This window comes from Herbidospora sakaeratensis, assembly GCF_001570525.1.
Taxonomy (GTDB): Bacteria; Actinomycetota; Actinomycetes; order Streptosporangiales; family Streptosporangiaceae; genus Herbidospora; species Herbidospora sakaeratensis.
In genome coordinates, this window is the sequence record NZ_BBXC01000008.1 from 417,530 (window position 1) to 461,562 (window position 44,033).

The window sequence follows — 44,033 nt, forward strand, 5'->3', positions numbered from 1 at the left end:
CGGTGGGTGGGGCCGGGGTGGGCGGAGCCGTAACGGAAAGGAGCCTTTGAAGGGCCTTTGAAAGGCGGAAGCCGCCCGGGTCGGACCGGGCGGCTTCACAGGATGAGATGCGGTTACTTCGCGAGCAGGGACCGGAGGACGTACTGCATGATGCCGCCGTGGCGGTAGTAGTCGGCCTCGCCGGGGGTGTCGATGCGGACGATCGCCTCGAACTGCTTGTCGCCCGCGCGGACGGTCACGGTCGCCGGGGTGTGGCCCTGGTTGAGTTCCTCGACGCCGGTGATCTCGAAGGTCTCCTCGCCGGTCAGGCCCAGGGACGTGGCGGTCTCGCCCTCGGGGAACTGGAGCGGGAGCACGCCCATGCCGATCAGGTTGGAGCGGTGGATGCGCTCGTAGGACTCGGCGATGACGGCGCGGACGCCGAGCAGCGCGGTGCCCTTGGCGGCCCAGTCGCGCGAGGAGCCCGAGCCGTACTCCTTGCCCGCCAGGACGACGAGCGGGGTGCCGGCGGCCTGGTAGTTGACCGAGGCGTCGTAGATGAACGACTGCGGGCCGCCCTCCTGGGTGAAGTCGCGGGTGTAGCCGCCCTCGACACCGTTGAGCAGCAGGTTCTTCAGCCGGATGTTGGCGAAGGTGCCGCGGATCATGACCTCGTGGTTGCCGCGGCGGGAGCCGTAGCTGTTGAAGTCCTTGACCTCGACGCCGTTCTCCTTGAGGTAGTCGGCCGCCGGGGTGCCCGGCTTGATCGAGCCCGCCGGGGAGATGTGGTCGGTGGTGACCGAGTCGCCCAGCACCGCGAGCACGCGGGCGCCGGTGATGTCGGTGACCGGCTCGGGCTTGGCGGGCATGCCGTCGAAGTAGGGGGCCTTGCGCACGTAGGTCGAGGCCGGGTCCCACTCGAAGGTGTTGCCCGTCGGGATCGGCAGCGACTGCCAGTGCTCGTCGCCCTTGAAGACGTCGGCGTAGTCGCGCAGGAACATGTCCTGGCCGATCGACTCGGCGACGACGCGGGAGACCTCTTCGGGCTCGGGCCAGATGTCCTTGAGGAACACCGGTTGACCGTCAGAGCCGGTGCCGAGCGGCTCGTTGTTCAGGTCGAGGTCCATCGTGCCGGCGAGCGCGTAGGCGACCACCAGCGGCGGCGAGGCCAGGTAGTTCATCTTCACGTCGGGGTTGATGCGGCCCTCGAAGTTGCGGTTGCCCGACAACACGGCCGTGACGGCGAGGTCGTTGGCCTGGATCGCGGCCGAGATCTCCTCGGGCAGCGGGCCCGAGTTGCCGATGCAGGTGGTGCAGCCGTAGCCGACCAGGTTGAAGCCGATCTTGTCGAGGTAGGGCTGGAGGCCCGAGCGCTCGAAGTAGCCGGTGACGACCTGGGACCCCGGCGCGAGCGAGGTCTTCACCCACGGCTTGCGGGTCAAGCCCTTCTCGACGGCGTTCCTGGCCAGCAGGGCCGCGCCGAGCATCACGTAGGGGTTGGAGGTGTTGGTGCACGAGGTGATCGCGGCGATGGTGACCACGCCGTGGTCGATCTCGAAGCTCGTGCCGTCGGCCAGCGTGACCGGGACCGCCTTGTGGGGGCGGGGCGCGCCGGCGCGGGCGTTGGAGGCGGGCGCGTCGGAGGCCGGGAACGACTCCTCGACGGCCTCGTCGACGCCGTCGCCGTCGAAGTCGGTGACGTAGTTGCGCACGTCGCGGCGCCAGATGTCCTTCGACTCGCTGAGCGAGATGCGGTCCTGCGGGCGCTTCGGCCCGGCGATCGACGGCACCACGGTCGCGAGGTCGAGCTCGATGTACTCGGAGAACTCCGGCTCGGCCTGGGGGTCGAGCCAGAGGCCCTGCTCCTTGGCGTACGCCTCGACGAGGGCGATCTGCTCGTCGGTGCGGCCGGTCAGGGACAGGTAGTTGATGGTCTCCTGGTCGATCGGGAAGATCGCGCAGGTGGAGCCGAACTCGGGGCTCATGTTGCCGATCGTGGCCCGGTTGGCCAGCGGCACCGACGAGACGCCCTCGCCGTAGAACTCGACGAACTTGCCGACGACGCCGTGCTTGCGCAGCATCTCGGTGATGACGAGCACCAGGTCGGTGGCGGTCGCGCCGGCCGGGAGCTTGCCGGTCAGCTTGAAGCCGACCACCCGCGGGATGAGCATCGAGATCGGCTGGCCGAGCATCGCGGCCTCGGCCTCGATGCCGCCGACGCCCCAGCCGAGAACGCCGATGCCGTTCTCCATCGTGGTGTGGGAGTCGGTGCCGACGCACGTGTCGGGGTAGGCCTTGCCGTCGCGGATCATGACGACGCGGGCGAGGTGCTCGATGTTGACCTGGTGGACGATGCCGGTGCCCGGGGGCACGACCTTGAACTCGTCGAAGGCGGTCTGGCCCCAGCGCAGGAACTGGTAGCGCTCGTGGTTGCGCTCGTACTCCTTCTCGACGTTGCGCTGGAAGGAGTCGGGGCCGCCGAAGAAGTCGACGATGACCGAGTGGTCGATGACCATCTCGGCGGGGGCCAGCGGGTTGATGCGGGCCGGGTCGCCGCCGAGGTCGCGCACGGCCTCGCGCATGGTGGCCAGGTCGACGACGCAGGGCACGCCGGTGAAGTCCTGCATGATCACGCGGGCCGGGGTGAACTGGATCTCCACGCTCGGCGCGGCGGACGGGTCCCACTGGCCGAGGGCGTTGATGTGGGCCTCGGTGATGTTCGCGCCGTCTTCGGTGCGCAGCAGGTTCTCCAGCAGGATCTTCAGGCTGTACGGGAGGCGCGCCGACCCTTCGACCCTGTCCAGCCGGTAGATCTCGTACGACGCGTCACCCACGCGCAGTGTGTCACGGGCGCCGAAGCTGTTCGCGGACACGAAGTCTCGCCTCCCCAGAGGTTTGCTGTTGACAACTCGCCCGGCCATCCTCCCGTACGCACAGGAGGGGTTGATCGGTCAGGCTCGCCTAACCTTGGGCGAATATCTCTTGATGTCAAGATATCGCATTCTCGCGCGGGATCTCACATCGGCATGAGGCGCAGGAACAGCAGCGCGAACACGGCGACCGACAACGTCGGCGCGAGGATCTTGGTCTCGAACTTCCGGCCGGTCTTCAGGCCCCAGTCCCACGGCAGCAGCCACTTGTGCTTGAGCGGCCAGAGCACCGGGCAGCCCCGCTCGGTCAGGCAGTCGCCCAGGACGTGGACGAAGCAGCCGATCCCGATCGCGAACCCCAGCCAGGCGTAGGTCACCCCCAGCCCCCAGAACGCGGCGAATATGCCCCCGGTCAGCACGACGTTGACCACCGCCGAGGCGATCTTGTTCCCCGGCACCCCGATCCCGACCGCGCGTAACGCGAGCCCGATCGACAACACGACGAGGATGTCCTGCCCCACGGTGAACCGCGTCGCCAGCAGATGGGCCCCGATCCCCATGAGGACCGCGAACAGCAGCGAGTGGGTCGCCTTGCGGTGCCCCCCGCTGACGAAGTTGACCCCCTTGCTGAGCAGCCACGTCACCGGCCCGAACGTCTGCGCGATGGTCGCGCTGGGGTGATCGAGGTCGGGCAGCATGGCCGCACCCGCGCAGATGATCGCCCCGGCGATCAACTCGGCCGGGGACATCGCGGTGGCGAACGCCAGCGACGGCTGGAAGTCGAACACCGAGGGAAGCGCCTGCAACCCGGGCGCGATGCCCAGCCAGACGATCGCCCCGGTCAGCGCGTGGGAATGGCCCATCATGTCGAGATCACGACACGGCAGCGTACGGCAAAGGTACGACAAAACCCGCGAGCCACACGCATGCGGCCCGACTCGGGGCTTCTGCTCTTGATCGCGAGGCGCGGCCGCCCGAAGGGCGGACGGGCCTCGGGCGTCCGAGACGCCGACGGCCGAAGGACGGCGGTGGCTCGGACGTTGAATCTGCCCAAATCAAAGTCGAATCTGCCCAAAAAACAAGACGGGACTGCTCCGCTCCAAGAGCACCCCCCAGCCCTCTCAGCGCGGAACAATCCCGTCTCTGCCCAATGTAACGGAGCGGTCTCAGCACCTGTTCCCCGACATCCCATCTTTTTTCGTGACTTGAGTCACTTGTGGCTTTTGCTTGTCGTCGACATGTTCTCGATATATCTTTGAGGCATCGCGTAACACTCTGGAGGACACATGACCAACGCACACGCCGCCGGCGGCCCCTGGGCCCACCCCCACGAGTTCCACCGGGAGATCCGCAACCTCAAGGCCGCGCTCAAGGAGAACCTGCGCGGCTTCGCCGCCACCTGGGAGACCCCGGCCGGCGGCCCCCACGACCACCGCCATCGAGGGCATCGGGGCCGGGGCGGCCCGTGGGGCGGCGGGCCGGGGTTCGGGCCCGGCGGGCCCTTCGGGCCGGGCTTCCCGTTCGGGCCGCGCGGCTTCGGCCGGGGACGCAAGGCCAAGCGGGGTGACGTCCGGGCCGCCATCCTGGCGCTGCTGTCGGAGGAGCCGCGCAACGGCTACCAGATCATCCAGGAGATCGCCGAGCGGTCGCAGGGCGGCTGGAAGCCCAGCCCCGGCGCGGTCTACCCGGCGCTCCAGCAGCTCACCGACGAGGGGCTGGTGCGCTCGGAGGAGGCCGACGGCCGCAAGACCTTCACCCTCACCGACGCCGGCCGCGCCTACGTCGCCGAGCACCAGGACGAGGTCCGCGCCCCGTGGGAGGAGATGACTCCCGACATCGGGGACAACGTCCACGAATTGTTTGATTTGTCGCGTCAGGCCGCGTCCGCTTTGTTCCAAATCGCGCAGACTGGAAGTGAGAGCCAGGTGCGTCAGGCCAAGAAGATCCTGGCCGAGACCCGGCGCAAGCTCTACCAGGTCCTGGCCGACGGCGACACCGACGAGGAGTAGTGACCCGTCTCATGACCGCTGACCGTGTTCCGCCCGCCGCGATGCGCATCGGCGACAAGGAGCGCGACGAGGTGACCGTCTTCCTGCACGACGCGTTCGCGCAGGGGCGGCTCACCCGCGAGGAACTCGACGAGCGCCTCGACGTCACGCTCGCCGCCAAGACCGCCGGCGACCTGGGCGTCGTCCTGGCCGACCTGCCCGGCGGGCAGGGTGTCGGCGCGGCCCCCGTCCCCAAGGCGCAGACGCCGCCGGGGATCGACATGGGCAACTGGGGATACCACCTCGCCCGTCCTCCGCACATGCGGGTGCGGCGCGGGCCCGGACCGGGGGCGTTCGTCCCCTTGATCGTCGTGGCGTTGATCGCGATGATCCTTACGGGTGCGGTGTTCACGGTGTTCAAGATCCTGTTCTTCCTGTGGATCATCTCGCTGGTCGTGGGGGCGGCCACGCGGCACGGACGCCGTACACCCACGCGGTTCAGATGAGGCGTCGCACGGGGGAGATCGAGATTGCGGTTTCCGCGGGTCAAAGCGGAGCACCGCCCGTTCCGCACCACCGAGGGGACCGTCCGGATCGGCGGCGAGATCTACGGGCTCGCCGCCGAGATCGACGACCCCGGGGGCTGGGTCTGGGCGGCCCTGTCGCTGCTCGACGGGCGGCGCGGGCCTGAGGCGGTGGCCGCGCGGCTGATCGTGATGTTCCCCGATCTCAGTCCCGGCGAGGCGCGCGGCGTCGTCGACGACCTGGTCGGCTCCGGCTACCTGGAGGAGGCGACCGCTCCCCCGCCGCGCGGGCTCACCCCGCGTGAGGTCGACCGCTACAGCCGCAACCAGGCCTTCTTCCGGGGCGTCGACCTGGTGCCCGGCCACAGCGCGTGGGAGACCCAGCTCGCCCTGAAACGGGCGCGTGTTGTCGTGGTGGGGCTCGGCGGCACCGGCAGCCACGCCGCCTGGGCGCTGGCCGCGATCGGGGTCGGACGGCTCCACTGCGTCGACCCCGATCTGGTCGAACTGTCCAACCTCAACCGGCAGCTGCTCTACGCCGAGGCCGACGTCGGCCTCCCCAAGGCCGACCTGGCGCGCGACCGGCTGGGCGCGGCCAACAGCGACATCGTGGTCACCTCGGCCCGCCACCGCGTCACCGGCGAGACCGACTTACGATCACTGGTCGACGGCTACGACGCCCTCGCCCTCTGCGCCGACGAGCCCAGGGGCGAGGGCATCCGCGTCTGGGCCAGCCGGGCCTGCGCGGCGGCCCGGGTGCCATGGGCGGGCGGCGGCTACAACGGTCCGCTCGTCACCGTCGGCGTGTTCGACCCGCCGAACGGCGCCTGCTACGAGTGCGTCGCGGCGGCCGAGCAGGCCCACCGGCCCGACGGCGGGATCCCCGACCTCGGCGGCCCCGGCGTGACCGGAACCTCGGCCGGCATCTCCGGCCATCTCGTCGCGCAGGCGATCGTCTCCCTGGTCACGGGGGTGCCCGAGGTGGCGCCGGGCTACGTCCACGGCATCAATCTGCTCTCGCCCGACCACCACGTCTACGCCCGTCATCCCGGCCGCGCGGGATGCCCGACGTGCTTTGGGTCTTGACGGTTCCGGGGGCCGCCTTACGATCACCTCGTGTCGGGGAACCGGGACGGAAGGTAACGGGATGAAACAGTCGCAAAACGACGCCACGCCCAGTACGCCCGTCAGACGGCAGATCACCATTCGCCGCCTGGGACGTAACGAGACAGCCATCTGCAGCAACTCGTACGGGAACTGACCACCACTTCGGGCCGGCGAGTGGCGCGGATCGCCGGACCCGCCAGGAGGATGTGTGCGGGAGATCGTGCAAGGCGCACCCGGGGTCATGCTCGACCGGCAGGCGTACACGACCGAGTTCTACGGCCTCTACCGGGAGATGGAGGGGGTGCTCTGGAAACTCGAGCGGGCCCAGCACTTCCACGAGCCCTACAGTCCGAGCTGGGTCGCCTGGGCCGGGGGCGACTGGGACCGGGCGATGGAGCTGATCGAGGAGTCGGCCGGGGAGTTCGCCGCCGACGTGCCCGATTCGGTGGAGCTGCGGCGGTTGCGGATCGCCGAACGGCCGCTGACGGCGTACCTGCGGTGGGAACTTCAGGTTCTCAGGGCGCGGGCCAGGGCCGGCGAGCGCGCCCGCGTGCTCGACGCGGCGGCGGTGGGGCACCTGGAGCGGGCGGGGCCGCTCCCCGAGATCCTGGTCCTGTCCCGGGATCTCATGTACGAGGTCCGCTACGACGACATCGGCGCCCACCTCGGCGGGCGGCGGATCACCGACAGAGACGTGATCGCGGCCTGCGTGACGGAGCTGGAGGTCCTCTACGGCCAGGCCGACGCGCTCGGCCCGTGGCTGGCGGAGGCTACCCCATCTCCTCCAGTCTTCGGCCCTTCGTCTCCTGCACGATGAACACCACGAACAGGTACGACAGCGCGGCGAAGACGGCGTAGCACAGGTAGGTGAGCGCCAGGTTCCACGCGGCCAGCGGCGGGAACGTCACGGTGATCGCCCAGTTGGCCAGCCACTGCGCCGCCGCCGCGACCGACAACGCCGCCGCCCTGATCCGGCCGGGGAACATCTCGCCCAGCAGCACCCACACGATGACCCCCCACGACAACGCGAAGAACAACACGAACGCGTTGGCCGCGATCAGGGCGACGGCGCCCTGCACGGCGGGCAGCTGCACGATCCCGTCGACGCTGCGGCTGTAGCTGAACGACCACGACGCCACGGCCAGCGCGATCGCCATGCCGGCCGAGCCGACCAGCAGCAGCGGGCGGCGGCCGACCTTGTCGACCAGGGCCATGGCGATGAACGTGCCGACGATGTTGATGATCGAGGCGGAGAAGCTGATGAGCAGCGAGTCCGACTGGGTGATGCCGACCGACTGCCACAGCACCGACGAGTAGTAGAAGATCACGTTGATGCCGACGAACTGCTGGAACACCGACAGGATGACACCGACCCAGACGATCGGCAGCAGCCCGAAACGCGGTCCCCGCAGGTCGCCGAGCCGGGGACGCCGCCGGGTGCGCAGCACGCTCCTGATCTCGGTCACCCGTTCGTCGAGGTCGACGTGCTCGCCCTCCAGATCGCGCAGCACCTCGCGGGCCTGCTTCTCGCGCCCGGCCGCGACCAGGTAGCGGGGCGACTCGGGGATGACGCTGGCGAAGGCCAGGAAGATCAGGGCGGGCACCAGGCAGGCGCCGAGCATCCACTGCCACGCCTGCAGAGGCCCCAGGTCGTTGTTGACCTCTCCCCCGGCCCACAGGTTGATGGCCAGGTTCACCAGCTGCGAGACGGCGATGCCGAGCACGATCGCGAGCTGCTGGAACGAGCCGAGCCGCCCCCGGTAGGCGGGCGGGGCGACCTCGGCGATGTAGGCGGGCCCGAGGACCGAGGCCATGCCGATCGCGGCCCCGGCGAGCACCCGCCAGAAGACCAGATCCCAGATGGCGAACGGCAGCGCCTGCCCGACGGAGCTCACGGCGAAGATGACCGCGGCCAGCCGCATGGTCTTGGTGCGGCCCCAGCGGTCGGCGAGGCTGCCGGCGAACCAGGCCCCGACGGCCGAGCCGAGCAGCGCGATGGCCACCACCGCGCCGATGGTGAACGGGCCCACGTTGAAGTAGCGCTGGATGCCCACGACCGCGCCGTTGATCACGGCGCTGTCGTAGCCGAACAGGAATCCGCCGATGGCGCCGGCCGCCGCGATGAACGTGACGTAGCCCAGACGCTCCTGCCGTCGTACGGCTACCGGTGGACCCCCCATGCAGCCTACTTGCCCACGATTACGACAAGTAGCGCAATGGCTACACTAAGGGCCCATTACCGGATTCGGACTCTGCTTTTCAGGCACACAGTGCAGTGCTGCACCACGACATTGCCGATGCGCTCGGTGTCCTGCCAGTCATGACGCAGGTGGAACCATGGTCTTCTCGATGCACGTTCATTCATGAGTGATCGCAAGTTCACGCTCTGTCGTCTGCCCCGATGTTAGGCCCTCATAGAGGACCCTGGGGGTGACGAACGTGTCGCTTCCGTGAAGGCCCGCTCACAAGCGGGGGTCGACAGGCTCACACTCCAGGGCGAGCACGGCGAAAACCGCCTCATGGACGCGGTGGAGCGGCTCACCGGCCGCCAGTCGCGACAGCGCCTCCACCCCCAGGCTATGCTCGCGCAGCGCCAGCGACCGCTTCCGGCCGAGGAAACGTCTGCGCAGCTCGTCGAGCGATTCCAGGTAGTCGGGGCCGTAGATGATGCGCAGGTACTCGGGCCCGCGCACCTTCACGCCCGGCTGCACCCGGCCGCCGGGGTGGGCGACGGGCTTGACCACCATGCCCTCGCCGCCGGCGTCGGTGAGCGCCGTCCACCAGTCGACCGCCGCCCCGCGCTGGTCTTCCTGCTCCAGGTCCACGTACGTGTGCCGGGTGGCGTGCACCAGCGGATGCGCGACGGCGGCCAGCCGGTCGAGGTGCCAGTCGTGCGGCCGGGTCACGGCCGTGGCGCCCTCGGCGCAGGCGAGGATCTGGAAGGGCGCGAACCGCAGACCGGAAAGACCGGAAACGGGCTCGCAGTAACGGGCATACGCCTCGCGGAACCGGGCAGCGTTGATCTCGCGGCGCCGGGCGCGGTCCAGTATCGATCCCACATCCAGACCTCGCCCGGCCGCCGCCTCGAGCGCGCGCACCGCGACGGGCAGCGCGGCCCCGGCGGCGGCGCCGACCGAGGCGTACTGGCCGCGGATCAGCTCACCGGCCTTGGCCGACCAGGGCAGCAGTTCGCCGTCGAGCACCAGCCACGGGGAGTCCTCCAGCAGCGGCGCGAACGCCTCGCGCAGCCCGGCCACGAACCGGTCCTGCAGGTCGCCGGCGAAGAAGGGGCGGCCGGTCCGGGTGAAAACCGTGCCGGCGCCCTCGACGCCGAACCGCGCCCGGGCGTCGTCGGGGGTGCGGGCCAGCACGACGATCGCGCGGGAGCCCATGTGCTTCTCCTCGCACACCACCCGGGTCACCCCGGCGGCGGCGAACTCGGCGAAGGCCTCGTCGGGGTGTTCGAGGTAGCCGTCCTTCTTCGAGGTCTCCGGCGGGGCCATCGTCGGCGGCAGGTAGACCAGCCAGCGCGGGTCGACCGCGAACCGGCTCATGATCTCCAGGGCGGCGACGGCGTTCTCCTCCCGGACCTTGATCGTGCCGCCCGGGGTCTCGACGTAGCGGTCGCCGGTGACGTCGCCGATGTCCAGCACGTCGGGCTCCCGGCCCCGCGAGGTGAGCGGCCGGGCGGGCTCGTACCAGACCTTCTCGGCCGGGACCGAGACCAGTTCCCTCTCGGGGTAGCGCAGCGCGGTGAGCCGGCCGCCGAAGACGACGCCGGTGTCGAGGCAGATGGTGTTGTTGACCCATTCGGCGAGGGTGGTCGGGGTGTGGCCGTAGACGACCGTCGCCCTCCCCCGGTACTGCTCGGCCCACGGGTAGCGGACCGGCAGGCCGTATTCGTCGGTCTCACCGGTGGTGTCGCCGTAGAGGGCGAACGACCGCACCCGGCCCGAGGCGCGGCCCTGGTACTCCTCCTTGAGGCCGGCGTGCGCGACCACCAGCTTCCCGCCGTCGAGGACGTAGTGGCTGATGAGGCCCTGCATGAACGTCTTGGCCCGGACGTTGAACGCCTCGTCTTCGAGGGCGAACTGCTCCAGCGACTTCTCCAGGCCGTGGGCGACCCGCACCTTGCGGCCGTCGAGGGCGCGTACCAGCTTCTGCTCGTGGTTGCCCGAGACGCACAGCGCGGCGCCGCGCTCGACCATGTCCATGACCCGGCGCAGCACCCCCGGGCTGTCGGGGCCCCGGTCGACGAGGTCGCCGACGAACACGGCCGTGCGGCCGTCAGGGTGGACGCCGTCGACGTAGCCGAGCGCGGCCAGCAGGGTGTCCAGCTCCGAGGCGCAGCCGTGCACGTCGCCGACGATGTCGAACGGGCCGGTCAGGTCGGTCTTGTCGGTCCACGCGCGCTCGTAGGAGATCACCGCGTCGTCGATCTCGTCGCCGCGCAGCACGTGGACGCGGCGGAACCCGTCGCGGGAGATCTTCGACAGCGACTGGCGCAGGTCGTTCCGCTGCCGGCGGATCACGTGGGAGCCGAAGTCGCGGTCGGGCCGGACCGCGTTGCGGGCGACCGCGACCTCCTCCGGCACGTCGAGCACGATGGCGTCGCACAACACGTCGTGGCTCTTGGCCAGGGCGACCAGCGCCTGGCGGGCCTTCCACTGGACGTTGGTCGCGTCGACCACGGTCAGCAGGCCGCGCCGCAGCCGCACGCCGACGATGTGGTGCAGCAGGTCGAACGCCGCCGGGGTGGCGGCCTGGTCGTTCTCGTCGTCGGCGACCAGCCCCCGGCAGTAGTCGGAGGAGATGACCTGGGTGGGCTTGAAGTGCCTGCGCGCGAAGGTGGACTTGCCGCTGCCGGACACCCCGACCAGCACGACCAGCGACATCTTCGGAACACTGATCTCGGTCATGCCGGGTCCTCCTTGCCGAAGACGGCCATCTGGGTGGGCGAGCCGACCTCGGGGTCGTCGTCGCCGACGGCGCGGAACTCCACCTGGTAGCCGTAGCGTGCGGCGACGCTCCGCGCCCAGTCGCGGAACTCGGCCCGGGTCCACTCGAAGCGGTGGTCGGGGTGGCGCAGGCCCGTCAGGTTCTCGTAACGCGGGTTGTATTCGGCGTTGGGCGTGGTGACCAGCACGTGGGCGGGCTTGGCGGCGCCGAAGACGACCCTCTCCATGGCCGGGAGCCGGGGCGGGTCGAGGTGCTCGACGACCTCCATCAGGACGGCCGCGTCGTATCCGGCGAACCGGGCGTCGGTGTAGGTGACCGATCCCTGGAAGAGGTCCACCCGCTCGCGGGTCCGGCTGCCCATGCGGTCGAGCTTGAGTCTCCGGGCCGCGACCATGAGCGTGTGGGCCGACACGTCCACCCCCGTGATCTTCGGTACGCCCTGGTCGAGCAGGGCCGTGATCAGCTGCCCCGTCCCGCAGCCGAGGTCGATGACGCTGCGCGCCTGGAGCTCGGCGAGGGCCGCCACGACGGCGTCCCGGCGGAGGGTGTTGAGGGGGATGCGCACCTCCTCCTCGGCCGGCGGCTCCAGCGTCTCCTCCGCGTCGTCGCCCACCTCGGCCAGCCGGGCGAAGGCGGCCCTGGTCAGGGCGGTGCGGCGGTTGAGGAACCGGCGGGTGATGAGGGTGAGGTCGGGGTGGGCGGCCAGCCAGCCCTCGCCCGCGCGGATCAGCTTGTCGACCTCGTCCTCGGCGATCCAGTAGTGCTTGGCGTCGTCGAGGACCGGCAGCAGGACGTAGAGGTGGTTGAGCGCGTCGGCGAGCCGGAGCTCTCCGGTGAGCGTGAGGGTGACGTAGCGGGAGTCGCCCCACTCGGGGAAGGCCGGGTCGAGCGGGATCGGGTCGGCGGTGACGTCCCAGCCCATGGGCTCGAACAGCCGCCGGGCCAGCGCGGGCCCGCCCCGGCACGGCAGCGCCGGCAGCGTGATCTCCAGCGGGATGGCGGTCCCGGCCAGCTCCGGCCGGGCGGCGCAGCGGCCCGACCTGGCGGTCCGGAACACCTCGGCCATCGCGGTCGACAACAACGACGACGCGGCGTAGGGACGGTCGTTGACGTACTGGCCCAGGCTGAAGTCGGGGGTGGTCTTGCCCTGGGTGCGCGCCAGGCGTACCGGATCGACGTCGAGCAGCAGGGCGGCGGTGCACCTCCGGTCGGTGGCCTCGGGGTAGAAGACGTGGGCCGTCCCGAACGCCCGTGGGAACTCCTGCACCCGATCGGGATGCTTGTGCAGCAGGAAGCCGAGATCGGTCGCCGGTTCACGGGTGGTCGAGATTGTCAGCAGCACAGGGAGAAGTGTGCCCTGCCGTAAATGCCGGGAGCGACCGGGTTTCCCCGGTCGCTCCGGTGTTCTCGCCTCTCAGACGTGCGGCAGGACCTCGCGCGCGATCAGGTCGAGGTGGTCGAGGTCGGACAGGTCCATGACCTGGAGGTAGACGCGCTCGGCGCCCAGTTCGCCGAAGCGGCCGATCTTGTCGACGACCTCCTCCGGCGTGCCCGCGATCCCGCCCGACCGCAGCTGCGCGGGCGACTGGCCGATGGCCTCGGCGCGGCGGGCCACCTCGGTCTCGTCGGCGCCGACGCAGACGGTCTGGGCGACGGAGTAGACCAGCGACCGGCCGGTCTCGGCGGCGGCGGCCCGGACCCGGGCGAAGCCCGTGGCGACGTCGTCGAGGGAGCGGAAGGGGATGTTGTACTCGGCCGCGTAGGCCGCCGCCAACCGGGGGGTGCGGGTGGCGCCGAAGCCGCCGATGATGATCGGGAGGGGGGTCTGCACCGGCTTGGGCAGGGCCGGGGAGTCGGTCAGCTGGTAGTGCGTTCCGGCGTACGAGAACGGCTTCTCGGCCGCCCAGAGGCCCGTGACGATCGCGAGCTGCTCCTCAAGACGGTCGAAGCGCTCCTTCACCGGAGGGAAGGGGATGCCGTAGGAGCGGTGCTCGGCGTCGTACCAGCCGGTGCCGAGACCCAGCTCGACGCGGCCGCCGCTCATCTGGTCGACCTGGGCGACGCTGATGTCCAGCGGGCCGGGGAGGCGGAAGGTCGCGGGGGTCACCAGGGTGCCGAGCCGGATCGTCGTGGTCTCGCGGGCCAGCCCGGCGAGGGTGATCCAGGCGTCGGTCGATCCCGGGCCGGGATCGTCGGCGTCGAACGCCTGATAGTGGTCGGATCGGAAGAACGCGTCGAACCCCAGCCGCTCGGCCGCCCGCGCGACCGCGAGCAGATCGTCGTAGGTCGCGCCCTCCTGGGGCTCGGTGAAGATCCTCAACTTCATTCGGCCATTATCGCCGTCCGGCCCTTGCTAGGGTCCCTTGCGGATAGTAGTCGTCGCGCGACGCTCGGTGGTGAACCAGTTGGATTCCGCTCCTCGGCCCCGCCCCATGGGCACCCCTCCGCGCGCCCTCGTCATGGCCGCCGCGACCGCCCTCGTCGGGGCCACGGCCGCCGCCCTCGTGCTGCTGCCGGCCGAACCGCTGCCCGAATGGGCCGCGCCCGTCACCCCGCCCGTGGCCGCCGCCCCCGCCGTCGCGGTGGCCCCCAAGCCCGAGCAGACCGTGCCCTACGTGACGTTCGTCGACGCGATCCGCGAGGAGGGCGGCATCTCGCGGGCGCCGTCCTACCTGGTCGGCCACGTCAACGCCACCGGCTGCCTGCCGACGTGGAGCGGCCTGCCCGCCTCGGCGAAGAGACCCCTGGTGTCGACCCTCCACAAGACCGGCCGCCCCGTGGGCCTGTCGTTCGGCGGCCCCCGCGGCGCCGAACTCGCCGCGACCTGCGCCGGCCCGGCCCGGCTGCTGCGCGCCTACCGGTCGGTCCTGAAGGCCTACCGCCCCTGGCTGATCGACTTCGAGGTGACCGACTCGGCCGACCTGGTCACGGCCGGCCGCCGGGCGGCCGCGATCCAGCGCCTCCAGGAGGAGGCCCGCAAGGTCGGCTCCGAACTGATGGTGACGATGACCCTCCCCGCGACCAGAACGGGCCTGTCGATCGCCGACCGCGCGATGCTCAAGGCGACCCGCGCGGCGGGCGCGGAGATCGGCCGGGTCAACGTGCTGGTGCCCTTCAGCCCCGGCGCCCGCGACAACCTCCGCGCCCTGGCCGACGCCGCCCACGCGGCCAACCGCCAACTGACCCGCCTGCTCGACCGCCCCGCCTGGCCCCACCTGGGCCTCACCCCGGTCCTGGCCAGCCCCGACGACCTGACGGTCGCCGACGCCAAGACGCTGGTGGCCTTCCAGACCAGGAACAGCCTGGGCGAACTGTCGATCAGGGGCGCGACCCCGGCGGCGGCCGTCGCCCAGATCCTGACGGCGCCGCGTCAGTAGCCGAAGGGCACCTCGATCGGGGTGCCCGCTCTGCGGCACGCCCCCTCGACCGCGCTCAGCGCCGTCGCCAGGGCCGTGGCGTCGGCCGCTTCGGCGGCCAGCACGGCGTCGTCCATCAGGGGGGCGACCTCACCGTTGGCGGCCTGGACGGCGCGGTCCATGTGGCGCAGTGCCGGGGTCAGCGCGGCGCGGAGTTCGGCCGCCGTGGCCTGGGCCGCCGCGCGGAGGTCGTCGGCGGCCAGGGCGAACTCCAGACAGGCCGCCGCGTTGACCGGGTCGTGCGCCTGGGCTCCGGGGGCCTCGCCGGTCGCGGTGCCGCAGGCGGTCAGGGCCAGGACGAGGCCCAGTAAGGCGGTCACTCTCATGAGGCTCCTCGGGGGTGCTCACTCCCAGGGTTGCCCCAGGTGTCCGGTGAACCGCCGTTACTGACCGGATTGGTTGGTGTACCAGGCGCACACGCCGTCAGGCCGCGATCGTTCGCGAGCTCAGCCTCGCCCGTCGGCTGCCGGCCCCGACGGCTCGTCGGCGCCGAGCACCCGCAGTATGTCGACCAGTGTCGACAACTGCTCCGAGGTGAGCGGCCTGAACAGCTCTTCCGCGGCCAGTTCGTAGCCGGCCGTCCAGTCCTGAGCCAGTGCGGCCCCCTGCGCCGTCACCCGGAGGAGAACGGACCGGCGGTCGTCGGTGCTGGCCTGGCGTTCGAGCAGGCCGTCGCGGACGAGCGCGTCGACCAGGGTGGAGGCGGTCCCCTGGGCGATGCCGACCGCGAGAGCGAGCTCGGTCAGGCGAACCGGTTGCGACCGGGCCACCTCCACCACCAGGCGGGACCTCGGCGTCGACACCCCGTGCTCGCCCAGGCGCTCGTTGAAGTGACGCACGAGCACCTTCGCCGTACGGCTGAACTCATCGGCGACCTGTGCCGCCGTCAGCCGCTTCCCGCCGTCTGGCATCGCCCACCTCCTGCTTGACGCACCCATCGTACGGGAGGTTACATTGACATAGATGCATCGATGTCAAACTATTCGATGCCAATGAAAGGAGCAGAAGGGTGAAGATCTTCATCACCGGCGGCGGCGGTTTCGTCGGCGGCGCTCTCGTCCATCGCCTCATCGCGGAAGGACACGAGGTCCTGGCCCTCGCCCGATCGGGCCCGAGCATTCGGCGGGTACGCGCGGCCGGCGCCGAACCCGTTCCAGGTGATCTCACCGACCCCCCGCCGTGGCTCGCCAGGCTGCGAGAGGCCGACGCGGTCGTGCACGTCGCGGCGCACATGGAGTTCTGGGGTCCCGACGCGCTCTTCGAACGCGCCAACCACGTGCCGACGGTCGCCCTGCACGCCGCGAGCGTGGCGGCCGGAGTGCGGCGCTTCGTGCTCGTCAGCGCCGCATCCGTCTCCACGGGCAGTCAACGTCGTCCCGTCGTCGACGAGTCGACACCGGAGGGCAGACCGAACATCGCCTACAGCCGCGTCAAGCTGGCCACCGAGCGCGCACTCCGGGGAGCCCCCGGCGGGAACACCGAACTGGTGGTGCTCCGCCCGCCGTTCATCTGGGGTCGCGGCATGACGACGATCGACGAACTGGCCGGGGTCGCCGAAGCCGGGCGGTTCGCCTGGATCGACCACGGCAGGCACATCGTCGATTTCGTGCACGTCGGCAACCTGGTCGCCGCCACGCTCCTCGCGCTCACCCGGGGCCGCAGCGGTGGGGTCTACTACGTGACCGACGGCGCCCCGACGCCCATCCGGGACTTCCTCACCCCCCTGCTGGCGACCCGCGGCGTGGATCTGTCGAAGAGCCGCAGCGTCCCCCTGGCGGTGGCCGCGCCCATGGCGGCGCTGATGGACCGCACGGCACGCCTGCTCCGCCGGAAGTCGGCGCCCCCGCTGACGAACTGGCTCGTCAGCTTCACCGGCCGCGACCGCTCCTACGACATCACCGCCGCGAGATCAGAACTCGGCTACTCGCCCGACGTGACCCTGGAGAAGGGCCTGGCCGAGATGAGCTCCTCGTGAGCGGGGAGACGGCGCGCTCACCAGCTGCTATGAACGCCCTCAACCTGCGCTGGACCCGCGCACCCCGGGCGTCCAGAACGTGCTGCTTGCCATGCGAAGTACGCATCCTTCAGCCGATGACTCGATGACGGCGGCGGTCCGCACGTGCGACCCGCCGCCGTCATCGTTTCAGGTGGTGATGCACATCTGGTTCGTCGCCGCGTACGCCTCGCGGTAGTCGACGGGCGAGTCCTCCCAGGCGTAGCTGTAGCCCACCTTCGCGTAACCCTGGACGTTGGCCGTGCAGGGCAGGCTGAAAGTGGGGCCGAAGCACGCCGAGCTTCCCAATCCGAGATTGGCCCAGTCGCACGAGTCGGAGGAGTCGTCTACTTCGGCGCCCCGGGAGTAGGCCCAGACGTCGGCCTGGACGGACAACCATTCCTCGGTGTTGTTCGAGACGATCACGACCCCCTGGGCGAGGGTTCCGTTGATCACGGTGCAGACGGTGATCGTGATCATCCATGTGTTGGACGCATCCGGCTTGCAGTGCCACGTGTTGGTGATTCTGTAGTTCTTCCAGGACTGGGCATGGGCCGCCTGAGGCATGGCGACGAGGCATGTCGCCAAGATCGTCACAACGACGAACAATCGCCGGAACACGTGTTTCGACCTCCCATCGGAAACGCTGTCTGACTCTCCGAGTCTCGAAAGTCGTCATCGGCGGGTCAATGATCAGACGCGCCATCTCCGTTGCCCGTTCGCGCCCGGGAGTGGCCGGAAGCCGTCATCACTCAGAAACGGGTGAACCGCCGTCCCTCCGGAGGCATCGGCCGCCGAAGAAGTAGCCGCCACCCTGGATGGAATGAACGCGGAGAGGAAGCCGCCGCAGGGCTCTCGATATCGCTGACCGGCTCAGCCGTCGCTCCAGGGCGTCACTGCCTAGCGGCCGGTAGAGCAGCATGGCCGGCCTGCTGTCCTGGGGGACTTCGAGGGGGATCCATCCGCGGGCACACCGGCCGACCCGCACCAGGCGGTCCTGGGGTACACGGGGACGCTGAACACGCCTTCGCTCATGAAGAGGGCAGGGGGCGGGCGAAACGGTCGCCGCCGTCCTCCGCGACACACGGCTTGACGTCTGCGGCGAAGTAGCGGAATCCGTCCTGGGGGAATCTTGATGCTCGATGGGGCGACCTGGAGTTCTGCGGAACAATCGCTATTCACAGAACCCCAGGTCAGCGAAGTAATCTAGCCTCTGACCAGCAGCGCCACGCACTCCACGTGATGCGTCATCGGATACTGGTCGAAAGCGCGGATGTCAGCCAGGTCGTAGCCGTGTTCCCCGAACCACTTGATGTCCCGCGCCAGGGTCGCCGGATCGCACGACACGTACACGATCCGGGAGGCGCGCAGCCCCGCCACGCGATCCACGACCTCGCGCCCCAGCCCCGCCCGAGGCGGGTCGGTCACGACCAGGTCGGCGCGTTCGATCTCCAGCCGGTCGAGGGCCTCCTCGACCCGGCCGCGCTCGAAGGAGACCTGGGCGACGCCGCGCAGGTTCCACCGGGCGTCCTGCACCGCCTGGGCCTCGCTCTCGATGCCGAGCACGGCGCCCGAGGGGCCGACCGCCTCGGCCAGGCCGGCGGCGAACAGGCCGGCGCCGCAGTAGAGGTCGAGGGCCCACTCCCCCGGCTTCGGCTGGGCGAAGTCGAGCACGGCGTCGAGCAGGGTCGCGGCGGCGCCGGGGTGGACCTGCCAGAAGCCGCTGGCCGAGACGCGGAAGTCGCGGTCGCCGACCCGTTCGGTCAGGGTTCCGTGGCCCTGGAGGACGCGGGTGCCGCGGCGGCCCTCGTCGAGCATCACGCTCGCGTCGATGTCGGGGATGCGCACCTCGCGGTGGGGCTTGGGGGTGACCACGACCGCGTGGTCGCCGCCGGTCGAGGCGATGAACTCCACCGACGACGCGCCGCGCCAGCCCTCGGTGGCGACGCGCAGTTCCTCGATCGCGGGGTCGGCGATCAGGCAGTCGGTCACCGGCTCGACGTCGTGGGACCGGTGGCGGCGCAGGCCCAGCAGGCCGTCGCGGCCGGTGGCGTACTGGACGCGGGTGCGCCAGCCGAGGCCGTCGGGCGCGCCGGGCACCTCCTCGACCGTGATCTCCCGCTCGATTCCCGCCAGGCGGGACAACTGTTCGGCCACGACGTCGGCCTTCAGGCGTCGCTGCGCCTCCAGGGAGGCGTGCTGCCAGTCGCAGCCGCCGCACTTGCCCGGCCCGCTGAAGGGGCAGGGCGGGGTCACCCGGTCGGGCGAGGGCTCCAGGATCTCCACCGCGTCGGCGCGGAGGAACCGGGCCGTCTCCTCGGTGACCCGGGCCCGCACGCGCTCTCCGGGAAGCGCGTGCCTGACGAACACCACCCGCCCGTCGTGCCGGGCGACGCACCATCCGCCATTGGCCACCTGGCCCACCGTCAGTTCAAGCATCCCTCCATCATGCCTTGGACTGACCGTCGGACCGACCGGACGAAGATCCATAAGGTCGTCGCACCGAGCCCGGCGCGGCCGGTTCGACCCGGCCGATGACCCGGTCGGCCGACTGGAGCTGCCAGGGCACGCTGGTGACCATGACCCCGGGCTTGAACAGCAGCTTCGCCTTCAGCCGCAGCGCGCTCTGGTTGTGCAGCAGGTGCTCCCACCAGCGGCCCACGACGTACTCGGGGATGTAGACGGTCACCACGTCGCGCGGGGAGCGGCGGCGCAGCGACTTGACGTACTCGAGGATGGGCCGGGTGATCTCGCGGTAGGGCGAGTCGAGGATCTTCAGCGTCACGGGGATGCCGCGCCGGTCCCACTCCTCCTGGAGCCGCTGCGACTCGGCCGGGTCGACGCCGACCGAGACGGCCTCCAGGGTCGAGGGGCGGGTGGCGCGGGCGTAGGCCAGCGCCCGCAGCGTCGGCTTGTGGATCTTGGAGACCAGCACGATCGCGTGGTTGCGGGCCGGCAGCATCGAGGCGTCGACGTCGTCCTCCGGCGCCGACAACTCGGTCGCGACCGCGTCGTAGTGGTGCCGGATGCCCTTCATCATCAGGAACAGCACCGGCATGGCGATGCAGACGATGTAGGCGCCGTGGGTGAACTTCGTGATCAGCACGACCACGAGCACGATCCCCGTCATCACGCCGCCGAACCCGTTGATCACCCGGGCCCGCATCATCTGGAACCGGACCTTGGCGTCGGTCTCGGTGCGCAACATCCGGGTCCAGTGGCGGACCATGCCGGTCTGGCTGAGCGTGAACGACACGAACACGCCCACGATGTAGAGGTTCAGCAGCTTGCTGACGTCGGCGTCGAAGGCCCAGATCAGCAGGCCCGCCCCGGCGGCCAGGATGATGATGCCGTTGCTGAACGCCAGCCGGTCGCCCCGGGTGTGCAGCTGGCGGGGCAGGTAGCGGTCCTGCGCCAGGATCGAGCCCAGCACCGGGAAGCCGTTGAACGCCGTGTTGGCCGCCAGGAACAGGATCAGCGCCGTCACGGCCGAGACCAGGATGAACAGCAGCGTGCCCGGCCCGAAGACGGCCGAGGCGACCTGCGAGATGATCGGCTCCTGGTAGTAGTTCGAGCCGACCGCCGTGCCGTCGGGCCGCAGCAGGCCGCTGGCGACGTGGGCCGGCTCGGCGACCGTCACGCCCGCCTTCAGGCCGAGGAAGATGATGCCGCTGAACATGCTGACGGCGACGGTGCCCATCAGCAGCAGCGTGGTCGCGGCGTTGCGGCTCTTGGGCTTGCGGAAGGCCGGCACCCCGTTGCTGATCGCCTCGACCCCGGTCAGCGCCGCGCAGCCCGACGCGAACGCCCGCAGCACCAGGAACGCCATGGCGAACCCGGCCAGGTCCATCTCCTCGGGCACCACGTCGAACCCGGCCGTCGGGGCGCGCAGCTCGTCGCCCAGGACGACCAGCCGGAACAGCCCCCACAGGATCATGCCGACCACGGACGCCATGAACAGATAGGTGGGCACCGCGAACGCGATGCCCGACTCGCGGATGCCCCGCAGGTTCATCAGCGTCAGGACCACCACGATGACGATCGCCACGAGCGGCTTGTGGGTGGCCACGAACGGGATGGTCGCGCCGACGTAGTCGACCCCGTTGGCGACCGACACCGCCACCGTGAGCACGTAGTCGACCAGCAGCGCGCTGGCCACCGTAAGCCCGGCGTTGGGCCCGAGGTTGACCGTGGCCACCTCGTAGTCGCCGCCGCCCGAGGGGTAGGCGTGCACGTTCTGCCGGTACGACGCCACCACCGTCAGCATGATCACGACGACGCCCACGGCGACCCACGGGCTGAAGTTATAGGCGGCGACGCCGGCGATCGAGAGGATGACGAGGATCTCCTGCGGCGCGTAGGCCACGGAGGAGAGCGCGTCGCTGGCGAAGACCGGCAGGGCGACGCGCTTGGGCAGGAGCTGCCCGTGCAGTTCGGTGCTGCGCAAGGCGCGCCCGACCACAAGGCGCTTGACGAGATCCGTCACCTTTGGCACGACTGAGAAGCGTAGCCGCCCTGACCAGGGACACGGCACGCGGCGGTGCCGGTAGACGGGATACTGTCCCCATCGACGTCTCGACATCGGCGGGGAGCATGCACATCGTGATCATGGGGTGCGGGCGCGTGGGATCCACGCTCGCCCACATCCTGGAGGACAACGGCCATTCGGTCGCGATCATCGATCGTGATCCCCAGGCGTTCCGCCGCCTGCGCGCGGGGTTCCGTGGGCGCCGGGTCACCGGAATCGGCTTCGACCGCGACGTCCTGGAAGAGGCCGGCATCGAGTCGGCCCAGGCCTACGTCGCCGTGTCCAGCGGCGACAACTCCAACATCATCAGCGCCCGGGTGGCCCGCGAGACCTTCGGCGTCGACAACGTCGTGGCCCGCATCTACGACCCCCGCCGCGCCGAGGTCTACCAGCGCCTGGGCATCCCGACCGTGGCCACCGTGCGCTGGACGGCCGACCAGATCCTGCGCCGGGTGCTGCCCGAGGGCGCCGAGCCGCTGTGGCGCGACCCGACCGGCACCGTCGTGCTGGCCGAGGTCACCTACAACCCGGCCTGGATCGGCACCCGCGCGGTCGACCTCGAGAACGCCGTCGGCGGCCGGGTCGCGTTCTTCAACCGGATGGGCGAGGCGGTCGTGCCGACCGAGGACACCATGCTCCAGGAGGGCGACGTGCTCCACGTCGTCGCCGTGGGCAGCCACATGGACCACATCAACAAGGTGCTGTCCGGCACTCCGGCCGAGACCGAGGAGAACTGATGCGCGTCACGATCGCGGGGGCGGGCGCCGTCGGCCGCTCGATCGCGGCCGAGCTCCTGGAGAACGGCCACGAGGTGCTGCTGATCGACATCGACCCCAAGGCCATCAAGATCGACAGCGTGCCGAGGGCCGAGTGGCTGCTCGCCGACGCCTGTGAGATCTCCGCGCTCGACGAGGCCGGGCTGAACGCCTGCCACGTCGTGATCGCCGCCTCGGGCGACGACAAGGTCAACCTGGTCGTCTCGCTGCTGGCCAAGACCGAATACGGCGTGCCGCGGGTGGTCGCCCGCATCAACCACCCGAAGAACGAGTGGTTGTTCAACGAGTCGTGGGGCGTCGACGTCGCGGTCTCCACGCCGCGCCTGATCAGCGCGCTCGTCGAAGAGGCGGTCAGCGTCGGCGACCTGGTGCGGCTGATGACGTTCCGCCAGGGCCAGGCCAACCTGGTCGAGCTGACCCTGCCCGAAGACGCGCCCGTGGTGGGCCAGCGGGCCGGTTCGGTGCCGTGGCCGACCGATTCGGCGCTGGTGGCGATCCTGCGTGAGGGCCGGGTGCTGGTGCCCTCGGCCGACGACCCGCTCGAGGCCGGCGACGAACTGCTGTTCGTGGCCAGCCAGGAGGTCGAGGAGGAGCTGGCCCAGCTCCTCGCGCCCCACTGATCCGTTACGAGGTGGGCTGGGCGGTCCGGCCGCGGGCCAGCATCCAGCCCACCGTGGCCAGCGCGGCCAGGTAGACCGGCCAGCCGAGGGCGACCTTGGCGATGCCGAGCCAGAAGACGTAGTCGCTGCCCGCCAGGTAGAGCGGGATCTGCACGCTCAGTTTGATCAGGCCGGGCAGGGCCATGATCCACGAGAGCTTCACGCACAGGTCGACGATGCTCTTGTCGCGGTGCCAGGCGATCGGGTCGTCGGGGTTGGTGGCCCCCAGGAGAAAGCCCAGGAACGGCCAGCGCACCAGGATCGACAAGATCATCAGCGCCTCGACGACCGCGATCCAGAGCATGCCGGGCAGGAACGCGTCCTCCGCGTTGCCGCTGCGCAGCGCGAAGAACGCGCCGATGCCGATGCCGAAGAGGCTGTTGAGCACGAACTGCGGCGTCGAGCGCTGCACGATGCGGGCGACCAGCAGCACCACCGACAGCGCGACCGACAGGATCACGGAGAACTTCAGGTCTTCGGTGAAGATCCAGGTCAGCGTGAAGGCGATCGTCGGCACGGCCGCCTCGACGGTGCCCCGCTTGCCGCCGAACGCCTTGGCGATCTGGGCCCTGACCACGGCCTCGACGGTCTCGTGGGCGCTCACCGGGGGTGGCGGCGCGGCCTCTTCGGCAGTGCTCACGTGTGGTTCACCGTTCCTCGTCACCCGGTTGGGCGAAGTTCGTACCGCGGGTTGAACATGACCTTGCGACCGTCTTGCAGGCTCACGAGGCCCTCGGCCCGGACCACCCGGCCCGGCTCGATGCCGACGATCTTGCGTCGGCCCAGCCAGACCAGGTCGATGACGTCGGAGCCGTCGTACAGCTCGGCTTCGAGTGCCGGGGCGCCGCCTCGTGGCCGGAGGGTCACCGTACGAAGGGTACCGGCCACGCAGAAACGCTGGCGCTGGCCACACGCCGCGATGGGAGTGGCCCCGTGACTTTCGAGGTCTTCCTGTAGCTCGGCCGCCTCCAGCTCGGCCTGGCTGGTGGCCAGCCGCCGGAAGAAGCCGCGTAGTCCGCCCTTTTTGACGGGCTCCTGTGTGCTCATGATGCTTCAGCCTAGGCGATGGGCGTCCGGGTGCATAACGGTCGCATATCGACCGGGCAAAAGCGGGAATTCACCGGGTCTCGGTGATCTCCGGGCCGCGCTCGTAGGGGTCGTAGCCCTTGTCCTCCGACTGCTCCTCCAGGGCCTGGCGGGCCTCGGGCGGGAGCTGGAGCGGGATGCCCTCGCGGGGCGCCATCGGGTCGTCGCCCCGGACGACCACGACCTCGCGCACCACGCCCTCGAGGACGGCGGCGGCGTTGGGGTCGACGGCGGCCCGGCCGGTGATCACGGCCCGCAGGAACCAGCGCGGCCCGTCGACGCCGATGTAGCGGATCGGGGCGGCGGGGCCGTTCTCCTGCGGCACGACCGCGTGGAGCTCGGTGCCGAAGGGGCCCTCGGTCTCCTCGACGGTGCCCTTGGCCGACTCGACGTCGCGGGCGAGCTCGACCCGCAGGTCGTCCCACAGGCCCGACTTCTTCGGGGCGGCGAAGGCGTGCAGCTGCAGGGCGCTCTCGTGGGCCAGCACGAGCGCGCCGACGATCTGGTCGCCGGCCACCTGGAGCTGGACCTCGAAGTCGGGCCCGATGGGCAGGTGGAGCCCGCCCAGGTCGACCCGGTCGGCCTGCGGGTAGCCGTCGGAGGCGTCCCACGGGCCGGACTCGCGGGGCGGGCCCGCGGGCGCGGAGGCCGTCTGCTGGCCGGGAGTGGGCTCGGACGGGTTGTCAGACGGGGTCTCGGCCGCGCCGCGTCGGCGTCGGAACACGATGGTCACCTTTCCTATCTGCCGGTGGAGCCGAAGCCGCCGGCGCCGCGCGCCGATCCGGGCAGCCGCTCCACCTCGTAGAACGCCGCCTTCTCGACCCGCTGGATGACCAGCTGGGCGACGCGGTCACCGCGCCGCAGCCGGACGGCCTCCTTGAGGTCGGTGTTGAGCAGCGTCACCTTGATCTCGCCTCGGTATCCGGCATCGACCGTTCCAGGCGCGTTCACCAGCGTCACGCCGTGTTTCGCGGCCAGCCCGGAACGTGGGTGGACGAACGCGGCGTAGCCGTCGGGCAGCGCGATCGCCACGCCCGTGCCGACCATGGCCCGCTCGCCCGGGAGCAACTCGACGTCTTCGGCCGCGTAGAGATCGGCGCCCGCGTCGCCCGGATGGGCGTACGCGGGTAGCGGCAGCTCAGGGTCGAGCCGGTGGATCAGCACCTCGACACTCATGGATCGCAACCCTACCGGTTTGGACCACCCGGGACCGCGTCTCCCGCGCCTGGTGAGGGCTCTGGTTCGGGCGGGTCGGGTTCGACCGGCTTGGGCGGTTCGGCGGGCCGGTCGCGGCGCAGCTCGGGCAGCGCCCGGTAGATCACCGCCGTGACCGGGACGGCCACCACGGCCCCCGCGATGCCGCCGATGATGCCGCCGACGGCCAGCACGATGATGATGGCCAGCGGGTGGAACTCCAGCGCCCGGCCGACGATCAGCGGCTGCAGCACGTGGTTCTCCAGCTGCTGCTCGACCACCAGCACGCCGACGAAGATCAGGGCGTACACCCAGCCCTGCGAGCCGAAGACGACGAGGGTGGCGACGCCGCCGGCGAAGAAGATGCCGACGATCGGGATGAACGAGGCGAAGAAGATGAGCACCGCGAGCGGCGCCCACAGCGGCACCCGCATGCCGGCCAGCACGATGCCGATGACCACGGCGTGCACGGCCGCGACCGCGACGGTGCCCAGCACGTAGTGGGACAGGGTGCGCCAGGCGGCGCGCCCGGCCCGGTCGACCCGGTCGGCCGCGCCGCCGAACGCCCGCAGGAACCAGGCCCAGATGCGGTCGCCGTCCTTGAGCAGGAAGAACGTCACGAACAGCAGCAGCACGATCGCGGCCAGCGCCTCGACCAGGGCGGTGGCGCCGGTCAGCACGGTGTCGGTGATCTGGCTGCGCTGCTCGTTGATCTGCCGCGTCAGCTCCTCGACGAAGTCGGCGATCTGCGCCTCGCGCAGGTGGAGCGGCCCGGTGAGCAGCCACGCCTGCACGTCGCGCGCGGTCTGCTGGATCTGCGCGACCAGGCCGGGGAACTCGTCGTTGGCCCGGTTGCCGATCAGGAAGCCGAGGCCGCCGATGAACGCCAGGGCGACGAGCATGGTCGTCCAGGTGGCGTATATCGGCCGGAACCCGGCCCGGCGCAGGCGGCTGGTGATCGGGTAGAGCAGCGCCGTCAGCAGGAACGCGATCGCGACCGGGAGCGTCACGAAGCTCAGCCGGGCGAGGATCATGGCGAAGAAGTAGACGACCACGCCGATGACGATGACCCGCCACGACCAGGCCGCGACGATGTTCAGTGTGGGCGGTACGCCCGCCCGCCGGCCCTTCCCCGGATGGGCATGCTCACGTTCTGCGATCACGCGTCCAGCCTGGCACGGGAACAGGCCGGGCGCGCAACCGGATTAGGCTTCTTCGAGGACGGTGTTGACCACCAGCGGGCCTTCGGCCGTCTCGAGCACGAACTCCTCGACGTTGCCCGCCGCGCACAGGTCGTCCTGGGCGAGCCTGACCAGGTCGGCCTTCTCGCCGCGCACGTCGAGCCGGGTCACCTCGGCCCGCATCGACACCTTGGCCGCCGACTTGGCCTTGCGCACCCGCGCCAGCACGTCGGCCACCGCTTCGAGCACCTCGGGGTCGCCGCCGCGACCGGCGACGGCCGGCCAGGCGGCGGTGTGGACGGAGCCCTCCCGCCACCACGACCAGACCTCCTCGGTCACGAACGGCAGGAACGGCGCGAACAGCCGCAGCAGGGTGTCGAGCGCGGCGCGCAGCGCGACCACGGCCGAGGCGTCGCCGTCGTAGGCACGCGCCTTGACCAGTTCGAGGTGGTCGTCGCAGAACGCCCAGAAGAACCGCTCGGTGCGTTCGAGGGCCTTGGTGTAGTCGAACGCCTCGAAGGCGCGGGTGGCGTCGCGCACCACCTCGTCGAGGGCGGCCAGCATCGACAGGTCGAGCGGCGCGGTGACCTCGCCGGGGTTGTCGTCGAAGGAGAGCACGAACTTCGACGCGTTGAGGATCTTGATGGCCAGACGGCGGCCGATCTTGATCATCCCGGTGTCGAAGGTGGTGTCGGTGCCCGGACGGCCGTTGGCGGCCCAGTAGCGGACGGCGTCGGAGCCGTACTCCTCCAGCAGGCCCATGGGCGTGACCACGTTGCCCTTGGACTTCGACATCTTCTTGCGGTCGGGGTCGAGGATCCAGCCCGAGATGGCGGCGTGCTTCCACGGCAGCACGCCTTCCTCCTGGTGGGCCCGGACCATCGTGGAGAACAACCAGGTGCGGATGATCTCGTGGGCCTGGGGCCGCAGGTCCATCGGGAAGACCCGCCGGAACAGGTCGGCGTCGCGCTCCCAGCCGCCCGCGATCTGCGGGGTCAGCGACGAGGTCGCCCAGGTGTCCATGACGTCGGGGTCGCCGGCGAAGCCGAAGGGCTTGCCGCGCAGGTCTTCGGTGAAACCGGGCGGCACGTCGCTCGACGGGTCGATCGGCAACATGCTCTCGGGCGGCACGATCGGCGCCTCGTAGACGATCTCGCCCTCGGAGTCGAGCTGGTACCAGACCGGGATGGGCACGCCGAAGAACCGCTGCCGGGAGATCAGCCAGTCGCCGGCCAGCCCCTCGACCCAGTTGTCGTAGCGGACCCGCATGTGGGCGGGGTGCCAGATCAGCTCGCGGCCCCGGTCGAGCATCTCCCAGCGCAGCTTGGCGTCGCGGCCGCCGTTGCGGATGTACCACTGGCGGGTGGTCACGATCTCGAGCGGCTTGTCGCCCTTCTCGTAGAACTTGACCGGCCGCTTCACCGGCCGCGGTTGCCCTTCGAGCTCACCGCTCGCGGCGAGCATCTCGACGATGCGCTCGCGCGCGCCGTGCATGGTCTTCCCGGCCAGTTCCTTGTACGGCTCCGCGTCCACGCCCTCCGGGGCGTCCGGCAGCATCCGGCCGTCCCAGCCGACCACGGCGCGGGTGGGCAGTTCGAGCTCCCGCCACCAGGTGACGTCGGTGACGTCGCCGAAGGTGCAGATCATCGCGATGCCCGAGCCCTTGTCGGGTTCGGCCAGGTGGTGGGCGAGGACCGGCACCTCGGCCCCGAAGACGGGCGTGCGCACGGTCGAGCCGAACAGCGGCCGGTAGCGCTCGTCGTCGGGGTGGGCGACCAGCGCCACGCAGGCCGGGATCAGCTCGGGCCGGGTCGTCTCGATCCACACCCGGCCGGAGAACCCCTGCGCCTGCTGCTCGGGCGACAGGTGGAAGGCGATGCGGTGGAAGGCGCCCGGCCACTCGCGGTCTTCGAGCTCGGCCTGGGCGACGGCGGTGCGGAAGGTGACGTCCCACAGGGTCGGGGCCTCGGCCAGGTAGGCCTGCCCGCGCTCCAGGTTGCGCAGGAACGCGCGCTGCGAGGTCGCCCGGGCGCCCGCGTCGATGGTCTGGTAGGTCATCGACCAGTCGACCGACAACCCGAGCCGCCGCCAGAGCTCCTCGAACGCCTTCTCGTCGTCGACGGTCAGCCGCTCGCAGAGCTCGATGAAGTTGCGCCGCGAGATCGGCACCTGCTGCTTGCCGGGCTTGTCGGGCGGCTGGAAATCGGGGTCGTAGGGCACCGAGGGGTCGCACCGGACGCCGAAGACGATCTGCACCCGGCGCTCGGTCGGCAGGCCGTTGTCGTCCCATCCCATGGGGTAGAAGACGGCCTTGCCGCGCATGCGCTGGAACCGCGCGATCGTGTCGGTGTGGGTATAGGAGAAGACGTGGCCGACGTGGAGTGATCCGGAGACGGTGGGAGGCGGCGTGTCGATCGAGAAGATCTGCTCACGCGGGCGGGTCCGGTCGAACCGGTAGAGGTCGTCGGCGGCCCAGCGGGCTACCCATGCCTGCTCCAAGCCGTCGAGGGAGGGCCTGTCGGGGGGCAGTGGTCGCTGAGTCGTCATGCCACCAGATGTTATGGCGTACGGGCCGGGCGGACGCAGCAGAATAAGGTCGTTACCGAGGAGGGATCATGGCGGGTAAGGAAGAGAAACCGGACATGCAGTGGCGCATCGTCGGCGGCCTGGTGGGGCTGGCCGTCGGTTTCGTCGCCAAGAAGGCCCTGTCCTTCGCCTGGGAGAAGGCCACCGGCCGCAAGCCCCCGGCCAGCGTCGACTCCCCCGACGTGAGCCTCGGCGAGGCCATCGCCTACGCGGTCGTGATGGGGCTGGGCATGGAGGTCACCCGCATCGTCGCCACCCGGGCCGCGGCGAAGCGCTGGAAGAACTGGAAGGACATGGCCCAGGACGTCGCCGAAGAGATCAAAGACTAGCTTTCGAACAGGCGGCCTTTCTCCCGAAAGGCCGCCTTTCAGGCTTCGAGGTCCTTGAGGAAGTCGCTGGCCCAGCGGTCGACGTCGTGGGTGGCGACGCGGCGGCGCAGGGAGCGCATCCGGCGGCCGAGCTCGTGCGGCGGCTCGTGCATGGCGGTCATCATGGCCCGCTTCATGCCGTCGATGTCGTAGGGGTTGACCAGGTAGGCGTGCTTGAGCTCGTCGGCGGCGCCGGCGAACTCGCTCAGCACCAGCGCCCCGCGCAGGTCGTGGCGGCAGGCGACGTACTCCTTGGCCACCAGGTTCATGCCGTCGCGCAGCGGCGTCACGACCATGACGTCGGCCGCGCAGTAGAGCGCCGCCAGCTCCTCGCGGTTGTACGACTGGTGCATATAGTTGATCGGCGACCAGCCGAACAGGCCGTACTCCCCGTTGAGGCGGCCGACCTGGAGCTCGATGTCGTTGCGCAGCCGGATGTACTCCTCGACCCGCTCGCGGGTGGGCGTGGCGATCTGCACGAACACCGCCTCGCCGGGCTCGATCCGGCCCTCGGCGAGCAGCTCGCCGTACGCCTTGAGGCGCTGGCCGATGCCCTTGGTGTAGTCGAGCCGGTCGACGCCGAGCAGCACGTGGTCGGGGTTGCCGAGCTCGGCCCGGATCTCCTTGGCCCGCGTCATGATGTGGGGCTCGCGGACCAACTGGTCGAGGGAGCCGAAGTCGACCGATATCGGGTAGGCCTCGGCCCGCACGATCCGGTCGTCGACCTGGATCTCGTTGCGGCTGGCCGGCAGGTTGAGCACCCGCCGGGCGAGCCGGACGAAGTTGGAGGCGCCGCCGGGACGCTGGAACCCCACGAGGTCGGCGCCGAGCAGCCCTTCGAGGATCTCCTTGCGCCACGGGAGCTGCCAGAACAGCTCGGCGGGCGGGAAGGGGATGTGCAGGAAGAAGCCGATCTTCAGGTCGGGCCGCAGCTTGCGCAGCATCGCCGGCACCAGCTGGAGCTGGTAGTCCTGGATCCACACGACCGCCCCGGGGGCCGCCGCGTCGGCCGCCGCCCGCGCGAACCGGTCGTTCACCGCCCTGTACGCGTCCCAGAGCACCCGCGAGTAGACGGGGGTCGCCACGACGTCGTGGTAGAGGGGCCACAAGGTGGCGTTGGAGAAGCCCTCGTAGTAGAACTCGACCTCGAGCTGCGACAACGGCACGGGGATGAGGTGCATCCCGTCGTGGTCGAACGGCTTGAGCTCTTCGCCGGCCGCGCCGTGCCACCCGAGCCAGGCCCCGTCTCTCCGCTGCATCACCGGAGCGATCGCGGTCACGAGGCCGCCTGGACTGCGACGCCATTGTTTCTCGCCCACACGGTCGACCGGCAACCGGTTCGCGACGATCAGGAACGAGCTGGTGCCACGCATGAGCCCTCCAGTTATCGCCTTACGACAACCATACGTAAGGTCCCCGGAACCGCCCATACCCCCATCGACGTGCACAATTCATTACGTCAAGTGTGAGAATGATCTCCTGCAGGTCGTGACCTGTTACCGAATGGTTTAGACCATATGGTAACGGTTTGATATCAGCCCTGCGGAGCGGGGGGAAGACCCCGCTGACGGCGCAGATCGGTGCGCACCGCCTGGGCCAGCCGCTTGGTGGCGAGCCGGTTGAGCGCCCCGCCGGCCACGGCGCCGGTGAGGAAGGGGCCGAGGGTGGTCAGGTGGCGGCCGAGGGTCCGCATGAGCCGGTTGCGCAGCGAGGTCTTGGCGGCCGCCCCGAGGGCGAGCGTGACCGACGCGGGCTTCAGGGGGTCGACCCCACGCTGCTTGGACCAGGCGATGGCGAACTGCGCCGCCCGGGTGGGCCCCGTGCCGGGCACCTGCACGCCGTAGACCTCGTGGAGCTCGCCCAGCAGCTTGACCTCGATGGCGGCCACGACGACGGTCTCGGCGACGAGCTGCGCCGGGGCGGAGAGGAGGAGAGGGGGCGCGGCGAACTCCGCCGCGGCCAGTGCGCCGCCCACGGCGCCGACGGCCATCGTGGCCTTCGTCGCGGTGCGGACGAGGTCGTCTGCCAGCTGTTCGCCGGTCAGACCGTAGTGATGCTCCTGCAGGGTCGCCAGGTCGCGGATCGGCAGCCGCGTGGCGACGTTCATGAACAGGTCGGCCAGCCAGCGGCCGCGGCCGACCCCGCTGGCACTCGCCTTCCTGGCGGACGTGGCCAGTGCCCCGCTGAGGCGGCCGAGCAGCCTGCGCCGCTCGGCGCCGTCAGTTTCCCCCGGTACATCCTGGCTGACAAGCTTGCCGATGATGTCGGCGACTTCGTCGTCGCCGTCGCGATCTCTACTCTGATCTCTGGTCTGATCCGCTTCTGAGGACATCAACGGACCCTTCCCGGAATCAGGCTGCGCACTCGCGGCAGACCTGCTGTCCGTTCTTCTCGGAGGCGAGCTGGCTGCGGTGATGCACCAGGAAGCACCGTGAACAGGTGAACTCGTCGGCCTGCCGAGGGATCACTCGGAGCGAGAGCTCCTCGTTCGACAGGTCAGCCCCCGGCAGCTCGAGCGACTCGGCCAGATCGGTCTCGTCGATGTCGATGCTGCCCGACGACTTGTCGCTGCGCCGCGCCTGGAGTTCCTGAAGGCTGTCTTCGCTCAGGTCGTCGTCAGTCTTGCGCGGGCTGTCGTAGTCGGTAGCCATTTGCGTACTCCATCCCCCTCATCTGTATCTCTGACGCTTCGGGAGGGTGGCGCCCATACCGGGCAATCGGTACCCCGGATGAATGGACGCTGAACCTCCCGCCTCGCGAGGGTGTTCCCCACCTCGGCTCCGGTTAGCCAAATATGGCGAAACCACAGCATTGGCGGGATGACCCACCGCGTTCGACGGCACATCCAACCACATTGCGCGAGTGGATGTGCAGCAGGGCACGATCACCGCGCCGAGGGAGTCGTCGCGGGGGCCGAGCCAGGCAGTCGCACCGTCACCACGAGGCCGCCGCCGTCACGCGGGACCGCCGTGACCGTCCCCCCGTGGGCGCGCACGATGGCGCGCACGATGGACAGTCCCAGTCCGGCCCCCTTGGCCGACTCGATCCGGTCGGCGTGCAGCCGCCGGAAGGGCTCGAAGAGCGCGTCGACCTCGTAGGCCGGGACCAGAATGCCGGTGTTGGCGACCTGAACAACGGAGGCCCCGTCGACGATTCCCGATCGCACCCAGACTTTTCCGCCGGACCCGTTGTTGTACTTGACCGCGTTCTCGACCAGGTTGCTGACGCACCGTTCGAGCAGCACCGGATCGCCGGTGGCCTGGGCGGGGTGGAGGTCGTACTCGACGTCGACGCCCTCTTCGGCGGCGAAGGGCGCGAGCTGGTCGACGGCGGTCTTCACGACGTCCTGGACGTCGACCGACTTGCGCACCGACAGGTCGCGTTCGCTGCGGGCCAGCAGCAGCAGGCCCTCGATGAGGCGCTCGTGCCGGGCGTTGGTGCCGAGCAGGGTCCGGCCGAGCACCTTGAGGTCGTCGGAGGCCTCGGGGTCGGACAGGGCCACCTCCAGGACGGTCCGGTTGATCGCCAGCGGCGTGCGGAGCTCGTGGGAGGCGTTGCCGACGAACCGCCGCTGGGCGTCGAAGGCGCTGTTGAGGCGGGTGAGCATGGCGTCGAAGGTGTCGGCCAGCTCCTTCAGCTCGTCGTCGGGGCCCTGGAGGTCGATGCGCTCGTGGGCCAGCGAGGTGTCCGACAGCCGGCGGGCGGTGGCGGTCATCTGCATGACGGGCCGCAGCGCCCGGTCGGCCACGACGTAGCCGAGGATCAGCGCCAGGATGCCCACCCCGAGCAGGGCCATCAGCGACCGCTGGAGCACGTAGGTCTGCGCGACCTCGATCGACTCCAGCCGCTTGCTGTTCCAGAACTCCTGGATGTACGGCTCGACGTCGCCGAGCGGCGGCCAGGCGTCCTTGATGGCCCAGCCGACCAGCGAGTACATGACGAACATCAGCAGCGCCCCGGCCGCGAAGAACATCGCGCCGTAGGTGATGGTGAGGCGCCAGCGGATGCTGAGGCGGCTCGACAGCGCCTTGACCTGGTCGGCGATGCCCGGCCGGACCGGGTTGGGGTCGCCGGGCGGCGGGCCGTCCCAGGCGGGCGGGCCGCTCGGCGGCGGGGGCTGCTGGCTCCGGTAGGGGCCGGTGCCCACCGGCGAGGTCATCCGGTTACCTGGCTTGGGGCGCTCCGTGGTCACCTCTTCTTTGCGTTCGGTCCAGTCGGTCACAGCTTGTACCCCACTCCAGGCACCGTCTCGATCACCTGGGGCTCGCCCAGCTTCTTCCGCAGCGTCATCATCGTCACCCGGACCACGTTGGTGAACGGGTCGATGTTCTCGTCCCACGCCTTGTCGAGCAGATCCTCCTGGCTGACCACGGCCCCCTCGGCGCGCAGCAGCTCCTCCAGGACGGCGAACTCCTTCTTGGTCAGCGTGATCTCGCCGCCGTCACGGGTGACCAGGCGTTTGCCGGGGTCGAGCCGGATGCCCGCACGCTCCAGCACCGGCGGCAGCGCGGAGGCCGACCGCCGCCCCAGCGCCCGCACCCGCGCCACCAGCTCCATGAACACGAACGGCTTGGCCAGGTAGTCGTCGGCCCCCAGCTCCAGGCCCTCGACCTTGTCGTCGACGTCGCCGCTGGCCGTCAGCATGATGATCCGCGAGGCGGTGCGCTGGGCCACCAGCCGCCGGGCCACCTCGTCGCCGTGCACCTTGGGCAGGTCGCGGTCGAGCACGATCACGTCGTAGTCGATGTAGCCCGTCTTCTCCAGGGCCGCGGCGCCGTCATAGGCCACGTCGACGGCCATCGCCTCCCGGCGCAGACCGGTCGCGATCGCGTCGGCGAGCACGCGCTCGTCCTCCACCACAAGCACCCGCATCGGGCTTCCTCCTTCATCAGGTGGCTTCATTCTCGCGGCAGTGACCGTAAGTGCACGGTAAGCCTCACGCTGAGATGGAGAAATTTCCATGTTTAGGCGTTTAAGCGGAGTGGGTAGAGGTGGTCATACCCCCGAGCCTTCGCGTCCGCTTCCGCGTCGGCTCGATGAAACCCCCACAGGAAAGAAGGTGAGATGGGCGAGTTCACGACGACGATCGAAACCCGGCTCGACCAGGCCTACAAGGGACTCCAGGAGGCCGAGTCGTCCGGCGACGATTTCCTCGCCGACACCCTCACCGCCGAGATCGAAGATCTTCGGAGGCTGGCCGACGACCACGGCATCCCTCTTCAGCGCTGACTGACCCAGGCTGAACTCCGAGCAGCAAAGCGGACCCCGCCCGGCCTAACAGGCCGGGCGGGGTCCGCGTTTCGAATCTGCCCAATGGACAGGACCCCGCCCGGCTCAACAGGCCGGGCGGGGTCTCGTCTTCTACAGGTCCCTCTCGGGGTCGAGCGGCAGCAGCAGGTCGTGCAGTTGCCCGAAGAGCTCGGGCGCGGCGGCCAGCCCCATTTCGATGTTGTACGCCGTCCCGCGCAGCCCCCCGACCCGCGCGCCCGCCTCCTGGGCGATCAGCCCGCCGGCGGCGTGGTCCCAGTAGTTGGTGCCGCGCTCGTAGTAGGCGTCCACCCGCCCGGCCGCCACCGAGCACAGGTCGACCGCGCACGACCCGCCCCGCCGGATGTCCCGCACCCGGGGCAGCACCTCGGCCAGCACCCGCGCCTGGACGGCCCGCCGCCCGGCGGCGTACCCGAAGCCGGTCGCGACCAGCGCCCGGTCGAGCGGCACCCCGGTCGAGCAGGCGATCGGCCGCTCGTTGAGGAAGGCCCCGCCGCCGCGCACGGCCGTGAAGACCTCGCCCATCGGCGGCACGTTGACCACCCCGGCCACGACCTCGCCGTCGACCTCGACGGCGATCGAGACCGCCCAGGCGGGCAGCCCGTAGAGGAAGTTGACGGTTCCGTCGATGGGGTCGACGACCCACCGCGCGTCGCCCGCGCCGGGCGTGTCGCCGCCCTCCTCGCCGAGGATCGCGTCGTCGGGGCGGTTCTCGGCGATCCGGGCCCGGATCAGGTCCTCGGCGGCGCGGTCGAGGGCGGTCACGACGTCGGTGGGGCTGGACTTGGTCTCCACCACTTCGGGGCGGGCCGAGAGCGCGGCTCGTTCGGCGAGGAGCAGGTCGCCCGCCTCGATCGCGATGCTCCGGGCGAGATCGAGGAATTTGTCCGGGTTCAGCGGCATGCGGCCAGGTTATCGAGGCCGGTGGAACGGCAGGTTTCGCACCGGCCTCGCTGTCGTCAACGGGCGGCGGTCAGGCCACCGTGTCGGGCCGGCGCCACTCCTCGCCCAGCACGTGGTGGGCCAGGAAGGCGAAGATCGTCTCGTACCAGGCGAGGGTGTTGCCCGGCTTGAGGATCCAGTGGTTCTCGTCGGGGAAGTAGAGGAACTTGGCCTCGGCCCCCGTGCGCTGGAGGTCCCACCAGAGCCGCAGGGCCTCGCCGATCGGGACGCGGTAGTCCTTGTCCCCGTGGATGACCAGCATCGGTGTGGTGATCTGGTCGAGCGAACGATGGGGCGACAGGCGCTCGTAGCGGGGCGAGCCCGGCAGGCCGAACTCGCGCTGCCAGTACGACGAGACGTCGGTCGTGCCGGCGAACTGGTCGAGGTTCCACAACGAGGCGTGGGTGACGATCGCCTTGAAGCGGGCGGTGTGGCCGGCCACCCAGTTGGCCATGTAGCCGCCGAACGAGCCACCCATCGCGGCGGTGCGGGTCTCGTCGACCTCGGGGAGCTTGCAGGCGGCGTCGGTGATCGCCATCAGGTCGCCGTGGGTCACCGGGCCCCACTCGCCCCAGCCGCGGTCGATCATCTCCTGGCCGTAGCCGGTCGACATGGCGGGGTCGGGCAGCAGGACGGCGTAGCCCCGGGCGGCCATGATCCACGGGTTCCAGCGCCACGACCAGTCGTTCCAGCTGCCGAGCGGGCCGCCGTGGATCCACAGCAGCAGCGGGGCGGGCGTCTCGGCGGCGGGCAGCACCAGCCAGGCACGGATCTCGGTGCCGTCGTCGGCGGTGGCGGTGATCTCGGTGAGCGTGCCGGGCAGGTCGGGGACCGGGGTCGGCGACGGCAGCACGACGTAGCCGCCGTCGACCAGCTCCACCGGCACCGGCGGGTGGTCGACGGCGCCGCGCAGGGCGTAGACCGTGCCGTCGGGGGCCACGTTGATCTCGGTGTACGCGCCGTGGTCGGAGGTGACCCGGCGGCGTTCGCCGTCGAGGGACACCGCGAAGATCGGGCGGCGGCCGCGGTCGTCGCAGGCGGCGTACAGGAAAGAGGAGTCGGGGGCCCAGGCCAGAGAGTAGGCGGAGTCGCCCAGGGCGCGCTGGTCGCCGGTCTCCAGGTCGATCAGCCAGACCTCGCCCCTGGCCGACACCGTCTCGGAGGTGAGGCGCTCGCGGTGGCAGGCCACGTGGCGGCCGTCGGGCGAGATCACGATCGGGCCCTCGAAGTTGTGGTCGTCGTCGCTCGCCAGCACCCGGCGCTCCCCGCCCGCCAGGGCGACCACGCGGGCGCGGTAGTCGCCGCCCGGGAGGTCGTCGCGCCACAACGCCACGACGGTCGTGCCGTCGGGGGTGACGTCGAAGGCGGTGCGCTGGAGGGCGTTCCCGGCGTCGGGGGCCAGGTCGCCGTGCTCCACCGAGAACAGCCGGGGGCTGCCGGGGCCGAGGTCGTGGTCCCAGAAGCGGACCGGGTAGCCCTCGTGGAGGAGCGCGGTGATGCCGGCCTCCTCACGCTCCTTGCGGCGCTCGCGCTCCGACTCGGGGTCGCCGGGGAGCACGTCGGCGAGGAAGACGATCGCCGAGCCGCCGGCCCGCACGCCGGAGATCCCTCCGGGGCGGGTGGCCAGGCGGCGGGCCTCGCCGGTCTTCGGCAGCAGCCACAGGGCGGGCTTGTCGTCGGCGTCCTTCTCGGCGGGGTCGGGGCGGGCGGAGACGAAGAGCAGGTCGCCGCCGGGGGTGAAGGCGGCGCCGCTCTCTCCCTTGGCCGACCGGGTGAGCCGGGTCGGCTCGCCGGACGGGTCGAGGGGGATGTCGTAGATCGCGGTGCCGTAACTCTTGCGGTCGGGGTTCAGGGACTGCGTGACGGCCACGAGCCGGGAGCCGTCGGGGGCGAGTCGCAGCGACGCCGTCCGCGGGACGGCGACGAAGTCACGCACATCCTGGAAGATCGAGCTCATCGTTCGAACCTACCCCCCTAAGCTGGGCACATGGGGAACTACGACGCGATCGTCGTGCTGTCGTTCGGCGGGCCCGAACGGCCCGAGGACGTGCTCCCGTTCTTGGAGAACGTGGTGCGCGGACGGGGTGTGCCGCGCGAGCGGCTCCTGGAGGTGGAGGCCCACTACCAGTCGATGGGCGGGGCCAGCCCGATCAACGCGCAGAACCGGGCGCTGATCGAGGAACTGCGGAAGATCGTCGACCTGCCGGTCTACTGGGGCAACCGCAACTGGCACCCCTTCCTGGAGGAGACCGTCGCGCGGATGAAGGCCGACGGGGTCCGGAAGGCGGCGGCGTTCGCGACGGCGGCCACCGCGTCCTATTCCAGCTGCCGGCAGTACCGCGAGGACATCGCGCGGGCCGCCGCCGCGGTGCCCGATGGGCCCGAGCTGGTCAAGATGCGCCACTTCTACGACCATCCGGGGTTCGTGGCGGCCATGGCCGACCGCACCCGCGCGGCCCTCGCCGAGGTCGGCGGCGACGCGCGGCTGGTGTTCACCGCCCACTCGATCCCGGTCTCGATGGCCGGGTCGGCCGGGCCGCGGGGCAACGCCTACGAGCGGCAGCTGCGGGAGGCGTCCGCGCTGGTCGCCGCCGAGGTCGGGGCGGGCGACTTCGACCTGGTCTGGCAGAGCCGCAGCGGGCCGCCGCACATCCCGTGGCTGGAGCCCGACGTCTGCGACCACCTGGAGACCCTCCACGCCAAGGGGGTCGAGTCGGTCGTGCTGGTGCCGATCGGGTTCGTCTCCGACCACATGGAGGTGCTCTACGACCTCGACGTGGAGGCCCGCGACCGGGCCGCCGAGCTCGGCCTGCGGCTGGCCCGCGCGGGCACGGCCGGCACCCACCCGAGGTTCGTCGAGATGATCCGCGACCTGGTGAACGAGCCCGAGCCCACCGCCTGCCCGGTCACCTGCTGCCCGGCGCCCTCACGGGTACGCCCGGGCGTAGGCGGCGGCGAGTCCTAGGACCTTGTTCACGTAGTCCCACGAGTGGTTGTACGCCCACACGGCCTTCCTGAGGCTCTCGCCGCCCCCGGCCGCCCCGGTGGCGCACAGGTAGTTGGCCGCGCCGGGCACGGCGTCGTAGGCGTTCCAGATGTCGGCCACCCCGTCGCCGTCGCCGTCGACGCCGTAGGCCCGCCAGGTGGCCGGCATGAACTGCATCGGGCCGAGGGCGCCGGCCGACGAGGGGCCGTTGTTGCGCCCGTGGCTGCTCTCGACCTGGCCGATCGCCGCCAGGACCGTCCACGACAACCCCGGGCAGACGGCGGCCGACTTCTGGTAGAGCTCCAGATAGCTGGACGGCCGGCCGACGAGGGTGGTCCGGGCGGCGGGCTGCTGCTCCTTCTCCTGCTTGACCGCGCCGATGGACACGACGCTGGAGCCGTCGCCCATCAGCTTGCGGACCCGCGTGCCGTTGACGTTGTCGCCGTGCACGAGCACGACGACGCCGTCGGAGAAGCCGAGCCGCGCCCCGAGGTCCTTGGAGATCAGGCCGTCGATGTTCGGGAAGCCGAGGTCCGCCGAGGCGGCGATGCGCAGCCGGGGGCCGTTGTCGACCTGGTACTCCTTGCCGAGCACCATGCCGAGCCGCTTCATGACGGCCGGGTCGGCGACCACCTCGCCGCGCGCGATGGCGCTCCACACCTCCGGGTGCTGGGCGACCGGCTCGGGCGTCCACGAACGGAACTGGGCCGGTTCGACCGCGAGCAGCTGCAGCGGGTGCCCCGACAGCCTCACCCCGCCCCCGCCCACCAGGGCGACCTTCTGGACGTGCTTGACCTTGGCGATGCGCAGCACCGTCTCCTGGGGCACCGGGCGGGGCGCGATGCCGAGCAGCTGCGGCGGGGTGACCGGGACGCCGGGCCCGCCGATCTGCCGGGGCGGCGCCGACGGCGCGAGCGGGCCGGGCAGGACGGTCGGCGAGGGCGGGGGCGGCGCGCCCTCATCGGCGGCGGGACGACCGGTGTCGTTGAGGAGGAACACACCGCCGGCGGCGACCGTCACCACAATGGTCGCGGCGAGCCCGGTGACGAGGGCAAGAAGCGGCGTGAACCGGGGATGACGGGGAGCCTGGTTCACGTTGGTACCTTATCGACCGGAAACTCACTTGCCATCCATATCGGCTGTGAGCCATGGTCAGAAGAGTTTCAAGGGGAGTAAGCAGTAGTCGTCCGCGTGCCATCCCATTCCCCCATGGCCGCAGCCGTCATCGGTTCGCCCGGACGCTTGGGAACGGGTAGAGGACTGCTCTCATGCGTACGTATCGAGGTCTGTTCCGCACGCCAGGTGCGAAGGGCTTCGTCATCTCCGGTTTCGTCGGGCGCATCCCCATGTCCATGCTGGGCATCGGGATCACGCTGCTCGTCTCGGCGGTCACCGGATCCATCGCGACGGCGGGCGCCGTCGCGGCCGCCTTCAGTCTCGCCACCGCCGTCGGCGCGCCCGTCATGGGGCGGCTGAGCGACCGCTTCGGGCAGGCGCGCGTCGTCGTGCCGGCCGTGCTCTCGCACGGCGGCGCGCTGGTGGCGCTCATGCTGCTGGCCCACGGCGAGGCGCCGGTGTGGACGTTGTTCGCCGCCGCCGCCCTCGCGGGCCTGTCGGCGGTCCAGCTCGGGTCGATGGTGCGGGCGCGCTGGTCGCACCTGCTCGACGACCCGGCCAAGCTGCACACCGCCTTCTCGTTCGAGTCGGTCGCCGACGAGGTGATCTTCGTCACCGGCCCGGCCTTCACCGCGCTGGTGGCCACGTCCCTGAACGTGTACGCCGGCCTCGTCGTCGCCGTCGTGCTGGCGGTCTCGGGCACCATCGCGTTCTCGCTGCTCAAGTCGAGCCAGCCGCCGATCGTGCGGCACCGGGAGCACCGGGGGTCGCCGATCGCGATCCCGGGCGTGGCGCTGCTGTCGGTCGTGCTGCTCGGCATGGGCGCCGTGTTCGGCACCGTCGACATCGTCACCGTGGCCTTCGCCGAGGAGCACGGCCACAAGGGCGTGGCGGGGCTGCTGCTGGCCTCGTTCAGCGCCGGGTCGATGGTCTCGGGTCTCTGGTACGGCTCCCGCGCCTGGAAGATCACCCTCCGCAGCCGGTTCGTGCGCGGCCTGGGCGTCTTCGCCGTCGGCCTGACCCCGATCGTGCTGATCGGCGAACTGGCCCCGATGGCGCTCGCGTTGTTCTTCGCGGGCCTGGCCATCTCGCCCACCCTGATCACCGGCTTCTCGCTGATCGAGCGGCTGGTCCCGGCCCCGCAGCTCAACGAGGGCATGTCGTGGTTGTCGACCTCGATCGGGTTCGGCGTGGCCATCGGCGCCTGGGCCGGCGGCCACCTGGCGGAGACCTTCGGGGCCTCCAACGCCTACGGCTTCGCCTTCGGCTGCGCCCTGCTGGCCGCGCTCGTGGGACTGCTGGGATCCGGATGGCTACGCACGCCGGTCGTTTCTGAGTATCGTTCACATTCATGACGTTCACGAACTGGGCGGGCAACCAGTCGATCACTCCGGCTGAGACGCGCACGCCCCGTTCGCCCGCCGAGGTCGCCGAAGCGGTGACCGACGCCAAGCGGCAGGGCCGCACGGTCCGCATGATCGGCACGGGCCACTCCTTCACCGGCGTGGCCCTCACCGACGGGATCATGCTCCGGCCCGAGGGCCTGAGCGGGGTCCTGTCGTTCGGCGACGACATCGTCACCGTGGCCGCTGGCACGCCGATCCACCGGCTGAACGTCGAACTCGACCGGCGCGGGCTGGCGCTGGCCAACATGGGCGACATCACGCTCCAGACGGTGGCGGGCGCCGTCCAGACCGGCACCCACGGCAGCGGCCGGGCGGTCGGCGGGCTGGCCGACCAGGTCGCCGCCCTCGATCTCGTCCTGGCCGACGGCTCCACCGCGACGGTCGCCGAGGGCGACCTGTTCGACGCGGCCCGGGTCGGGCTCGGGGCGCTGGGCGTCGTGACGGCGGTGACGTTCCGCGTCGAGCCCGCGTTCCTGCTGCGCAACCAGCGTTCGCCGATGCGGTTCGACGAGATCCTCGAGGCCCTCGACACCCTCACGCTGGAGAACGAGCACCTCGACTTCTTCTGGCTGCCGCACACCGACCTGTGCCTGGTGAAACGCAACAACCGGGCCGACGGGGAGCAGTTCGCGCCGGGCCGGATCCGCACCTGGATCGACGACGTCTTCGTGGAGAACACCCTGTTCGGGGTGGCCAACCGGGTGGGGGCGCGGTTCCCCTCGATCATCCCGCCGGTCAACCGGCTCTCCGGGATGGTGCTCGGCACGTCGGAGAGCTCCGACACGGCGTACAAGGTGTTCACCAGCGTGCGCGAGGTGCGGTTCCTGGAGACCGAGTGGGCGATCCCGCGCCGCCATCTGGCCGACGCCCTCCGGGAGGTGCGGGCCCTGATGGAGCGGTCGCCGTGGCGGATCTCGTTCCCGGTGGAGGTGCGGGTCACGCCGCCCTCGACGGCCTGGCTCTCGACGGCCTACGACCGCGACTCGGCGTACATCGCCTGCCACGTCTACCGGCGCACGCCCAACCCCGGCTACTTCGCCGCCGTCGAGGAGGTCATGACCGGGCTGGGCGGGCGGCCTCACTGGGGCAAGCTGCACAACGCGGACGCCGCCTATCTTTCCCAGGTATATCCTCGTTTCACCGACTTCGTCGCGCTACGTAACCGGCTCGACCCGGACCGGCTCTTCGCCAACGCCTACCTGGACCGTGTCCTGGGCGCCTAGTTCTCCGTTCAGTTGACCCAAGTTCACCTCCATCCGGTACGTCTCACGCGAGAATCCGACCAGGACCCTGAATCGCTTGCTCAACCAGCCCGTCTATAGCAGGGTGAACGCGACAAAGCGAGACACGGGCGGCCGAAGGCCGGTCGTGGTTCGTGCCATGAACCTGCCCAGAAGAAATATGTGACCGGCTTCATGTCGCCTCCGCAGCCCCTGGAGAAGGCGATGTTCGGACATGCCGGGTACGGTGCTTGGAAGGCAACCGGCTCACGCGAGAGACTCAAGGGTCCGGGGGAAGAATTCGCACGACGAAGGGACTCGCATGCAGGAGCTCCGTCTCGTCGCGGTGAGTGAGGACGGCACCTATCTCGTCCTGGCCACGGCCGGGAGGGGTACCCGCTTCACGCTGCCCGTCGACGATCGGCTCCGTGCTGCCGTCCGCGGCAACTTCTCCCGTCTCGGTCAATATGAGATCGAAGTGGAGAGCCCGTTGCGCCCCAAGGAGATCCAGGCCCGGATCCGAGCCGGTGAGACCGCCGAGGAGATCGCCGCCACGGCGGGCATCCCGGTCGAGCGGGTCCGCTGGTTCGAGGGGCCGGTGCTCCAGGAACGCGAATACATGGCCCAGCAGGCCCAGCGCTGCGCCGTCCGCCTCCCCGGCGAGGCGGCCGCCCGCCCCACGCTCGGCGAGCTCGTCGCCGAGCGCCTCACCCGGCGCGGCGTGCCCACCGACGAGATCGACTGGGACTCCTGCAAGCGCGACGACAACCTGTGGCGCATCAAGCTCGGGTACGTCTGGAACGGCCACACCCGCCACGCCGAGTGGCTCTTCGACCCGCGCCGCCGCCACGTCTCCCCCTACGACGACGAGGCGATGCGCCTGTCGGCCGACGACTACGTCGAGCCGCAGGCCGAAGAGGCGACGGTCCGGCCTTTCGTGCCCCGGATCGCGGGCAAGCTCGCCCCCGTCCCGCGCGACTACGACTACGACCTCGCCGAGACGCCGCCGTTAAGGGTCGCCCCGACCGGCAACCTGCCCGACCACTTCTCGCCCCGCTTCACCCCCGAACCGGCCGCCTTCCACGAGCCCGAGCCGCCCCGCGTCACCGCGCCCCACCCGGAACCCCGCTACGCGGAGCCGCCGGTCAGCGCGCCCGCGTCCTACGCGACGCCCGAGCCCCCGGAGCCGCGCCCCGCACCGGCGCCCCACCACCCGGTGGAGCCGCAGGTCAGCACGCCCTCGACGCGCCCGTCGGCCGAACCGCCCGCCGCCGCGCCTCAGGCCCACCGGGCCCCGGAGCCGCAGGCCGGTGCAGCCACGGCGCACCACGCGCCCGAGCCGCAGGCCAGCGCAGCCACGGCTCATCACACGCCCGGCCCGCAGGCCGGCGCGTCCGCGCCGCAGCGCACGCCTGAGCCCGCCGCCGCCCCTGAACCGCCGACCGCCCCGGAACCACAGGGTTCCGCGCCCGCCTCGCCCGAGGTGTCCGGCCCGGCCGCTCCGTCGGCCGTCGCCACCGCGTCGGCCGCGCCGGAGAGCCGCGCGGAGGCGCGGCCGAGCGCGCCCGGTTCGGAGGCGCACCCTGGCGCGCCCGCTTCCGAGTCCCGTCCTGGCACGCCCGACCAGCAGGCTTCCGCCCCGGCCACACCCGAGAACGGATCGGCCACGCCTGAGGAGCAGCAGGTCACGGAGCCGCAGGCCCCCGCCGCCACGCCTCAGGCCGCCGCCACTCCCTCGGCGCCTGCCGCCACTCCGGAGGCCGACGCCCCGGCGACCGCACCGGCCGCTCCGCAGACCACCGCTCCGGTGACCCCTGCGGCCGCCGCCACCACGCCCGCTTCTCAGCCCGCCCCGGAAACCCCGGCCCCGCAGGCCGCGCC

The 44,033-nt window shown here is 70.7% G+C and carries 39 protein-coding genes; 14 read left to right on the forward strand and 25 right to left on the reverse strand.

Annotated elements, in window-relative coordinates; all coding sequences use genetic code 11:
* Positions 1-113: 113 nt before the first annotated feature.
* Positions 114-2,852, reverse strand: coding sequence for an aconitate hydratase AcnA (gene acnA, locus AW271_RS07715; RefSeq protein ID WP_062334086.1), 2,739 nt, complete (start codon positions 2,850-2,852; stop codon positions 114-116).
* A gap of 143 nt (positions 2,853-2,995) precedes the next feature.
* Positions 2,996-3,715: a metal-dependent hydrolase gene (locus AW271_RS07720; RefSeq protein ID WP_062334089.1), complete on the reverse strand. Its 720-nt coding sequence runs from the start codon at positions 3,713-3,715 to the stop codon at positions 2,996-2,998.
* A gap of 420 nt (positions 3,716-4,135) precedes the next feature.
* Here AW271_RS07720 and AW271_RS07725 point away from each other — a divergent pair, with 420 nt between their 5' ends.
* The 4 genes from AW271_RS07725 to AW271_RS07740 all read left to right on the forward strand — a co-directional run bounded on the left by AW271_RS07725 (position 4,136) and on the right by AW271_RS07740 (position 7,285).
* On the forward strand, positions 4,136-4,858 hold the full coding sequence (locus AW271_RS07725) for a PadR family transcriptional regulator (protein WP_062334092.1): 723 nt from the start codon (positions 4,136-4,138) through the stop codon (positions 4,856-4,858).
* Between the two features lie 11 nt (positions 4,859-4,869).
* On the forward strand, positions 4,870-5,343 hold the full coding sequence (locus AW271_RS07730) for a DUF1707 SHOCT-like domain-containing protein (protein WP_157553958.1): 474 nt from the start codon (positions 4,870-4,872) through the stop codon (positions 5,341-5,343).
* Positions 5,344-5,367: 24 nt separating this feature from the next.
* Entirely contained in the window at positions 5,368-6,447 is a 1,080-nt protein-coding gene (locus AW271_RS07735) for a HesA/MoeB/ThiF family protein (protein WP_062334098.1), read from the forward strand.
* Between the two features lie 229 nt (positions 6,448-6,676).
* On the forward strand, positions 6,677-7,285 hold the full coding sequence (locus tag AW271_RS07740) for a DUF6879 family protein (RefSeq protein ID WP_062334100.1): 609 nt from the start codon (positions 6,677-6,679) through the stop codon (positions 7,283-7,285).
* On the opposite strand, the gene AW271_RS07745 is transcribed toward AW271_RS07740, so the two are convergent.
* The 4 genes from AW271_RS07745 to AW271_RS07760 form a co-directional block, all read right to left on the reverse strand.
* On the reverse strand, positions 7,239-8,648 hold the full coding sequence (locus AW271_RS07745) for a sugar porter family MFS transporter (protein ID WP_062334102.1): 1,410 nt from the start codon (positions 8,646-8,648) through the stop codon (positions 7,239-7,241). The genes AW271_RS07740 and AW271_RS07745 overlap by 47 nt on opposite strands.
* A gap of 282 nt (positions 8,649-8,930) precedes the next feature.
* Positions 8,931-11,387 (reverse strand): polynucleotide kinase-phosphatase, encoded by a 2,457-nt coding sequence (locus AW271_RS07750; protein WP_062334104.1) that lies wholly within the window; start codon positions 11,385-11,387, stop codon positions 8,931-8,933.
* Positions 11,384-12,769: a 3' terminal RNA ribose 2'-O-methyltransferase Hen1 gene (locus tag AW271_RS07755; RefSeq protein WP_062334106.1), complete on the reverse strand. Its 1,386-nt coding sequence runs from the start codon at positions 12,767-12,769 to the stop codon at positions 11,384-11,386. The genes AW271_RS07750 and AW271_RS07755 overlap by 4 nt, the downstream gene beginning before the upstream one ends.
* Before the next feature lie 72 nt (positions 12,770-12,841).
* Complete coding sequence (locus AW271_RS07760) at positions 12,842-13,753, reverse strand: LLM class F420-dependent oxidoreductase (RefSeq protein ID WP_062334108.1); 912 nt, start codon at positions 13,751-13,753, stop codon at positions 12,842-12,844.
* Between the two features lie 106 nt (positions 13,754-13,859).
* On the opposite strand from AW271_RS07760, the gene AW271_RS07765 reads away from it, so the two are divergent.
* The gene (locus tag AW271_RS07765) at positions 13,860-14,804 is read left to right on the forward strand and encodes a glycoside hydrolase family 18 protein (protein WP_062334111.1); all 945 of its coding nucleotides are present in this window, start codon (positions 13,860-13,862) and stop codon (positions 14,802-14,804) included.
* Here AW271_RS07765 and AW271_RS07770 read toward each other — a convergent pair.
* Positions 14,798-15,163 (reverse strand): hypothetical protein, encoded by a 366-nt coding sequence (locus tag AW271_RS07770; RefSeq protein WP_062334114.1) that lies wholly within the window; start codon positions 15,161-15,163, stop codon positions 14,798-14,800. The genes AW271_RS07765 and AW271_RS07770 overlap by 7 nt on opposite strands.
* Positions 15,164-15,289: 126 nt before the next feature.
* The gene (locus tag AW271_RS07775; protein ID WP_062334117.1) at positions 15,290-15,754 is read right to left on the reverse strand and encodes a MarR family winged helix-turn-helix transcriptional regulator; all 465 of its coding nucleotides are present in this window, start codon (positions 15,752-15,754) and stop codon (positions 15,290-15,292) included.
* Positions 15,755-15,852: 98 nt separating this feature from the next.
* Here AW271_RS07775 and AW271_RS07780 point away from each other — a divergent pair, with 98 nt between their 5' ends.
* Entirely contained in the window at positions 15,853-16,818 is a 966-nt protein-coding gene (locus AW271_RS07780) for an NAD-dependent epimerase/dehydratase family protein (protein WP_062334120.1), read from the forward strand.
* Between the two features lie 168 nt (positions 16,819-16,986).
* Here AW271_RS07780 and AW271_RS07785 read toward each other — a convergent pair whose 3' ends face one another.
* From AW271_RS07785 to AW271_RS07795, 3 genes are all read right to left on the reverse strand, one after another.
* Complete coding sequence (locus tag AW271_RS07785) at positions 16,987-17,316, reverse strand: hypothetical protein (RefSeq protein WP_062334122.1); 330 nt, start codon at positions 17,314-17,316, stop codon at positions 16,987-16,989.
* Positions 17,317-18,042: 726 nt separating this feature from the next.
* The gene (locus AW271_RS07790; protein ID WP_062334125.1) at positions 18,043-19,275 is read right to left on the reverse strand and encodes a class I SAM-dependent RNA methyltransferase; all 1,233 of its coding nucleotides are present in this window, start codon (positions 19,273-19,275) and stop codon (positions 18,043-18,045) included.
* 7 nt (positions 19,276-19,282) lie between these two features.
* Entirely contained in the window at positions 19,283-21,331 is a 2,049-nt protein-coding gene (locus AW271_RS07795; protein WP_062334127.1) for an APC family permease, read from the reverse strand.
* 98 nt (positions 21,332-21,429) lie between these two features.
* On the opposite strand from AW271_RS07795, the gene AW271_RS07800 reads away from it, so the two are divergent.
* A complete protein-coding gene (locus tag AW271_RS07800; RefSeq protein WP_062334130.1) occupies positions 21,430-22,101 on the forward strand; it encodes a potassium channel family protein in 672 nt (223 codons plus the stop codon).
* Entirely contained in the window at positions 22,101-22,760 is a 660-nt protein-coding gene (locus tag AW271_RS07805) for a potassium channel family protein (protein ID WP_062334133.1), read from the forward strand. Before AW271_RS07800 ends, AW271_RS07805 begins: the two co-directional genes overlap by 1 nt.
* 4 nt (positions 22,761-22,764) lie before the next feature.
* On the opposite strand, the gene AW271_RS07810 is transcribed toward AW271_RS07805, so the two are convergent.
* From AW271_RS07810 to valS, 6 genes are all read right to left on the reverse strand, one after another.
* Positions 22,765-23,439, reverse strand: coding sequence for a DUF3159 domain-containing protein (locus AW271_RS07810; RefSeq protein ID WP_062334136.1), 675 nt, complete (start codon positions 23,437-23,439; stop codon positions 22,765-22,767).
* A 20-nt stretch (positions 23,440-23,459) separates the two neighbouring features.
* Positions 23,460-23,846 (reverse strand): OB-fold nucleic acid binding domain-containing protein, encoded by a 387-nt coding sequence (locus tag AW271_RS07815; RefSeq protein ID WP_062334139.1) that lies wholly within the window; start codon positions 23,844-23,846, stop codon positions 23,460-23,462.
* 70 nt (positions 23,847-23,916) lie between these two features.
* The gene (locus AW271_RS07820; protein WP_083976395.1) at positions 23,917-24,609 is read right to left on the reverse strand and encodes a DUF3710 domain-containing protein; all 693 of its coding nucleotides are present in this window, start codon (positions 24,607-24,609) and stop codon (positions 23,917-23,919) included.
* Between the two features lie 14 nt (positions 24,610-24,623).
* Positions 24,624-25,061: a dUTP diphosphatase gene (dut, locus tag AW271_RS07825; protein WP_030454392.1), complete on the reverse strand. Its 438-nt coding sequence runs from the start codon at positions 25,059-25,061 to the stop codon at positions 24,624-24,626.
* 11 nt (positions 25,062-25,072) lie between these two features.
* Complete coding sequence (locus AW271_RS07830) at positions 25,073-26,242, reverse strand: AI-2E family transporter (protein ID WP_245652980.1); 1,170 nt, start codon at positions 26,240-26,242, stop codon at positions 25,073-25,075.
* Positions 26,243-26,284: 42 nt separating this feature from the next.
* Positions 26,285-28,807, reverse strand: a complete 2,523-nt coding sequence (valS, locus tag AW271_RS07835; RefSeq protein WP_062334142.1) for a valine--tRNA ligase — start codon at positions 28,805-28,807, stop codon at positions 26,285-26,287.
* Positions 28,808-28,875: 68 nt separating this feature from the next.
* On the opposite strand from valS, the gene AW271_RS07840 reads away from it, so the two are divergent.
* Positions 28,876-29,175: a DUF4235 domain-containing protein gene (locus tag AW271_RS07840; protein WP_062334145.1), complete on the forward strand. Its 300-nt coding sequence runs from the start codon at positions 28,876-28,878 to the stop codon at positions 29,173-29,175.
* A 38-nt stretch (positions 29,176-29,213) separates the two neighbouring features.
* Here the strand turns inward: AW271_RS07840 and AW271_RS07845 are convergent, their stop codons facing one another.
* From AW271_RS07845 to AW271_RS07865, 5 genes are all read right to left on the reverse strand, one after another.
* On the reverse strand, positions 29,214-30,587 hold the full coding sequence (locus AW271_RS07845; protein WP_062334148.1) for an alpha,alpha-trehalose-phosphate synthase (UDP-forming): 1,374 nt from the start codon (positions 30,585-30,587) through the stop codon (positions 29,214-29,216).
* A gap of 161 nt (positions 30,588-30,748) precedes the next feature.
* Positions 30,749-31,546, reverse strand: coding sequence for a hypothetical protein (locus AW271_RS07850; RefSeq protein WP_062334151.1), 798 nt, complete (start codon positions 31,544-31,546; stop codon positions 30,749-30,751).
* A gap of 19 nt (positions 31,547-31,565) precedes the next feature.
* Positions 31,566-31,865 (reverse strand): DUF4193 domain-containing protein, encoded by a 300-nt coding sequence (locus AW271_RS07855; protein WP_030454398.1) that lies wholly within the window; start codon positions 31,863-31,865, stop codon positions 31,566-31,568.
* A gap of 233 nt (positions 31,866-32,098) precedes the next feature.
* Positions 32,099-33,373: a sensor histidine kinase gene (locus AW271_RS07860; RefSeq protein WP_062335280.1), complete on the reverse strand. Its 1,275-nt coding sequence runs from the start codon at positions 33,371-33,373 to the stop codon at positions 32,099-32,101.
* A 59-nt stretch (positions 33,374-33,432) separates the two neighbouring features.
* Entirely contained in the window at positions 33,433-34,086 is a 654-nt protein-coding gene (locus tag AW271_RS07865; RefSeq protein WP_062334155.1) for a response regulator transcription factor, read from the reverse strand.
* A 192-nt stretch (positions 34,087-34,278) separates the two neighbouring features.
* Here AW271_RS07865 and AW271_RS40585 point away from each other — a divergent pair, with 192 nt between their 5' ends.
* Positions 34,279-34,443, forward strand: coding sequence for a hypothetical protein (locus AW271_RS40585; protein ID WP_169806295.1), 165 nt, complete (start codon positions 34,279-34,281; stop codon positions 34,441-34,443).
* 132 nt (positions 34,444-34,575) lie between these two features.
* Here AW271_RS40585 and AW271_RS07870 read toward each other — a convergent pair whose 3' ends face one another.
* Positions 34,576-35,385, reverse strand: a complete 810-nt coding sequence (locus AW271_RS07870; protein ID WP_062334158.1) for an inositol monophosphatase family protein — start codon at positions 35,383-35,385, stop codon at positions 34,576-34,578.
* 70 nt (positions 35,386-35,455) lie between these two features.
* Positions 35,456-37,381 (reverse strand): S9 family peptidase, encoded by a 1,926-nt coding sequence (locus AW271_RS07875; protein WP_062334160.1) that lies wholly within the window; start codon positions 37,379-37,381, stop codon positions 35,456-35,458.
* A 30-nt stretch (positions 37,382-37,411) separates the two neighbouring features.
* Here AW271_RS07875 and AW271_RS07880 point away from each other — a divergent pair, with 30 nt between their 5' ends.
* The gene (locus AW271_RS07880) at positions 37,412-38,389 is read left to right on the forward strand and encodes a ferrochelatase (protein WP_062334163.1); all 978 of its coding nucleotides are present in this window, start codon (positions 37,412-37,414) and stop codon (positions 38,387-38,389) included.
* Here AW271_RS07880 and AW271_RS07885 read toward each other — a convergent pair.
* On the reverse strand, positions 38,351-39,505 hold the full coding sequence (locus AW271_RS07885; protein ID WP_062334166.1) for a lytic transglycosylase domain-containing protein: 1,155 nt from the start codon (positions 39,503-39,505) through the stop codon (positions 38,351-38,353). The two genes, AW271_RS07880 and AW271_RS07885, sit on opposite strands and share 39 nt — an antisense overlap.
* A 173-nt stretch (positions 39,506-39,678) precedes the next feature.
* On the opposite strand from AW271_RS07885, the gene AW271_RS07890 reads away from it, so the two are divergent.
* From AW271_RS07890 to sepH, 3 genes are all read left to right on the forward strand, one after another.
* Positions 39,679-40,881, forward strand: coding sequence for an MFS transporter (locus tag AW271_RS07890; protein WP_062334169.1), 1,203 nt, complete (start codon positions 39,679-39,681; stop codon positions 40,879-40,881).
* Positions 40,878-42,155, forward strand: a complete 1,278-nt coding sequence (locus AW271_RS07895; RefSeq protein WP_062334172.1) for a D-arabinono-1,4-lactone oxidase — start codon at positions 40,878-40,880, stop codon at positions 42,153-42,155. Before AW271_RS07890 ends, AW271_RS07895 begins: the two co-directional genes overlap by 4 nt.
* A 319-nt stretch (positions 42,156-42,474) precedes the next feature.
* On the forward strand, positions 42,475-44,033 hold a 1,559-nt coding region (sepH, locus tag AW271_RS41075; protein ID WP_062334174.1), incomplete at its 3' end, for a septation protein SepH.

What these genes read in the sequence shown, in the direction of transcription:
- AW271_RS07785 (WP_062334122.1), bottom strand. Translation starts at nt 17,316, where the DNA reads ATGATCACGATCACCGTCTGCACCGTGATCAACGGAACCCTCGCCCAG.
- AW271_RS07750 (WP_062334104.1), bottom strand. Translation starts at nt 11,387, where the DNA reads ATGACCGAGATCAGTGTTCCGAAGATGTCGCTGGTCGTGCTGGTCGGG.
- AW271_RS07725 (WP_062334092.1), top strand. Translation starts at nt 4,136, where the DNA reads ATGACCAACGCACACGCCGCCGGCGGCCCCTGGGCCCACCCCCACGAG.
- AW271_RS07880 (WP_062334163.1), top strand. Translation starts at nt 37,412, where the DNA reads ATGGGGAACTACGACGCGATCGTCGTGCTGTCGTTCGGCGGGCCCGAA.
- AW271_RS07845 (WP_062334148.1), bottom strand. Translation starts at nt 30,587, where the DNA reads ATGCGTGGCACCAGCTCGTTCCTGATCGTCGCGAACCGGTTGCCGGTC.
- AW271_RS07865 (WP_062334155.1), bottom strand. Translation starts at nt 34,086, where the DNA reads ATGCGGGTGCTTGTGGTGGAGGACGAGCGCGTGCTCGCCGACGCGATC.
- AW271_RS07875 (WP_062334160.1), bottom strand. Translation starts at nt 37,381, where the DNA reads ATGAGCTCGATCTTCCAGGATGTGCGTGACTTCGTCGCCGTCCCGCGG.
- AW271_RS07890 (WP_062334169.1), top strand. Translation starts at nt 39,679, where the DNA reads ATGCGTACGTATCGAGGTCTGTTCCGCACGCCAGGTGCGAAGGGCTTC.
- AW271_RS07765 (WP_062334111.1), top strand. Translation starts at nt 13,860, where the DNA reads ATGGGCACCCCTCCGCGCGCCCTCGTCATGGCCGCCGCGACCGCCCTC.
- AW271_RS07720 (WP_062334089.1), bottom strand. Translation starts at nt 3,715, where the DNA reads ATGATGGGCCATTCCCACGCGCTGACCGGGGCGATCGTCTGGCTGGGC.
- AW271_RS07870 (WP_062334158.1), bottom strand. Translation starts at nt 35,385, where the DNA reads ATGCCGCTGAACCCGGACAAATTCCTCGATCTCGCCCGGAGCATCGCG.
- AW271_RS07855 (WP_030454398.1), bottom strand. Translation starts at nt 31,865, where the DNA reads ATGGCTACCGACTACGACAGCCCGCGCAAGACTGACGACGACCTGAGC.
- AW271_RS07800 (WP_062334130.1), top strand. Translation starts at nt 21,430, where the DNA reads ATGCACATCGTGATCATGGGGTGCGGGCGCGTGGGATCCACGCTCGCC.
- AW271_RS07805 (WP_062334133.1), top strand. Translation starts at nt 22,101, where the DNA reads ATGCGCGTCACGATCGCGGGGGCGGGCGCCGTCGGCCGCTCGATCGCG.
- AW271_RS07775 (WP_062334117.1), bottom strand. Translation starts at nt 15,754, where the DNA reads ATGCCAGACGGCGGGAAGCGGCTGACGGCGGCACAGGTCGCCGATGAG.
- AW271_RS07860 (WP_062335280.1), bottom strand. Translation starts at nt 33,373, where the DNA reads ATGACCTCGCCGGTGGGCACCGGCCCCTACCGGAGCCAGCAGCCCCCG.
- AW271_RS07790 (WP_062334125.1), bottom strand. Translation starts at nt 19,275, where the DNA reads ATGCTTGAACTGACGGTGGGCCAGGTGGCCAATGGCGGATGGTGCGTC.
- valS (WP_062334142.1), bottom strand. Translation starts at nt 28,807, where the DNA reads ATGACGACTCAGCGACCACTGCCCCCCGACAGGCCCTCCCTCGACGGC.
- AW271_RS07840 (WP_062334145.1), top strand. Translation starts at nt 28,876, where the DNA reads ATGGCGGGTAAGGAAGAGAAACCGGACATGCAGTGGCGCATCGTCGGC.
- AW271_RS40585 (WP_169806295.1), top strand. Translation starts at nt 34,279, where the DNA reads ATGGGCGAGTTCACGACGACGATCGAAACCCGGCTCGACCAGGCCTAC.
- AW271_RS07730 (WP_157553958.1), top strand. Translation starts at nt 4,870, where the DNA reads ATGACCGCTGACCGTGTTCCGCCCGCCGCGATGCGCATCGGCGACAAG.
- AW271_RS07760 (WP_062334108.1), bottom strand. Translation starts at nt 13,753, where the DNA reads ATGAAGTTGAGGATCTTCACCGAGCCCCAGGAGGGCGCGACCTACGAC.
- AW271_RS07895 (WP_062334172.1), top strand. Translation starts at nt 40,878, where the DNA reads ATGACGTTCACGAACTGGGCGGGCAACCAGTCGATCACTCCGGCTGAG.
- AW271_RS07850 (WP_062334151.1), bottom strand. Translation starts at nt 31,546, where the DNA reads ATGTCCTCAGAAGCGGATCAGACCAGAGATCAGAGTAGAGATCGCGAC.
- AW271_RS07815 (WP_062334139.1), bottom strand. Translation starts at nt 23,846, where the DNA reads ATGAGCACACAGGAGCCCGTCAAAAAGGGCGGACTACGCGGCTTCTTC.
- AW271_RS07745 (WP_062334102.1), bottom strand. Translation starts at nt 8,648, where the DNA reads ATGGGGGGTCCACCGGTAGCCGTACGACGGCAGGAGCGTCTGGGCTAC.
- dut (WP_030454392.1), bottom strand. Translation starts at nt 25,061, where the DNA reads ATGAGTGTCGAGGTGCTGATCCACCGGCTCGACCCTGAGCTGCCGCTA.